The sequence below is a fragment of the Pedobacter gandavensis genome (genome assembly GCF_032677645.1).
Classification (GTDB): Bacteria; Bacteroidota; Bacteroidia; order Sphingobacteriales; family Sphingobacteriaceae; genus Pedobacter; species Pedobacter gandavensis_A.
The window spans coordinates 288,358-346,028 of sequence record NZ_JAVTSB010000005.1 but is presented as its reverse complement, the minus strand read 5'-3'; the positions used below and the strand labels follow the sequence as shown (position 1 = coordinate 346,028).

Here is a 57,671-nt window from a genome sequence, read left to right as displayed (position 1 = left end):
AAGGAATTAGATGTCATTAGTGGTTACTCCACTGATGGCAGGTTAAAGGCCTTCGGTTTGGTGGTCTTGAAAGATGACAAAGGAATATTTCCACCATACGATGCGGTTCCAATCGTTAGTCAGCACGCTTTGGAGAAATTTCCACAGCTGGAAGGGGTACTGAATCTGTTGGCAGGAAAAATTAATGATTCGACCATGATCGATTTAAATTACCGGACAGATTATTTAAAGCAGAGTCCGGAACGGGTAGCCAAAGATTTTCTAATTGGCGCAGGATTGTATAAAAATCCGCGGAAAGGAAGCGCTGAGGAGGTTAGGATTGGTTCAAAAATATTTGGGGAACAATATATTCTTGCGGAGATATACCGGATGTTGATAGAAGGCAATACCGATTATCGGGTGACTACAAAGTCCGGTCTAGGTGGTACAAAAATCTGCTTCGACGCATTGGTCAATGACCAGATTGATTTTTATCCCGAATATACGGGTACAGGTTTGCTGGTTTTATTGAATCCGGATCAGCAATTGCTGAAAAATATTGGGCAGGATAAAGACAAAGTTTACGACTATGTGAACAAAACTTTTCAGCAGAAATACAAAATTAAGTGGCTTATTCCTATAGGGTTTAACAATTCTTATGCCCTGATGATGCGGGAAAAACAATCGAAAGCACTAGGTGTTAATACCATTACCGAACTTAAAAATTACTTAGATACAAATTGATGATACTAGCGGAAAAGTACCAGCAAATTAGAAAACATTCTGAACGGATTTGCGAACCTTTAGAGACGGAAGATTATGTAGTGCAACCAATTGTGGATGTGAGTCCCCCAAAGTGGCATCTCGGACATACCACCTGGTTTTTTGAAACCTTTATCCTGCAAGCTTTTTTGCCGGGTTATGGGGTTTACAATGCCGCTTATAATTATGTCTTTAACAGTTATTATGAAACTGTAGGAACCAGAGTGATCCGGACGGACAGGGGGAATCTGAGCAGACCGGGGGTGAAGGAAATTTATCAGTACCGGGCGTATGTGGATGCCGCAATGCTCCGGCTGCTGGAGAAGCCGCTAGATCCACAGGTAGCGGAATTGTTGCTGCTGGGTTTTAATCATGAACAGCAACATCAGGAACTTCTGCTGACCGATATTAAATATATTCTGGGACATAATCCGCTGTTTCCGGCTTATCAGGCAGCGGAAAACAGATCTGTTTCGCAACAGCAGGATTCTTCTTTGATGGAGCAGCCTTCTGGTAAAACCGGATTCCAGGAAATGAAAACTATAGCTGCAGGACTTTATGAGATTGGTTATACCGGAGCAGATTTTTGCTTCGACAATGAGTTGGGCAGACATCAGGTTTATATACCTCAATTTTCTATTAGTTCTCATCTGGTCAGCAATGGAGAATACCTGGATTTTATCACTAGCGGTGGCTATCAGAACTTTGTCTGGTGGCATTCAGAAGGCTGGGACTGGATAAATAACAACCAGATCGTTGCACCGATGTACTGGCATTTACTGGATGGCGTTTGGCAGCATTATACGCTGGAAGGTTTTCAGCCCATAGATCCGGAGGCTCCTTTAACACATGTCAGTTACTATGAAGCTTACGCTTTTGCGAGCTGGGCCGACAGGCGGCTGCCAACGGAATTTGAATGGGAGGTTGCTGCAGATACTTTTAAATGGGGGCAGCGCTGGGAATGGACCGAAAGTGCTTATCTCCCTTATCCGGGTTTCCTTAAAGCGCCGGGGGCAATAGGCGAGTATAACGGGAAGTTTATGGTCAATCAAAAAGTACTCCGTGGCGCATCAGTTGCTACACCTGCCGGACATAGCAGGAAAAGTTATAGGAATTTTTTTCATCCACACTTAAGGTGGCAGTTTACAGGTATAAGACTTGCCAGATAACAGAGGCTATATGGACACAATTAAATCAGAAGAACAAGTAATTACGATGACCCAATTCAGGAAAGATATTTTAACAGGGCTACAGGCAAGTCCGAAGTTTTTGCAGGCAAAGTACTTTTACGACCATCAGGGTGATCTGCTTTTTCAGCAGATTATGAAAATGGATGAATATTACCTGACTGATGCAGAAATGGGGATATTTTTAAATCAAAGTGGAGACATTGCCGCCATGATTTCGGCTGAAAACACGCCCTTCGACCTGATTGAATTAGGCGCTGGTGACGCTACTAAATCTATTCACCTGTTGCAGGAGCTGAGGGAACGTGAACTCGAATTCAGTTATTTGCCAATCGATATTTCTGCGAATGTAATCCGTCATCTGGAGGAGGTTTTACCGCTGCAACTGCCCGGATTAGCTATTAAAGGGCTGAATGGTGATTATTTCAAAATGTTGGATAAAGGGATTGCGCTTTCCAATCGCAGGAAGGTCGTTCTTTTTATGGGGGCAAATATTGGGAATATGCACATGGAGGAAGCCATGGCTTTTTGTCGCAGCTTAAAGGAACATTTATCCACAGGGGATATGCTGGTCATTGGTTTCGACTTAAAGAAGGATCCAAAGCAAATTCTGGCGGCCTATAATGATGCTCAAGGGATCACGGCGGCTTTTAATCTCAATTTACTTTCCCGGATCAACCGGGAATTGGGGGCTGATTTTGACCTGAAATCTTTTGAGCATTATGCCTGTTACGATCCGGAATCCGGAGCTTGCAAGAGTTTTCTGATCAGTGAAAAAGAACAGGTAGTTCATATTCCAGGGGAGAGTGCGATCAGCTTTGGGGCATACGAGCCTGTTTATATGGAGATTTCGCAGAAATATTCCCTTAAGGAAATAGAAGCCATGGCCCGTGCAACAGGTTTTCTAAGTAAACATCTGTTTTTTGATGAACATAAATACTTTGTAGATGCCGTTTGGATCGTAGATTGATTTAATTTAAAATAGATATCATGTTAAGGAATTCAAAATCATTTAGCTCGTTTTCAGTAGATGATCTGGAAAGAGCCCGTGCCTTTTATGGAGGCGTATTGGGATTGGAATTAAAGGATGATCCAATGGGGATACTGGAACTTCATGTTGCAGGATCCAGCCCGATCGTGATCTATCCAAAGCACAATCATGTGCCTGCAACCTTCACTATTCTAAATTTTCCGGTTCAGAATGTGGAAGATCTTGTAGATGCTTTAGTAGAAAAAGGAGTAAAATTTGAGCATTATGCGGAGGCAGATTTTAAAACAGATGAAAAGGGGGTATTTCGGGGAGATGGACCGGTAATTGCCTGGTTTAAAGATCCGGCAGGGAATATTCTGTCTATCCTGGAGAACACTTAAAAAACGGTTTTTGCTGTTTAAGAACGCTTTGTTGTTTTGCTGATAAACATTAGTTATCCGGAAAAAAGCCCTTGTTGGCACGGGCTTTGTAACTGCTATGTTACAACAAAACACATTACGTTATGAAAAAAGCAATTAGAATTTTCAGTTTACTTTTAATCGCTACGACGATTATGATCGCCTGTAAGAAAGACAAAGATCCAGCTTCTACGGATTTATTTGTAGGAACGTATAAAGGTTCGGTTTCTTACACCAAAGACGGCAATACCATCACGAGTTCTGATGGGAAAGTTACAGTGAGTAAAGTAGGAGAGACCTACAATTTCTTTTTCGGTAATAACATTCCTGATATCACCGGTGTGAAATTTGAAAAATCCGGAGATAATAGTTATGTAAGTATTGGAAATGGATTAACCGGAATCAAGATTGATGAAAGTACTTTAAAAATGTTAGTGAGTAAGGATGGAGCAACCTGGACGGCAGACTGTACCAGATAAGCAATCCTTAAATATTGAAGCGAGGGCGTCCAATTCATTTTGGCGCCCTCGTTTTGTTTTTAAAGGAATTTGAATGCAATTACTTCAGATAATGGAATGGCCTCAGCTGAGTGATTTTGATCACATCGCTCAGGAGCAATATGACATCAAGTATTTACCTTCCAATTACCTGATAGACCCTGCTGGCGTAATCATTGGCAAAGATCTGAGAGGAGCATTGTTGGCGGCAGAATTGAAAAAATATTTAAGCAATAATTATTTTCAAAAAAACACTGTTTTACTCAACCAAGTGAATTTAATTCTCGTATATGCTGTTGATAGATCAGTTATTATGGATGTAAATTCTAATTGGGTTGCTGCGGATAAATATTTGCCACTTCCTATAGATAAAGGGGATGAATTTTCAAGGGTCGTCCTGGTCAAGGTTATGGATTTTGAAAGTCCAGTCAAAATATGCCATGGTTATGCAGATTTGGACCCTTCTTCTACGGAATGGTATTTAAAGGGTTCAGCGATGGATGATTATTACCAGGTAACACATTGGTGTTATTTAGGCCACCAGGATAGGTAGTCGCCGAGCTTCTTTATCTCTTTAAAGTATCAAAATTAAGGGTTTTAACATATATTTAGCCGGCAGTATTATGTACTACATAATGGCGTCTAAATGAAAACCGGTTAGAACGTTAAAATTTGATATGAGAAAGAATTATTTTAAAGCTGTTTTTTGGTCGTTAACCATGCTATATGGAACCACTATGGCACAAAGCAGGCCTGAATTATTGCTGGAAAAGAACTGGAAGTTTACCAGGGAAGATCAGGAAGGGTTTATGGATAGTAAGTATAATGACAGTAAATGGCAGCGGGTAACTGTTCCCCATGATTGGGCGATTTACGGGCCTTTTAGTGCCAATAATGACAAACAGCATGTGGCCATTGCACAAGATGGCCAGAAAGAAGCTTCTGAGCATGCTGGTCGTACCGGTGGCCTGCCATTTGTTGGCGTAGGCTGGTACCGGAATAAGTTTACACTGCCTGCTTTTACTGCAGGGAAAAAAGCAACGATCATCTTTGATGGAGCCATGAGTAATGCCACCGTTTACTTAAATGGTAAAAAGGTAGGTTACTGGCCTTATGGCTACAATACTTTTCATTTTGATATCACAGAATTTTTAGAGCCGGGCAAGGAAAACACTTTAGCGGTAAGGCTGGAGAATTTTCCGGAATCTTCCAGATGGTATCCTGGTGCCGGATTATACCGGAATGTTCATGTATTGGTAACGGAAGCAGCGCACATTCCTGTCTGGGGAACGCAGTTGACAACCCCTGTGATCAATGCGGGATTTGCAAAGGTACAGCTGAAGACAAAGTTGGCTGGAGCAGGTAAAACCGAGGCTACGCAGTTTCAGTTGTCTACCGAAATTAAGGATGCGCAAGGTAAGGTGGTAGCGGTTTCTAAAACGCCTTTAAGCAAATACGATAACGATACTTTTAACCAGGAGCTGGTGGTGTTAAATCCTGAATTGTGGGACACAGAAAATCCGGTTTTATATACTGCGGTTTCTAAGTTGTACGAAGGAAATGAGCTTCGTGACGAATACAGCACTACTTTTGGGATCCGCTCGATAGAGATTATCCCTGATAAAGGTTTCTTCCTGAATGGTAAAAGAACGCAGTTTAAAGGGGTTTGTTTACACCATGACCTTGGTCCCCTGGGCGCGGCTGTAAATGATGCCGCCATCAGAAGGCAGATTCGCATCATGAAAGATATGGGCGTAAATGCCATCCGGACTTCCCATAATATGCCGGCACCAGAGTTTGTGAAGGCTTGTGATGAAATGGGAATGATGCTCATGGCGGAAACTTTTGATGAATGGAAAGAGCCGAAACAAAAGAATGGTTATAATAAGTTTTTCGACCAATGGGCAGAGAAGGATATGGTAAACCTGATCCATCATTACCGGAATAATCCGAGTGTGGTGATGTGGTGTATTGGAAATGAGGTTCCGGAACAGGGCATGGTTGGCGGTCCTAAAATCGCAAAGTTCCTCCAGGACATCTGTTTCCGCGAAGATCCTACGCGTTTTGTAACGCAGGGAATGGATCAACCGGGATCGGTTATCAATAATAATTTTGCCGCGACGATGCAGGTGGCTGGTTTTAATTACCGCCCTTTTGCCTATCCGGAGGCCTATAAAAAATTGCCACAACAACTGATTCTGGGTACGGAAACGGCTTCTACCATTAGTTCAAGAGGTGTTTATAAATTCCCGGTGGTCAGAAAGGCAATGCCGATCTATGAGGATTTGCAGGTTTCATCTTATGATGTAGAGCATTGTAGCTGGTCTGATTTGCCGGAAGATAACTTTATTCAGCATGATGACCTGCCTTATGCAATAGGTGAGTTTGTGTGGACCGGTTTTGATTACCTGGGTGAGCCAACGCCATATTATACGAATTGGCCAAGCCATAGTTCTTTATTCGGAATTGTAGACCTTGCCGGAATCCCGAAAGACCGTTATTATCTATATAGAAGTCACTGGAATACGACCGAAAACACGCTTCATATTCTACCAGGCTGGAATTTCAAAGATCGGGTGGGTCAGACGACTCCAGTTTTTGTGTACACCAATTACCCAACTGCTGAGTTGTTTATCAATGGAAAGAGCCAGGGAAGAAAAACAAAAGACACCACCTTTACCGTGTATAATACCGGTGATAAGAAGTCTTTAGCAGCTTTCGACCGTCAGAAAAGATACCGCCTGATGTGGATGGATACGAAGTATGAGCCGGGAACGGTTAAGGTGATTGCTTATGATGCGAAAGGAAATGCAGTGGAGGAAAAAGAAATTCATACTGCCGGTAAACCTCACCATTTGGAGCTGAAAGCAGATCGTACGCAGTTAAGTGCTAATGGTAAGGATCTTTCCTTTGTGTTGGTTAGCGTAGTGGATAAGGATGGAAATCTATGTTCAGAAGAGAGCAGAGAGATCAGTTTTAAAGCCAGTGGTGCAGGGAAATTCCATGCGGTAGCCAATGGCAACAGTGCGAGTCTGGAATCTTTTCAGACGCCCAAAATGAAAGCTTTTAGCGGTCAGTTGACAGCGATTGTAAAGTCTGACGAGAAGGAAGGGACGATTTATTTTGAGGCAAGTGCAAAGGGCTTGAAATCTACTGTACTGAAAATTGAAGTGAAATAACGGGTTGACTGAAATACGAAAGGGGATTGGTGATTTTAAATCGCCAATCCCCTTTTTACTGAATTTCTATATTACCATTCGGTTGTGTTTTTTATACCCAATGCTTTCGCATCAAAGACCGGATCTTTACCCGCTTTTCTTTGCTCCTGGTAATCCTTAAAGGCTTTTAGTGCCGGTTTTCTAAGTAATATAATGGCCACAATATTCAGCCAGGCCATCACGCCCACACCAATATCACCTAATGTCCATGCCGCTTCAGCCGTTTTGATGGATCCATAAAACGTAGCCGCGAGAATCAGGATGCGTAAAGTCCATAATGCCCATTTTTGACCTTTTTTATCCAGGTAGCTGAGATTTGTTTCTGCAATATAATAATATGCCATAATCGTAGTGAAGGCAAAAAACAGGAGAGATACCGCAACGAAACCGCTGCCTAAAGAAGGGAAATGGGAGTTTACTGCGTATTGGGTGTATTCTGCACCGATTTTTGCACCTGGTAAGTTCTCTACAATAAAGCCACCCTCCGGATTAATCACATTGTATTGGCCGGTAAACAGGATCATAAAAGCAGTCGCTGTACACACAAACAAAGTATCTACATACACAGAAAAAGCCTGTACCAGACCTTGTTTTACCGGGTGACTTACCTCTGCTGCCGCGGCAGCATGTGGTGCAGTTCCCTGACCAGCTTCATTGGAATAGATTCCTCTTTTTACACCCCAGGCGATAGCCATACCGAATACTCCGGCAAAGGCTGGCTCCAGTTTGAAGGCCGATTTTACGATCAGCATAATCATGGATGGAATTTCCTGAATGTGCATCAGCATAATCACGATGGCCATTAGGATATAAGCACCAGCCATAAAAGGGACAACGATTTCTGCCACTCTTCCGATGCGTTTCACACCGCCAAAGATGATTAATGCCAATAAAATAGCGACTCCCGCACCTGTATAGGCAACAGGGATCTGAAAAGCGTTGTGCATACTCAAGGCAATGCTATTACTTTGAACGCCAGGTAAAAAAAGCGCGGTGCTCATGATGGTGGCGATGGCAAATACTACCGCATACCATTTTATGCCTAGTCCTTTTTCTATATAGAAGGCCGGGCCTCCACGATATTGTCCATTGTTAACCTGTTTGTAAATCTGTCCCAGAGTAGCTTCGATAAAAGCCGATGCACTGCCTAGAAAGGCGATCAGCCACATCCAGAAGATCGCTCCCGGACCGCCCATGGCAATTGCTGTGGCTACTCCTGCAATATTTCCAGTACCAATACGCCCTGAAATGGCAATGGCAAATGCCTGAAATGAACTCACGCCTTTAGCAGAACTTTGTCCCCCAAATAGTAATCCAATCATCTCTTTGATGTATCGGAGTTGTACGAATCTGGTAACAATCGAAAAATATATTCCGGTGCCCATACAAAGTAAAATGAGCGCATTGCTCCAAACGAGGTCGTTTATCCTGGTAATGATTTCTTCCATAAGCCCGTAAAATAGGGGATTTTTTTAAAAAGAAGCCGATAAAAGTTCAATAATCACTATCAGGGTTTTTTGTTTCTCATTTTGAGGTATGGTATCTCTAATGTTCGTTAAAACGTTTCTCGCATTTTTTGATGAACTTATTCCCTAACTTCTGAAGGATCAATTTCAAGCTCAGGTGTTGTCCGGTAGAAGAACAAAAATAGTAATAAGCCAGGGTGGCATCATCTAATTCATATCTATGATTTGAAGGTAAGGGCTGATCATAATAGTTGACAAATAAATCTGTAAAAGAATCTTCTAATTTGTTTTCGGGATTTAAAGTGACGTAACCTCTGGAATCTCTGTAATTCATAGCGGCATGAAATTCAGTGATGAATTGAGCGTATTTATGCGAAAAATCAAAATTTGTCTGGTTCATATTTCTAAGGTTTAAATCTTCGTTGTCACCCTAACTTGCTGATTTATTGTGTTGTTTTGTCAAGGGTTTACCATACAATATAATGAGATTATTTTATTGTGCCTAATTTTTTTATTTGCTGTGATCTCTCTTTTTAATTTAAGGTAAAGATGAAATCGAACTCCGCAGAGTTCCCTACATAAAATTTAAGGGTGCCTTTCGGTGATTTCATTAGTGGAGCAAAGGGGCCTATTAAGTCCGAAAATTGCATTTGGAGCACATCCATGTCTGTTTCTTCAGGTACACGAATTAACAGATCGCCACCACTTGACCTGATCTTCCAGCCTTTAAATGTTTTCTCTTTTTGAAGGAGTGCTTTCCACTCTAGTTGGTATTTGCTCATGGTTGTGTGTTTTAGGGTAACAAGCGCCTGTATATTACTCAATAATCCACTGGAATTCTTTAGTCACCAGTGGGAATTTTTCCCGGGTTAATTCAATACTTACCGATTCTGTGTACAGTTTGCCGTTTAAAATTAACCGGTCTTCACTGGGTTTTGTGTACGAGAAGTTGTGTTTCGATTCTTCTCTTTCAAAAACGATCTCTATTTTTTTATTTAAGGTATCAATTTTAATCTTAGCAGGCTCATATTCGTCATTTAAATATCTGATGCCACTATCATTGTCGCCTCCGATGAGTAAGAATTTCCAGTTCTTCTCTGTAGGCCGGGCATCCTTTGGTTTAGAGAAAGAACTGATCCGGTAGGCCCCGTAAAGTGGCGTCTTTTTTGGATTATTTGAATAGTACTTGTCCCTTTCCTGTGCTTGTAAGGCCAGACCTATAACTGACATGAGAATGAATAGATATTTGACGGTATACTTAGTATAATACAACCATTTTTTCTTGATCTCCGGAGCATCTAACATTTTCAAAGCAGCAGCTTTTCCCTTGAGGAAAAAGTCGGTCAGGGTACCAAAGTTTGGCGCCAGTAAAAATAGACAAAATAAGAACAGTGCCGTAGAAACGATTTTTACGGGTACACCATATAGATAATTAACCATCATGATGTTGGCGGCAGTCATGAGTGTTAAAAAAGCACCAATGGTTGTGGTTCTTCTGAAGAAGAGTAAGACTGCCAGGACTTCAGCAAAGCCTACAAAGATATTGTACCCATTAGAATAGCCAAAAAATCCCCAGGCTAGACCCATTGGGCGGTTTGCTCCGTAATTCTGTGTCAATAGCAGAAGATCGGGGTAAGGAAACTGCGTTTTCGTGAACTTAACCAATCCATAATTGAGGAGCATAATGCCTACATAAAAACGAAGAGCCACCGTTAACCAGTAGTAAAGCTGGTTGTAGTTTTTTGATTTCTGGTCTGCGATAGACCAGATGAACGTTCCGATTAAAGAAAACAGGGTAATGATCAATAAAGAAACGTAAGCAAAGGTGGTGTCACCACTTCCGCTAAAATGAAAAGTAGCCTCATGAGCCGTATTTAAATACTGTTTTGCGAACCAGGGCACGAATTCTTTGAATAGTTCCATGGGATATTGGAACAACCGGATTAGTAATGGAGTAACTCCATTATTGAAGAAAATGATAAAGAGGAGAAACAAAAGAAAGATAAATCTGAAACCTGTTTTCTGTACTAAGGTCCATTGATTTTGTTGATCCGTCATGTTGTTCATGCATTTGAAAGGCTAATTGTTTGGTTATAATTAGTTTGGTTGTCAGGTGGTAACCCGGTTAATCGTTCCATTGCAATATCGTAAAAGACCTGATAAGTCAGTAGATTTTATTTCATTTCAGAAAACGCGGTTGAATTTGGATAAGATCACGATCTTTGACAGCTATGAAAGATTATATTTTTGAAATTCAGCTGAAAGTAAGGGACTATGAATGCGATATCCAGGGTGTAGTAAATAACGCCGTGTATCAATCTTATTTAGAACATGCCAGACATGAATACCTATTGTCTAAAGAAAAGGGCTTTAAAGAACTCACTGCGCAGGGCATACTATTAATGGTATCCCGGATTGAGATGGATTTTAAAAGATCTCTCAGCAGTACTGACGTGTTTTCTGTGCAGCTTAGAACGGAACGTCAGGGCGTAAAACTGGTATTTTTCCAGGATATTGTCCGTGTTTCGGATCAGGCTTTATGCCTTAAAGCAAAAGTGGATGTGATTGCGAAAATTGATGATAAACTGAGCAGAGGGGAGATTTTTGATACCCTTGGTATTTAATTAGCATTTATACTCCAAACGAAGAATGCAATTCGTTTGCTGGAACTTTTTGGTTACCCTGCAATAATAATCAGTTCCGCTAATCAATACCTGGAATCCAGAATGAAAGCTAATTGATCTCCACCACTTTGGGGTTTTGCATATTATCCTGTCCGCATTTAAAGCCTAAATCCCACCATTGTTTCATTTGTTCCGGGTCAAAGATCAAGGAGTTTGAGGTGAGTGCATCCAGTGGATGGTAAAAATTGAGCTTTACCTTTTTATTTAAGCCTTCCAGCTTCCCGATGGTCAGGTCGTCCAGGCCGATCTGGTTCAGCATGAATCCAAAAATCCGGTACGTTAAATCGAGGGCATTATGGATTGCAGGGGTTTGAATCAGACTTCTGTCTGATTTTAATACAATCACATCGATATCTGTGGCGCCTCTTTGTATAGCTTCGTAAATGGGGATCAGGTCACCCATTCCACCATCGGCATAATCATCGCCGTTTTTTGTCACCAGACTCATAAAGGGAACCAGAGAGGTGGAGGCCCAGATCCAGTCGCAATAATCCTCGTAGCTATAGTCTTTTGCCAGTTTATATTCTACGGTCATTTTACTCAGATTAGAAACGGTAACGATTACTTCCCGGCCAGAGTTTTGTATCCTTTCGTAATCAGCAGGGCTGATGGTTTTCCGGATCAGGTTACGTAGATTCTTGCTTTCTCCAAAGGTCATCCGTTTTTTGAAGAACATCTTTAATATCCCCAGATGGTTGATGCTGGTTCTGAAGAGGCCATTTTCTTTTTTAATAATAAAGGGATCTATGTTGAAGATTTGTTCCTGGGTAACGGCAGTAAATACTGCTTTTAACCGGGGTATTTCCCCGATAGAAAGTAGAGGTACAAGGAGACTTCCGGTAGAGCTGCCTATAAATATTTTGTAATCGCGTTTACATACGTTAATCAAATATTCGGCAAGGCCACCTGCAAATGCGCCTTTACTGCCACCCCCGGAAATGACTAATGCTCTAACCATAGTTTTTTGATGATTAAATTAATGATTTTTTTCTGATCTGCTGGATAATTGCTGTGCTTGCGCGGTTCTTTACTATGGATTTCTTTTTTGCAGCGACTCCAATTGTTGACTATAAAAATACAAAAATTGTTGATTAGTTAACTTTTTGATCATAATCAGGTGGTAGTAGGGGGTGTTGGGCTTGTTCATTTTATTAAATAATTAGTAACTGCCTGGTAATTGGGGTTTTTACTCGCTTTTTGTTTAAGATTTGTGGCTTTTTCTTATGAATAAAATGAATAGACTGAACAATCCTCTGAAAAACTTCATTATTTCGATCTTAAATCCCATTTAATTGGCAAATGGCGCTAGTTTTTGGCTTTATTTCCTCTGAACAGCACGATTTCTTCCATTTAAGCCTTTGATTTCTTTCTCGATTCTATGATTATATTCGGCCAGTGTTTGGCCAAACCTGCATAGGCGTACCCCGAAAAGCCTTGAAAAGAGTAAGGAATTTAAATCAATAATCCCTATTATGAAAAATTTAGAATTAAAGAACCTTGGTGTTCAAGAAATGAACACAGAAGAAATGACAAAAGTTGAAGGTGGTGGTTTAGTAGGTGGTATTTTAGACGGTCTTTTGACTTCTATTGCTGGTACTTTAAACACATTAGGTACTGACACTTCTGCATTCCTTAGCAAAACATTAACTAATGTTTTGAAATTTGTTTGGAGCCTGTAATAAAGTTATTTACAACTGTTATCCTGATCCAGGGTAGCAGTTGTAATACTATTTAAATTATATGGCTATTTCTACTTATTCTTCCGATACAATATCCAGTACCTCTATTGTTTACCGTTCACAGATTAGCAAATCTTCCCAAATCATTTACCAGGTAACGGTTCTGGTGATCCTCCTGACTTTCGCTGCATTGCCATTTATAAAAACACCAATCACCGTGAAGGGCGCTGGTATGTTACAATCTGCGCTTGAAAAGACAGAGTTGAGTATTCCCATTAACGGGCGACTCATTAAGTACCATCTTTCTGATAATAAAAAAGTGGAGCGGGGTGATGTTCTTTTAGTGATTGATGCCGGCTTACCGAGTCAGCAGAGCGCGTTGGTACAAACGCGGGAGGGACAATTACGTCAGTTTCTGGCCGACATTTCCAGGTTACTGGCCTTTAATACCCTGGAGAAATCCAATTCACCAAACCTGCAAACAGGGCAGTACAATGCTTCCTGGCAACAATTTGTGCAGGAGTTGGAAAATGCCGGGATTGCAAAGCGACAATCGGCAAATACCTATTCACGCTATGATAAGCTCTATAAAAATAAGGCCGTCACAGACGCTGAACACGATAAATATAAATATGAACTTGAGCAAACCGAATCAGCATATCTGATGGTCCGGACAAAATATAAAACCCAATGGCAGACAGAGGCCAATGAATATCGTAATGAGTTGCGCCAACTTTCCGGTCAGCAGGCAGAGCTAAGCGAACAGAAAAAACAATATGTTTTAAGAGCTCCGGTAAGTGGTTCTGTGCAGAACCTTTTAGGGATGCAGAATGGTGCTTATGTTTTCGCCAATCAGAAGATTGCGGAGATTTCTCCGGATGCGAGTCTGACAGCCTTCTGCTACATTAAACCTGCAGATATTGGCTTAATCAAAAAAGGACAGGAAGTGCGCTTCCAGGTTGATGCCTATAATTATAACCAATGGGGATCGGCTTCTGGAAAGGTCATCGATATTTCTGATGACATCATCATTCTCAACGGAAATCAACCCGTGTTTAAAGTGAAATGTAGTTTATCCCAGGATCATCTTCAATTGAAGAACGGTTATAAAGGATACTTGAAAAAAGGGATGAATTTTACTGCCCGTTTTACCGTCACCAGTCGGAGTTTGTATCAGTTATTATACGATAAAGTAGATGACTGGGTAAATCCTAATGTAAGCGGAAAGACAATTTAATTATGAGCATCAAAGTAAAACAACGGGATATTACGGATTGCGGAGCCGCTTGTCTGGCTTCCATTGCCTCACATTATAAATTAGATCTGCCAGTTGCCAGAATCAGGCAATTTGCCGGTACAGATAAAAAAGGAACGAACGTTCTGGGAATGGTTGAAGCCGCCCAAAAGTTAGGCTTCGAAGCAAAAGGTGTAAAGGGGCCGTTCGACAGTCTTTTTAAGATCCCAAAACCTGCAGTTGCGCATTTGATTGTCAAGGATATCCTTCAGCATTATGTGGTGATCTATAAGGTGACCAGTAAGTATATCGAAGTCATGGATCCTATTGACGGACAAATGCAGCGCAGAACCCATGAGGAGTTTAAAAAAGAATGGACGGGTGCCCTGGTACTGCTGCTACCTGCGGAAGACTTTCAGACAGGCAATGAAAAGGCCTCCATCTCCGGTCGTTTCTGGAGCCTGGTTAAGCCCCATAAAGGGATTTTAGTGCAGGCTTTGTTTGGTGCCATTGTATATACCATATTGGGCCTTTCAACTTCAGTTTTTGTCCAGAAACTGGTGGATTTTGTTCTGGTGGATGGAAATCGCAACCTGCTGAACCTGATGAGTATTGGCATGGTGATCATTCTTGCGATTCAACTCTTTATCGGAACGGCAAAAACGATCTTCACCCTAAAAACAGGGCAGATGATCGATGCGCAATTGATATTAGGCTATTACAAGCATTTATTAAGATTGCCGCAACAGTTTTTCGATACCATGCGTGTCGGAGAAATCATTTCCAGAATCAATGATGCGGTAAAAATCCGTGCCTTTCTGAATGATGTCAGCATTAACTTTCTGGTCAATATTTTCATTGTAGTGTTCTCATTTATCATGATGTTTACCTACTACTGGAAATTGGCTTTATTGATGCTTGCAGTTATTCCATTGTATCTTTTGATCTATTTTATAACGGATAAGCTGAATAAGAAAGCGCAAAGAACATTGATGGAAGATTCCGCAGACCTGGAATCTCAGTTGGTGGAAAGTCTGAACGCTATAGGCACAATTAAACGCTTCGGACTGGAATCTTTTGCTAATGAAAAAACGGAAGTTCGCTTTATAAAACTGCTTAAAGACAGTTTCAAGTCGAACATGAACTCCGTGTTTTCCGGAACTTCTTCTGAACTGACTTCCCGTTTGCTCACCATTATACTGTTATGGGTAGGTGCCGGTTATGTGATCGATAGTAAAATTACGCCTGGAGAACTCTTATCATTTTATACCTTAATCGGCTATTTTACCGGCCCTGTTTCCTCCCTGATCGGGATGAATAAAACCGTTCAGGATGCCGTTATTGCGGCCGATAGGTTGTTCGAAATCATGGATCTGGAAAGAGAAAATGATGAGCATCAGATTGAACTCAGCCCGGATAAAATAGGAGACATCAATTTCGAGAATGTTTCTTTCCGTTACGGAACCAGAGTTGCTGTTTTTGAAGATTTAAACCTAACCATTCCACAAGGTAAATTCACGGCAATTGTTGGCGAAAGTGGCTCCGGAAAATCAACCTTAATGTCGATCCTTCAGAACATTTACCCCATTCAAAACGGTAATGTCAGCATTGGTAAGTACGACTTGAAATACATCAGTAATTCTTCACTACGTCGCCTGGTATCGGTGGTGCCGCAACAAATAGACCTGTTTGCAGGGAATGTAATCGAAAATATCGCCATTGGCGAGGATGAACCTGATATGCAGAAAATCATTGATATCGCTACACAGCTTGGCCTGATTGGTTTTATCGAGTCTCTGCCTAAAGGATTTCAAACTTACCTGGGGGAGAACGGAACCAGCCTTTCCGGCGGACAAAGACAACGCATTGCCATTGCCAGAGCGCTATACCGCGAACCCGAAATTCTAATCCTTGATGAGGCGACTTCTTCTTTGGATTCGGCATCTGAAAAGTATGTACAGAAAATGATTGATATCCTGAAAGAAAAAGATAAAACAGTGATCGTGATTGCTCACCGTTTAAGCACTTTAATTCATGCCGATAAAATCATTGTATTGGATAAAGGCAAGGTAGTAGAGGAAGGTGATCACAGGGAATTGAGACATGATCCAAATTCTGCTTACGCGAACTTATGGAAGCTGCAAATGCCGGAAGAAGTTTAAGCTCTAAATTTATCTATAACAAAACAGGCTGCATCATTGATGCAGCCTGTTTTGTTATAACTATTGAAGCTTATTCATGAACAAAATCAGCCGCTTTAACTTCCTTGCGCTGACCATCAGGGCCAACATAGTCTAAAGAAAGAGTATAGCCACCTCCACCTTCAATAAACAATAATTTGAAAGGATGGTAACCTTTACCTAAAGCAATCTGTGCCGACTTTTCAATTGCACTATGTAAACCATCATTATCAACCAGTAATTTGTTGTTCAGGTATAGGTTACTGCCATCATCAGCGCGTAGATAAAAGGTATATACACCTTGTGCCGGGGCATAGAAATAACCTTCATGTTTAGTCCCAAAAGTAGGAGCCTGATCCTCCACCGGAATTTCAATTGCCTTAGTGATTGCCGCTGACTTCTTATCCGTTTCTGTAATCTGAGTGACCGTTTTATAGGACTTAGGATAATAAGAAAACTTCAATCCTTTCTCAATTTTATTCAAGGATACACCTTTCAGGTAGGCTTGTTGGTCGTAGTCTATGGTGTAAACTTCACCCATTTTACCATCCGGACGGAAAGCTGCAATTTTCACCTGTGTAGGTTTGTTGATCAGCAACTGACCGTTGTAGAGCGTAGCATTTACCGTCGGTTTCGTACCATCGGTAGTATAACGTAAAACTGAAGTACTTAATGGATTGATCATTTTCAATACCGTTTGGTCCACAAACACACTTTTCGGAGAAAAGCCAGTCAGGTCCGGCTGACGGTAATTAATTTTCATTGCATCCAATAAAGGATAATGTGCATTCATTCTTTTTTCAAACTCCGTCCAGTTTTTATCCGCATTGCTCCAGGCTACTTCAGCAAGCGCCTGCATTCTTGGGAAAACCATGTATTCTAAACGTGCTTCCGATGGGATGTATTCCGTCCAGATACCTGCCTGTACACCCAATACTAATTTCTCTTCTGCTTTCGTTAAGTTGTAATTGTAAGGATCGAAGCTGTATACTTTTTTCAAAGTACCGCCATCTTGCTGGGCATCAAAATAACAGAATTCACCAGGCATCATGATCATATCCAGGCCTTTTTCTGCGGCATGTTTTGGAGCTTTTGGCATCCATGCTCTCCAGTACATCATTGTCGCAGTAGGAGATACCCCACCTTCCAGGATCTCATCCCAGCCGATCATCTTTTTACCTTTGCTATTGAAAAAACGCTCCATACGGTGCACAAAATAACTTTGCAACTCATCTACGCTTTTTAAGTTTTCGCGTTTCATGACTTCCTTACATTCCTCAGATTTCTTCCAGCTGTCTTTTTCCACTTCATCTGCTCCTAAATGGACATATTTACTTGGGAACAGCGCAAAAATCTCTGAAAATACATTCTCCGCAAATTCAAAAGTAGTTTCTTTACATGGACATAAAGGCTCGGAAAAGGTTTTTCCCTGCTGACTAATCCCTGAAGCTGTTAACCAGGGCATCAGTTTCGTAGCAGCCATCATATGACCCGGCATGTCTATTTCAGGAATCATTTCTACCCCTTTTGAAGTCGCATAGCGAATCAATCCGCGCATTTCTTCCTGGGTATAAAAACCGCCATACATACGTTCGCCATCAATCGTTTTGAAATGTTTCTCAGGTAGGGCATAATCAGGATTGTCAACTGCCAGCTTTAAACAGGCTGAATCCTGACCGTTTAATTTTCTCCAGGCACCTTTGGAAGTCAGCTCAGGGTATTTTTTAATCTCGATACGCCAGCCCTGATCATCCGTTAGGTGGATATGGAATTTGTTAAATTTATATAAGACCATGCGGTCGATGAAAGTCCTTAAATAAGCCATATCGAAGAAATGGCGGGACACATCCAGGTGGATACCGCGCCAGGCAAATTTCGGCGCATCCGCAACTTTAACCGCTGGAACCACATAAGAAGCTGTGCCAGCCTTTAATGCCGGAGTACCAATTAATTGTTTCAAGGTCGATATTGCCCAGAATGCACCTTCCGGATTCGCAGCCAGAATCGTGATCTGACTCGGCTCTACCAATAGTTTATATCCTTCAGCAGTAGTAATCGAAGGATCTTTCTTGATCAGGATGAAATTAGGTTGCTTAGTCGTCGTTTTTAAGCTCTTTGTAATCAACTGAAGTTCTTTCACTGCATCTGTAAAACCGGCTCCTGCGGCATTACGGATTACCGTGTTTTTGTACCAGTTGAATTGTCCGGGCATAGTTTCCATTTGCGCAGGCTTAGGGATAATCGGGTAACTAGTTTCCTGTGACATCACACTGAAAGCAGTGCTCAGAGAGAAGAAAGATACTAGTAAAAATCGTTTTAGGTTCATTTAAATAGGGGTTGTGTGTTTTTCAAATTAACTAAAAATATCTGAGGACTTCGCTATAACTAAGAGATCAGCGAGGGTATTTCTGCTATTTATTGTGCGAAAAGCTTTTTTTATTAAAAGAACCCGCTATTTTTAGAATATGAAAGTTAGTCCCTCGAAGCTGTACCATTTTCTCTTAAACTTTTCCTTGATTTTAATAGGTACTACCAGTAGTATTTATGCGCAGAAGAAGCCAAATATTATCGTGTTTCTGGTAGATGATATGGGCTGGCAAGATACCTCTTTGCCTTTCTGGACCGAAAAAACGCCATTGAATGCGCGTTACCATACGCCAAATATGGAAAGATTAGCAAAGGACGGTGTTAAATTTACGAACGCCTATGCCACACCGGTATGTACACCAACCAGAGTGAGTATGATGACCGGAATGAATGCCGCACACCACAAAGTGACCAACTGGACTTCCCCGCAATATCAGGTTTCTTCGGACAATGCTGATGAACAATTTGCACCTGCCAGCTGGAATTATGCGGGTTTGAGCCCTAAAGCGGGCATTCCAAATACCATCCATGCGACCCCTTATCCGCAACTACTAAAAGATGCAGGTTATTTTACGATTCATGTAGGCAAGGCACATTGGGCATCTGTAGGTACGCCGGGCGTAAGCCCATACAATCTTGGTTTTATCGGGAATATTGCCGGTCATGCTGCCGGACATCCTCAAAGTTATTTTGCGCAGGACTATTATGGCAACAAACCCGGGAAAAACACCATGCAATCCGTTCCGGATCTGGAAGAATATTATGAATCCGATACTTTTTTAACGGAAGCGCTAACCCTGGAAGCCCTGAAGACACTGGAGGCCCCCATAAAAAATAAACAGCCATTCTATTTAAATCTGGCGCATTATGCAGTTCATGTTCCACTACAAGCTGATTCCCGTTTCTATCAGAAGTACCTTGATCAAGGCCTCGACCCACAGGAAGCAAAATATGCCTCCTTATTAGAAGGAATGGATAAGAGTCTTGGGGATGTGATGGACTATTTAAAAGCGAAAAAAGTAGATCAAAATACCATCATTATTTTTATGAGTGATAATGGTGGGCTGAGTCTCACGCCACCAAGAGGCGGAATCGCACATACACAAAACCTTCCTTTAAAGGCTGGTAAAGGTTCTGTACATGAAGGTGGTATCCGGGAACCCATGATTGTGAAGTGGCCTGGCGTAGTAAAGCCGGGAAGTACCGCAAATCAATATGTGATCATTGAAGATTTCTTTCCCACGATTTTGGAAATGGCAGGTATCAGGAATTACAAGACTATTCAGGAATTGGATGGACAAAGTATGCTGCCTGTTTTAAAACAACCAAATTATGTCAATAATGACCGCAGTTTAATTTGGCACACGCCGAATAAATGGATTCCGAATGATGGACCCGGCATCAATTATAAATCGGCCATCAGGAAAGGAAACTGGAAGTTAATTTACAATATGCGCGATGGTACTAAGGAACTGTATGACCTGAAAGCTGATATTGGAGAGCTTGAAAATAAAGCCGCAGAAAACCCGGAAAAGTTAAAGGAATTGTCGGGCTTGCTGGCTGCTCAGTTGAAGAAATGGAATTCGCCAATGCCCATTGTTAAAAGTACCGGTAAACCGGTAGCTATGCCAGACCAGACTACTAGTATGCAATAACCCCAAACGACACACCTAAACCTTAATAAATACATGAACAAGCTTACTTCAACCATGGTCTTTATCATGGCCTTTATCTTTTGCCAATTCGCCATTGCGCAGGAGAAGAAAACATTCAAGTCCTGGAATCCTGCCAAAGACAGCCTTAACGTAATCCATGGCAGAGGTTGGGCAAATGGATACAAAGGCGACTATGACCGTTTACCTTCCGGCGCAGCGCAAAAGGTACGCAAAGCCGTATGGAATCTCGCAGAAAATAGCGCAGGACTGAACCTGAGATTCAAATCCGATGCCACAGAAATTGTGGTAAAACTTACCGTATCCGGATCTCATGCCATGCCACATATGCCTGCAACAGGCGTTAGCGGAGTAGACCTGTATGTGAAAGATGTGGATGGAAAATGGCTTTGGTGTGCCGGTAAATTTGATTTTGGGGATACAATTACTTATCGCTTCCTTAATATTTCCGGAAAAGCCAGTCAGCTAAAGGACCGTGAATATCGTTTATACCTACCATTATACAATACCGTGAAATGGATGGAGATCGCAGTTCCAAAGGAGGCCAGCTTTAGCAGGATTCCTGTAAAGCAGCAGGAGAAACCAATCGTAGTTTACGGCACTTCTATCGCTCAGGGGGCTTGTGCCACCAGACCTGGTTTGGCCTGGACTTCCATTGTTGGCAGAAAACTGGACAGGTCAATGGTGAACCTTGGCTTTTCAGGAAACGGGAAACTGGAGCCGGAAGTCCTGGACTACATCACACAGATTGATGCAAAATTGTACATCTTAGACTGTTTGCCTAATCTGATTTCCGCTGATATGACCAACGGATCTCTTCGCAAAAAAATAGCTGATGCGGTAGCTCAGATTCAGGCAAAAAGACCCGGAACACCTATTTTATTAACCGAACATGATGGGTTTTCGGAGGCTGAAATGCAACCAATCCGGAAAAAAGAACAGGCAACCATTAACAAAGTGCTTCGGGATGCTGTAGACTCGCTTAAAAAAGCGGGTACTAAAAATTTATACCTGCTTTCTCAGCAAGCTATCGGTCAGGATATTGAAAGCATGGTAGATGGAGTTCATCCAAATGATATCGGAATGATGAATTACGCCAGGGCTTATGAAAAGAAGATCAAAGAGATTTTTAACGAAAAAGAAGGGCCTCTTTCAACTACTATTCCTGTAAGCCAAAGGAGAGATGCGGCTTCTTACGACTGGGATACAAGACACAACCAGGTGCTGGATTATGCAGCCGTACATCAGCCGAAATTGGTTTTTATTGGAAATTCAATCACCCATTACTGGGGCGGACAACCCCTTGATCCGAGAGCGAATGGCAAGGATTCCTGGACGAAATACTTCGGGGATAAAAACGCAATGAACATGGGTTTCGGATGGGATCGTATTGAAAATGTGCTCTGGCGCGTTTACCATGGCGAACTGGATGGTTTTACGCCACAACAAATTGTCCTGATGATTGGAACCAATAACCTTGAAATCAATACAGATGAAGAAATTGTACAAGGGTTAAAGCTGCTGGTTTCAGCAATCAGAGAGCGACAACCTCAATCAAAGTTGTTGGTCGTTGGGATTTTGCCCCGAAAAGGTCTGGAAGCAAGAATTGTAAAATTGAACAAAGAAATGGCTAAGATTGGTCAGGGAAAAGGTTTGAAGTATCAGGATGCAGGAGCGGTTTTACTAAATAAACAACAGCTGATTGATGAATCGCTGTTTTCTGATGGTCTACATCCAAATGAGGCCGGATATGAGAAAATAGGGAAATTCCTGGCCAGCAGATTACAAATGACAAATTAGATTTCGATGGATTTAATTCTTTTCAATTAAATTGCCGATTTTTTGAGCTTCATCATGATCGATCAGGCCAAAACTCGTCCAGACTGTACCCAGTTCATTGGTTTCCGGAAAAAGACGACCAACCTCATGACCGCTTTCAATAACCTTGAAGCTCCCATCATGTAGTGGCTGAATAGTTAATATTCGGCCACTAAGATCTATATTATATGGTTCCATGGTGAATTGTTTTATAAATTGATTAACAAGGAACTACCGTCCTTGTTTTGATTTACCTTTAAACAGAAGCTGTTGATAACGGGGATATCATGACGATTTTTCCTATATCTGGCAGGTTTTCGGTTAAATATTGCAATATATTGCAAACTAATGCGGAATTACCTTACTTTGTATCATGATAGCAGGACTACAAAAAACATTAAAAGCGCAAAACGCGACTAAATTCATCTTTCTGGTTTGCGGCCTGGGTATTTCCAGCTGGGCACCTATGGTGCCTTATGCAAAAGAAAGACTCGGCCTGAACGACGCCAATCTGGGCTTGTTACTCCTGCTTTTAGGAGGGGGCGCCATTGCGATGATGCCCATTAGCGGGATCTTGTCCCATCGTTACGGCAGTCGGGTGGTAATCTTAGGCGCAGCATTGCTGATGGCTCTGGTGTTACCATTGCTTATGCTCACCAATACCCCGGTTCAAATGGGAATTGCACTGTTTATTTTTGGTGCGGCAGTAGGAGCGGTCGATGTGGCGATGAACACGCAAGGGGTACAGGTAGAAAACCTCGCTGAAAAGCCAATTATGTCTTCCCTACACGGTTTATTTAGTGTTGGGGGATTGTTAGGTTCCTTAGGTTTAGGTTTCCTGATGCGACTTGGCTTGGCTCCGGAGACCGCCGCAATTACCATTGCCATTTTACTGATCATTATTGTCTCTTTAAACTATAAATTCCTGCTGGACAATCCCACTGAAAAGGCCGCTATTCAGAGATTCTCTGCAGTAGACGCCACGCAGAAAAAAGTCTCCTGGTTTACCGGAAGTATCCTTTTTCTGGGGCTAATGTGTTTCGCCGTTTTTTTATCAGAAGGTGCCATGTTAGACTGGAGTGCTTTGTTTCTTAAAGAAAGCCGTGGAATTACGGAAGAGTTTTCTGGAATCGGCTATGCTGCCTTCTCCATTGCGATGGCTTTTATGCGCTTAACCGGAGATAAATTAGTCTCTAAGTTTGATGGGAAAACGGTAGTGGTCACCGGAAGTTTAGTTGCCGGACTGGGAATCTTGCTTGCCGTAGCTACACCATGGATCGGTACCACAATCCTTGGCTTCGTGCTACTAGGTTTGGGCGCAGCCAATATTGTTCCCGTGTTTATCTCTGAAGGAGGGAAACTGAAAGGGATACCAGCAACAGTGGCAATTCCTGTAATTACTACGATCGGTTATGCCGGACAATTAGCCGGACCGGCGATATTGGGCTTCATTGCGTATTCCTTTTCGTTACCTATTGCGTTTGGTTTTACCGCTATATTATTGTTTATCGTATCCATCTCTTACGGCCTGAGAAAGTCGAAATAAACACCAGCAAATTCAAAAAACACCAATATCTCCGAAAAATATGCTCACAAAAAAGGCGGCTTAAAGAAATTTAAGCCGCCTTTTTCAGAAATGAAATTCCTTATTTCACACGCTCCACATATTCACCTGTGCGTGTATCTACTTTTAATTTATCACCTTCGTTAACAAACAATGGCACTTTTAATTCGATACCATTTTCTGTAGTCACCATTTTCTGTGCACCTGAAGAAGTGTCACCTTTAACTGCTGGTTCTGCATAAGTAACCAAAAGTTCTACGAAATTAGGAGCCTGAGCCATGATTGGTTCTTCACTTTCGAAAGAAACAATAACGTTCATTCCTTCTTTAAGGAACCTTGCAGATTCACCGAATAATTCTTTAGCAACGCTGAACTGCTCAAAAGAAACATTGTCCATTACTACAAAATAATCACCTTCTTCATATAAATATTGGTAGTCACTAGTCTCTACACGGCAAATTTCTACTTGCTCATCAGTTCCTAAGCGGGCTTCCACAATTTTTCCTGTTTTAATGTTGCGAAATTTACCTAAGTAAAACGCTCCACCTTTACCTGGGGTACGGTGTAAGATTTCAATAACCGTTACCAGTTCGTTGTTAAAACGTAAAATATTTCCTACTTTAATTTCAGATGCCTTTGCCATATAAATGTAATTGTAAATTTTGTGCTCAAATATATGTGCTTTTTTGGTTATTTATACTTTTGGAAGATAAGAAATTGCGTTTTCTCCGGATGATCCTCCAATAAAAAAAATCGGAAAGACTACAGCTACCCTCAGGAATAGAGGCTAAGGCCCTGGCTTTAATGGGTTAAGGGGGTGTTTTAGTGGGCGGTAAACAGGAGCCTTATCAAAGCTCATAATCATAAGGGTAAACATAATAACCCGGGTTTAACCCGTTAATCTGGAATTATTTTTTTATTATTGGCTTCTTTATAATGGGGGGAAAGCATAGGATTATCGAATTGGCACCGCTTTTAAGCGAAGGCGAACTGCTGCATTTAGTTGCAGCGGGGGACGAACGTGCCTTCAATTCTTTGTTCGAAATGCACCAGCAACTGATTTTCAACATCGCCCATAAACTCACCCAATCCCGTTCAAAAGCTAAAGAAATCGTACAAGATGTGTTTTTAAAAGTCTGGATGAAAAGGCTCGACTTAAAAGACGTAGAGAATTTTGGTGCCTACCTCAACCGGATCGCCAGAAATCAAAGTATTGATGTGCTCAGGAAGATTGCCAGAGAAGCCCTGCGAAACGTAGAGCTTAAAGAAACAGAAATGGAAACCGGTGTGCGCAATACCGAAGATACCATTCAATACCATGAGACGGCAAAACTCCTGCAACAGGCAGTGGAAAGCCTCTCCCCACAACAACAAAAAGTTTACCGGCTATGTCAGGAGCAAGGATTAAAATATGAAGAAGCGGCAAAAGAACTGGGAATAACTGAAGGCACGGTTCATACCCATATGAAACTAGCTTTGAAAAACATCAGAGTGTATTTGAAAAACCTCGATGCCATGTTGTTAATGATCCTTTTACTGCACAAATAGCCGCAGGTTAAAATATTGTTAAAATAAATTTATGTTTCAACTACCCCGAACCCTAAGTTCGGATCGTCAAGCTATTGAGACGTTCAGAAAGCGTTATATAAAAGGATGGCTATAAAATCACAATTTCCTCAATTATTCAAAGGCTACATTTCTGGTTCACTGACTCCAGAGGAGCAGCAAGCCTTTTATAGGATGGCCGATCAGGAAGTGTTCCAGGAAGAACTTAGTAAATTGGTCGATGAGGAAATGAATGCAGGTAGAAACCAAACTTATATCCTTGAACCCTCAGAAAAGCAAGAAATACTACACTATATTTTCCAGACTGCGGAAAATACAGGAAATGCTCCGGCAAGGCCTGAATATCCATTAAGCGCTGGTTATCCGGTATGGAAAAAAATCGCCATTGCGGCTTCCTTATTTTTTACGCTCGGCACAGGAATATACTTTTATTCCCGTCATTCAGTAGACCAGCAACAGCTGGTTTACCTGAAACACATGAAACCTGGTGAAAATTCAGCAACCTTAACTTTAGGCGATGGCAGCAGGATCAGATTAAACGATGCTGGCCAGGGACAACTGGCAGAGCAGGCCGGTGTAACCATCATAAAATCCGAAAACGGAGCGCTGACCTATAAAACCAGTCCTAAAGCCGGAAAGCGCATGATGAACACCTTGTCTACCTCCAGAGGGGAACAATTTAAAGTGATCCTTCCTGATGGGACGAATGTTTGGTTAAATGCGGCTTCCTCGATCCGCTATCCTACAACTTTTGCCGATGCGAAATCCAGAAAAGTGAGCTTAAAAGGGGAAGCATATTTTGAAGTAACCAAAGATAAATCCCATCCTTTTGTGGTAGAAACCAATCTTCAGGAAGTAGAAGTTCTGGGTACACATTTCAACATCAGCAGTTACCCGGAAGAAGCGCTGGTTAAAACAACCTTGTTGGAAGGCCTCGTAAAAGTGACTCCTTCAACTACAAAAAGAGCTGAATTGCTAAAGCCGGGTTATCAGGCACAAGTAGGCGCAAATGGCGTAAATATTAAAGCAGTAAACACCGAAACTGCGGTAGACTGGATCAATGGCAAATTTATCTTCGAGAATGAAACCCTGGCTTCCATCCTGACAAAAATCTCCCGCTGGTATAACATTTCTATTGAATACCAAAATGAATCATTAAAACAAGTAACCTTTACGGGAACCCTTTCCAGATACGATCAGGTGGATAAAGTACTGTCCAAACTGGAACATACCGAGGAGGTAAAGTTTAAAGTATCCGAAGGAAAAATCACCGTAAGTCCTAAATAACTTAATAAGTAACTGAATAAGAATCAGCCCGCCACACCATAAACCCAAACCTAACAGACCATGATCAGAGATTTCTACCCACCAACTTAGCAAAGATCCTGGAGGCCATAAAAAAGCCGGAAGGTGCTCGTAACACCATCCGGCAAATGTTTAAGCCAACCAGCCCGATAAATCGGGATAAAATAGAGCTGTCCATTCCTGAATCAACTTAAACCCTGCTAAAGTATGAAATTCTATGCTTTTAACCTAGGTGTGTCCCACCTTAGGCGAGCTCACAAATTATTTTTGATAATGAAACTCATCATCATATTAATGACTGGCTTATTACTCCAGGCGCATGCCAGTACATTTGCGCAAACGGTTAGTTACACTAAGAAGAACGCTTCCATCAAGGAAGTATTTCAACAGATCACCAAACAAACCGGGTACGAAGTCCTGTATGCAGATCAAAAGATCAACAATACAAAGAGACTAGATGTAAACTTCCGGAACACGGGATTAAAGTCGGTTTTAGAGCAATGTCTCAACGGTTTATCGCTTACTTATGTGATCGATGACAAGACCATTGTGATTAAGCCGGAAGAGAAATCTATCCTCGACAAACTGGTCAGTGCCATCAATCCGAACGCCGCCAGAATAACCCTGAGGGGTAAGGTAACCGATGAAACCGGAGGAGCTTTACCAGGCGCCACAATCATCGTTGTAGGGACTTCAAATCGTGTGCTTTCCAATGGAGAAGGTTTATTCCAGCTGCAAAATGTTGCAGAGGATGCTAAAATTAAGGTCTCTTACCTGGGTTATGATCCTCAGACACTCAACGTAAAAAAGGAAATGGGAACCATCAGCATGAAGCCGGTTACTAATAGTTTAAAAGAAGTTGGCGTAATTTCTACCGGTTATCAGCAGATCGACAGATCTAAAATGACTGGTGCAACGGCAACCATCAAAGCCAGAGACCTGACCATTAACGGAACCATGAGCCTGGAGCAAATGCTGCAGGGTAAACTTCCGGGTGTAGAGGTAGTCAACAACTCCGGACAAGTCGGAACCCGCCAAACGGTTCGGGTAAGGGGAACTTCAACATTGCTGGGTAGCCAGGAGCCGGTATGGGTAGTAGATGGGATGATCCAGGAAGATCCATTGCCATTTAAAGCTTCGGAACTGAATAATTTTAACAAAGACCCTTCCAATGCGGATGCCTTAAAGAATTTTATCGGCAGTGCCATATCCTGGTTAAATCCTTACGATATAGAAGATATTACCGTATTGAAAGATGCGGCTTCAACGGCAATTTATGGCGTAAAAGCAGCCAATGGGGTGATTGTCATCAATACGAAAAGAGGAAAAGCGGGACGAGCACCTTCGATCAGCTACAACACCAGTTTCTCCACGCAATCTGCGCCAAACTATGATAAGATGAACCTGATGAACTCTAAAGAACGTGTAGATGTTTCCAGAGAAATCTATCAGAGAGGATTAGTTTCTACCTATGGACTGGACGATATTGGCTATGCGGGTTTGTTAAAGCAATACTTGCTGAACAAACTTTCCTTCAATGATTTTAATGCCGGTGCAAAAAAACTGGAAACCAACAATACCAATTGGTTCGACCTCCTTTATGAGAGGCCATTGAGTCAGAACCACAATGTGAGTTTAAGTGGCGGTGGCAATGAAAGCACCTATTACAGTTCCCTGGGCTATAACAACCAACGTGGAACGGCGAAGGGAAATAAGATGGATAGTTATATGGCTACCTTCAATTTTACCAGTAATGTGACCAAAAAGTTCTCCGTAAATGGACGTTTATCAGGTAACTACACCAAGACAACCGCTTATTTTGGTCTTGATCCCTACCGTTACGCCAGTACCACCAGCAGGGCGATTCCAGCTTATGAGGAAGATGGTAGCTTGTCGTATTACCGACATACCAATGGATACCTGTACAATATCCTGAACGAAATGGAGCATTCCGGAAATGATAATGTCAAGTCAAATTTCAATACCGCCATTATTTTAAAATATGAACTTCCGGCAGGTTTTCGTTTGGAATCTTCGTTCGGCGCTGGTTTTACCAGTACACATGCAGAATCTTATGCTTCAGAACTGACCAATAGAATCAGTAAGCTGAGGAAATATGAGTATGGGCAATATGGACCAATTACCAATGAATACAAGCAATCCATGTTGCCGGTAGGCGGGGAGTTGGCACAGGCTGATGACCGGAATATCAATTATACCTGGAGAAATGCACTGACCTATGGGCAGGTCTTTAATAAAAAACATACGGTTTCTGGAATGTTGGGAATGGAAATGAGAAGTAACGCATATAAAGGTACCAGCAGCACCATTTTTGGTTATTTACCTGATCGTGGAAAAGCCATCATTACGCCTTCTGCAACTGTGCTTAGTACGGGAGAAGTAGCAATTGCCAACGGAATTTTTGCCAATAACTATACCTTTGGGATCACAGATCGTACGGCGAATTACCTATCCTATTATTTAACCGGTGCCTATACTTATGACAACAGGTATGTTTTTAGTGGAAGCATCAGGGGAGATGCCTCTAACCGCTTCGGACAGGACACCCGCGAACGCTTCAATCCAATCTGGGCATTGGGTGGCAGGTGGAATGTGAGTCGTGAACATTTCTTTGACCGAAATACCTGGCTTTCTGAGTTGAGTTTCAGAGGTAGTTATGGATACCAGGGCAATGTAGCCGAAAACTATGGGCCAGACCTGATCGCGAAACTTCCGGTTGGTGGCGGAGCCCAGGTCGTTAGTCCGTATACTGGCGAGTCGATTCTTAAGATCAGCTCCCTGCCTTACGCAGATTTAAGATGGGAAAAAACACAATCGGTAAACCTTGGAATGGACTTCAGTGTGTTTCAAAACAGGATCACCGGTAGTTTCGATTATTACAACAAAAACAGTAAAGACCTGATTGTGTTGAAGGATGTGCCATTCGAAAACGGTGTGACTCAAATGCCAATGAATGGTGGTTCTGTACGCAATTATGGATTTGAATTGTCCTTGAGTTTTATCCCGCTTCGTACTAAAACAGCTTTCTGGACGGTCTCAGTTAACAGTTCTAAAAATATCAATAAAGTAACGAACAGACTCCTGCCTAATCCAACCTGGAACAATGCAATTTCCGGTGGTTATTTTGTAGAAGGATTCCCGGTATCTTCTTTCTGGGTATGGGATTTTAAAGGACTGAATCCTCTTACCGGAACGCCATTGTATAACATACCGACTGCTGCTGAGGATATCAATGCCAAATTTGATGCCGTAAAATTTTTGAAATATGCAGGGAAACTCAATGCCGATTTTACCGGCGGTTTCAATACTTCTTTCCGTTATAGACAGGTCTGTATTTCGGCTAATTTATACGCTTCTTTAGGCGGACATAAATTATTGGCTCCTTTATTTGACGATGAGATAAGAGATAATGCACCAAGCGAATACATGAACTTATCAAAAGATCTGGTCAACAGGTGGCAGACACCGGGAGATGAAGCTTTTACCAACATTCCTTCTATACCCTTTCACGGAGTGCCTAATGTGACGATTCCTACTTCAACAACCCTGGTATCTCCTTATACGCTCTATAATTTCAGCACAGCGAGATTGGTCAACGCTTCCTACCTGCGCATCAATAATGTCAGCGTATCTTATATCCTGCCACCACAATTTGTAAAAAGGATTATGAGTAAAAGTATGACCATCGGCTATACCGTAAGCAACCTGCACACCTTTGTGAGCAAAGATTTTAAAGGAGTAGATCCTGAAGTGGCATCCGGCGGACAACCATTGCCGCAAGCACATGTATTAAACTTGTCTGTAACCTTTTAACGCATTAAAAATGAAACGTATACTTTATATATTAATTCCAGGGCTGTTATTGGTCAATACAGGTTGTAAAAAGTTCCTGGAAGAGAAAAGTCAGGACGAAATGAGGCCGTCTACAGTTCAGGATCTCAGTGGATTAATGGCGGGCGAAGCCTATCCTTACCAGGTCAGTATCAACTCTGTTTTGAATATGGTTACCGATGATATTAGCTGCTTCGGTGGACAGAATCTGCCAAATTATGAAGCCGTAGTTAGAAGAGGAAAAGCACCTTTCTCCTGGTCTAAACAGATGTTTGAAGAACTTTTAACTGCCGAAGGTGTTGCAAATATAAGCTCATTAAACTCCTGGGAAATGATTTACAAACGTATTGTAGGTTGTAATGTAGGACTCGAATATGCGGATAAAGTAATTGGTTCGGAATCGGAGAAAGCCAACCTTAAAGCTGAAGTTTTAGCCCTGAGAGGTTATTATTATTTCCTGCTGGTGAACATGTATGGGAAACCATATAATACGCCGGGACTAGATCCGGAAAACAGTCCGGGGGTTCCTTTAAAACTGAAAATGGTGGTGACTGATGCGCTTTTCAAAAGAAACTCTGTAGCGGAAGTCTACCGCCAGATTGAAGCAGATATCCAGGCTTCCATCGCACTGTTCCAACAATATCCTCAGGATAAAGGGGTATATAAAATGAGCGAAACCGCAGGTTATGCACTTTTATCAAGAGTGTATCTGTATCAGGAAAAATGGGATCTGGCGATTGAATATGCGAATAAAGCTTTGGCTAAAAAATCAGTGCTGACGCAGTTGAGCACCTTTAATGCTGCACTATACTATATTTACAATACAACCGATAATTCCCTTAATTTAAACAGGATTTACAGTCCGGCCATTAGCAAGGAAGTCATCTGGACCTATGTTCCGAACAAAAGTGTTGAAGATGATTTTCTGAAAAGCAACCTTATTCCGGCCTATAGCAGGGTGAATGTACCTCCATATGGCGTTTCTCCTGAACTGATTAACCTGTACGATGCTAAAGGTTTTGAGGCTAATGAGGTTTATATCGGTGATTTACGTCCCCGTATTTATTTTAATTACAGCGTCTATACAGGATTTACACCTCCTTCAACGGTGACTTATTTTTTCAGAGGAATTTCAGGAGGAATGGGAGGCGCCGGTATTCGTGTAGCCGAACTTTACCTGAATCGTGCAGAAGCAAACATCCAAAAGCTTATCCAAACAGGTAATGATGGCTTAAGAATAGCTGCATTAAACGACCTGAATACGCTGAGGCTTTCCAGGTATGACAGCAGAAAAGCATATGTACCGGTAGACATTACCGATGGAACTCAGTTGCTGAATTTCTATAAAGAGGAACGTAGAAGAGAACTTCCTTTTGATGGACATCGCTGGTTCGACCTGCGCCGTTATGGCATGCCATCCATCACACATGAATACCAGGAAACCGCAGGTACCGCACAAACTTTTACCCTGAACAAAGGCGATAACCGATATACCTGGCCTATCCCTCAGGTGGTTTTAGATAGAAACGGGGAATTAACTCAAAATCCATAAATGCTGAATACGAAACACATGAGAAATTTCAATCAAACTTTAAGGACTACACTGATTTTGTCTTTGGGCATGATGCTCTTTCTGACAAATGGCTGCAAAAAAACAGAAGATAAACTCATTGCTACAGAATTACCTGAACCAGGTTTTCAGTTGCCTCAGGGCGATAACGACTATGATAAACGGATCATGGACTATTATAAGCGTTGGGATAGTTATGTACTCTATAAATTTACCCAGCAAGACATCAATTGGATGGTAACCGGCTACGATGCTTATTACAAATCAATACCTGCTATAGCAGAATACATCAACCCACAGCTGGATTTATTGGAAAGTACTTTCTTTAAGTATTATAGCGATGCGACCCTTAAACAATTCCTACCAAGAAAAGTATTTTTATGTAGTTCATTAGGTACAGGGACCACAACCATCACCCAGGTAGAAACCTATCTTTTACCTTTTGTTAACGGGCGGTTTGGAGGTTACCAGAGCTTTGCGCTAAATGGCGGAAATGCAGGTGTTCCAACGATCAATAAAGCGGTTTACCGTGGGAATGTCAATTTCAGCTTTCTGAAAATGATGGATCTGGAAGGTAAAATGAAAAGATCAGAGGCCTTTACCGGTATCTCTGATTATACCAATCCTGTCGCTGGTACCACACAGGCCGACCGATATAAACGTGGTTTTCTGGTCCTTCCAGCTAATTTGCCCGTTGTTTCTCTAGATTGGCAGGCTTTTATTCAGGTGATTGTCTCCAATCCGTATACTTATCTGACGGATCCGGCAACTACAGCTTCAGATACCACACCTAAAGGAATCCTCAGTCCGGTGAAAGATGCCAACGGATTGATCAAAAGAAAGTATGATGCCATGGTCAGTTTTTATAAACAGCAATATGGTATTGATCTTCAGGCTATAGGAGACGGAAAATAGATAGGAAAAAACAGACCATTTCATTTCTTAACAATTCAAATGATGCGCAAGATTTTCATTGCCTTAGGGCTCTTATTGTCCATAATTTCTGCAAAAGCAGCGGATGGCCTGCTGATAAAAGGCCGAATTACCACCGTAAATCCAGTAGTGATTTCCTTGAATACCTTGTCGGGCAAACTGGTTTTTAAAACCACCATCGATAAGGATCATCCCGACTTTTCTATGGGCCCCGTTCAGGTCGTACCGGATTTGTATGTACTTACGATGGGCGCTACAAAACAGGAAGTTTTCCTTAGCAATGCTGAGGTTACCATTAACGGTTATTTTGATGATAAAGACAGCAACAGCTCCAGCCTGGAGTTTTCCGGATTAGAGGAACACCTCGAAATGGCAAACTTTGCCCCAAAGCAATCCTATGATCTTAACCTGGATACTGCCGCTTTTAAGGCCTTGAAACCAAGTCAGCTAACGGCTCTGGCCTACCTTTTTAAAGCCGGTAAATATGATTTCTACCAACGCTTTCTCGTAAATATCCCGCTAAACGAACGGATTTCGGAATCAGCGAAATGGCTGGTAAAAAGGACCGATAGTCTGAAAAACTATATCGTTGGGATTAAAGCACCAGAATTTCAATTGCCGGATCAAAAGGGGAAACTGCTCTCTTTAAAAGATTTTAAAGGAAAGATAGTAGTCCTTGATTTCTGGGCCTCTTGGTGTGTGCCATGCAGAAGAGAAATGGAACACTTGAAAACCTTTTACAAAGACTTTGAAAAAGACGTACAGTTCATTAGCATCTCGCTGGATGAAGACCCTTTGAAGTATAAAAAAGCACTGGAAGAAATGCAGATTCCATGGCTAACGATCTGGGATAAGAAAGGATTCAATAATTCTTCGCTAGGAAAAGCCTATGGTTTTACATCGATCCCTTTTTGCATGATTATAGATGCAAACGGGACCGTTTTACAAAGAGATATCAATAATGGCGAAGTACTAAAAGCCGCCTTAAAATCAATTACAAAATGATCATAATCCCTGTTAAAAGACTGCTGGTCATGGCTGCTATCGGCCTGTTCAGTTTCACAAATGCGATGGCCCAAAAGACAGTAAAACTACCCTATAAGGTGTTTGCTAATAAAATGATTATAGAGGTTAGCATTAATGGAAAACTAGTGCCGATGATTTTTGATACTGGTGGTAAGAATGCCATGGATTCAAAATTACAGGAAGACCTGAGGCTTTCCGCTACGCATAGTAAGGAGGTGATTGATGTAAGCCGATCCAAAAAGTCTATGGATGTGGTTACTGTCAATAGCCTGGATCTCGCTAAAGGGGGAATGTCTTTTAAAAATATCCCTTTTTTGGTGATTGATACGGAGTTTTTTCCTTGCCTCAAAGTAAGAGGCTTGATTGGGAGCGATTTATGGCAAAACCATACCATTGAAATCGATGATCAAAAGAAAGTAATTACGATTACAGCAGGTGGTAGTTCGGCTATGATGAATAATCCAAATGCGCTTTCGTTTTTACCGAATGGCGGAGGCGCTCCGTTATTCTCTGTGAAAGTCGGGGACTTTGATCAGGCAAGAGTGGTATTTGATAGTGGCGCAGATGGCTTTTTAGCTTTAAGATCAACAGACTATCCTCGCCTGGAAAGTCAGGGCGCATTGTTTATGATCCGGGAAGGTTCGTCAAGCGGTAGTATTGGTGTCAATGGAAGAGGCCCAAATGGCCGCCGGATATTACTTGAAATTCCGGAATTGACCATCTCCGGAGGGAAGTTTTCTAAACTCCGCATTGGTGTAGGCAGTGCCCTGGAAAGTTTGTTGGGCTATCAGCTGTTGAACTTCGGAAAAGTCACGATCGACTATGTCCACCAAAAGTTCTTATTTGAACCTTTTTCAACCTTTTCAACCGGGAAAATAGAGAACACCAGGAAGTACTGGGATCTGGAGATTCGCTCAGAAAATCAGCAAATGGTGGTCAGTAGCGTCTGGGATAAATTACAAGGAGAAATAGAGGTAGGTGATGTAGTGACCCATATCAATGGAAAAAAAATAACACAATTCACTTATTGCGAAGGCTTGACCAATGAGCTACCTGAGTTGATCGGTTTGGATAAAGCTGTTTTCCGAGTACAGACAAATACCGGAGTAAAAGAAATCACTGTAATCAAGGAGTAAACGATTAACCCTAATAAAAAAGTAATGATGAAAAATATATACTTCTCCTTGATCTTTTGTGTTTTCGCGCTAAGCGTTAGGGGGCAGGATGCTGTGGTGTTTCCTTATCAGGTGATCGCCAGTAAGATGGTGATCCAGGTAAAACTGAACGGGAAACTGGTACCTATGATTTTTGATACCGGAGGCCGGAACTCTATCAGTACGGCTTTAAAAACAGAGTTTAATGCAGCTGTTGTTGGTACAATGAGCATTTTGGATGCGAACAGCAATAAAAAACAAATTGAGGTTGTACAATTGGAGGAACTTGGATTTCCCGCCGGAAATGAAGCCACTTTGTTTAAAAATCCTCGTTTTCTGGTTTTAGACAGTGAAATATTCCCTTGTATTGGCGTGCAAGGCTATATCGGAAGCGATCTTTTACAGGATTGTACTATTGACATTGATGATCAAAAGAAAGAAATCACGATCAGTAAGGGGGGCCGTTCTTCCTTAATGTCCGACAGAGAGGTTCTTCCTTTTGTAGATGATGCCAAAGGGATTCCGATTGTTTCTGTGAATGTTGGGAAATATGATCAAATCAGGATGATGTTTGATACGGGTTCTGATGCTTTGCTGAGTCTTAAAAACGACGCTTACGAAAGATTGAAGACTGATGGCTTGGTACAGGTGCTTAGAGAAGGTGAAGGCGGTGGAAGCATCGGTGTAAACGGTAGAGGTGGAGCCGGGAAACAAATCATGGTACAAGTTCCGGAACTGCTGATCGGATCATTTCAGTTTACCAATGCAAGGGCTAAAGTTGGCAATCCGCCGGAAACCCTGTTAGGCTACCAATCCCTCAAATATGGAAAAGTAACCATCGATTATGTCAATAAACTATTCCTTTTCAGCCCTTTTACCACAGAAAAGGTAGACCTGACTCATGCTAAACAAAACTGGAACCTGGAAATATATGTTCATGACGGACAATATCTGGTGGCTACCGTATGGGGTAAATTAATCGGCCAGGTAGCTGTTGGCGATGTACTCACCCATATCAACGGTAAAGTGATCAAAGCCATTCCTTTTTGCGAAAGCCTGACTAACGGTCTGCCTGTTTTAAAAGAGAATACCAAACTCGTATTTACCCTTAAAACCAAGTCCGGTCTTAAAAATATTACCGTACAGAAAGATTAAAAATGAACCCTTTAAGAAGGTTTTCTGGTCAACAGATCTCTGATCTGCTCCTCGAAATACCCGCTATTAAATAAACCATTGAGAAAACTAAAAACATGAAAAAACAAACTTTAATACTAGCAATGTGCTTACAGGGAGCCGTTTTGGCCGGAAATGCGCAGCTTGTTAAAAAGGCAGCTACAGAAAAGAAAACGGAAGACTGGTACAACCTTTCTTTTGAAAAAGACGGTGTATATGGGATCGGTGTAAATCAGGCCTATGAGTTTTTAAAAGGAAAACCTTTGAAAAAGAAACCGGTTGTAGCGGTGATCGGCTTTGGAATGGATGCTGCACATGAAGATTTGAAAAATGCGTCATGGACCAATCCAAATGAAAAAGAAGATGGGATCGATAACGATGGCAACGGTTACATCGATGATATCCATGGCTGGAACTTTTTAGGGAATGCCAAAGGGGAAATGATCGAACAGACAAACCAGGAAGGCGACCGTGAGTATTTTCGTTTGAAAGGTTTGTATGAAGGTATCTTTTTTACTGGAACAGATTATATGAAGTTTAATGAACTGTTGCAGAAACCGGTTAAAGTGCCGGCACCGAAAGATCTGAAGGAATATGCCTTTTTCAGGTATCGTCTCAATAAAGAGTCTCGCCTGGCTCAGGAAGCGACTAGTATTCATTCCTCCAGGATTGTAAAATATATGATCGTTAATGAAATTGAGCCGGCAATGAAGAAAATAAATCCTGACCTGACAAAGATCAAACAAGCAGATGTTTCTAAATATGACGTGAACACAAATGGAAAAACAGATACTTTAAAGTTGATGTCCAGGTTTTTCTTCTTATTGACTTTTGCAATGAATAATTCGTATGCAGCAAAAGCGAAAGCAGATTCTATGAATTTTGTACAGGCAAGAGATCTGATGCTGAATCCTAAAAGACAGCCGAATGAAGCATATGAGAAGCTACTTGCACAAACCGTTGATGCAAGGAAAATTACCGGCGATGACTGGACCAATATCAGCGACAAAAATTACGGAAATAACAAGCTATATAGTAACGGATCTTTTTCCGGAACAATGATATCAGGAATCATTGCTGCCGACAGAAATAATGGTGTAGGGGTGAATGGCATTATGCCGGAAGCGCAGCTGATGTCTTTACGTGCCTATCCAAAAGAAGGCGAACCTTATTATAAAGATATCGCATTGGCGATTCGCTATGCAGTAGATCAAAAAGCGGATGTAATCATGTTGGGCCCATCTAACACAATATACCCTGCTTATGAAGCGAAATGGGTAAATGATGCCTTGTTGTATGCCGAAGAAAAAGGAATTTTAGTAGTCTCTTCCGTATGGAATTTATCGGATAACCTGTCTGAAAAGAAATACTACCCTAATCCTCATGTGAATGGTAAGGTGCTTAATAATTTCATCACCGTAGCCGCCTCAGATAAAGAAGGTCTGCCATTGAAAGATGCCAACTTCTCCGAAAAAGAACTGGATCTATTTGCACCTGGACAGAATATTACCACTACTTACATGGGTGGCACCTACCGTATGGGCGCAAGTCCCTTGTTTGCCGCTGCTAATGTAGCGGGTACTGCGGCATTGATAAAAGCCTATTATCCGGAAATTACGGGGTCACAATTGCGTAAACTGATTGTAGGAAATGTGACAGACAGAGGTAGCGTAGAAGTGGAAAAGCAAGTTAAAATGGCTGGTAAATTGAAAACTGACCTGTACCTATTCTCACAGCTATGTGTTTCAGGCGGTATTTTAAACGCTTATAAAGCAGTTGTTGCTGCTGATCAATTGAGTAAAACTACTGGTAAATAATTAAAAGGACTCAGCAAAAAGAAAACATAATGAAGAAGATTAAATTATTGCATTCCCTGACTTTGAGCATACTGCTATTGCTTTGTGCTGATAGTAATGCTGTTTTCGCGCAAGCGGATTTAAATCAGGAGATTTTACCTTATCAGGAACGTGATGGTTACATGATCATCAGGGCAAATGTTGGCGGAACAGAAGGGGATTTTCTCCTGGATTCCAGAGGAGCAGTAGGCTTAACTGAAGCTGCGGCAGCAAAACGCCAGCTGAAAATCACGAAGAACCTCGATACTTATGCCAGACCTGGTTACGAATTGTCTGGTAAAGGGAAAGCCATTGGCTTCTTTATCGGCAATGTGGTCTATAGCAAAGACATCAGCGTAGTGGTTTTTAAAGCAAATCCATTGTTAGAAAAGCTTAAAGTAGATGGAGTAATCGGTTTTAATGCCTTTACAGGGGCGACAATTTCGCTAAATACGAAAATGAAAACCATGACGCTTTCCTCGCCATACCGCCCGGAATATATGAAATTGATCAACAGACAAGAAGCTAAATTGAAAACCGGCGGACTATTCATGGACATTCTGGTCAATGGTAAAACGGTTAAAGCGCTTGCCGATTTCTATCAGGATCAGCCATTGGTGTTAACCGCGACGGATTTCGATTTATTACAACCAGGTAAGACCGCAGAATTAAAGCTGGCAAACCAGAGTTTTCAAAAGATTCCGGTGGTTAAAGCAGCCGGAGATCAGGCCTTTTCGGTGTTAGGGAAATCAATCTTAAAGCAGGGTATGATCTCTTTTGATATTGAGCGTGGGAAATACTATTTCCAGCCCTTTAATAATGGGGAAGATCAAACCGTTCCGGTGATTAAAAAAGAAACTATTGCAGTGGTGCCCGGGAAGATTAATCCGGTGGACCGGGCTTATTTTTTAAAGCATATTTATGATTATAAAGCCGGTAAAGACTGGAAAGCGATCGGTGATAAACCAGTAGTCATTGATTTCTGGGCGACCTGGTGTGGCCCTTGTCTGAAACTGATGCCGGTGATGGAAGAGCTTGCTGCAAAGTATAAAGACCAGGTTGTTTTTTACAAGGTAAATGTAGATAAAGAAGGAGAGTTACGTCAGGTGTTTAATGCGGATGCGATCCCTTTATTGATTTTTGGTAGTGTCAATAATGGCGCAGTTAGAGAGATAGGTGGAGATACGAAAGAGAAAATCGAAGCGAAAATCCAGCAGATGTTGAAGTGAAATAATGCAATCTAAATAAAGAAAGTTTTTTAGTTAATACAGTTTAGAGGGTTTTGTTGGATGACAGCCCTCTTTATCATCTACTGATTTTTTCTCCTCAAAACACCTAATCCAAATGAATTTAAATCAATTATATAAACGTCGGTTTCTGCTGGCAATGACTGGGGTATGCTTTTCTTTTTCCGTGAATGGGCAAACGGTAGAGCTGGCTCCGGAAAGGTTGCATTTTCAACCCTTGTCAAATTATCCGGCTATAACCAAAACAATTGCCGAAACGATCGCTAACTACCATTACCAGAAAGTGACGATTGATGATGCTTTATCCTCCAGGATATTTGATCAGTACCTGACAAAGCTGGATAAGTCTCATGCCTTGTTTCTAGCCGCTGATGTCGGGGGATTTGAAAAGTACCGTTATCGTTTTGATGACGCTTTATGGTCTGGCGATCTAACTGCTGCTTTTGAAATGTTCAATGTGTATGCCGCCCGATTAGACCATAGAATTGATGCCGTATTAACGGAGTTATCTAAAGTACAGCCCTTACATTCCAAAGATGTTTATGAGTTCTCCAGAGAGCAGCTGCCCTGGTTTAAATCCAGCGAAGCCGCTGATGTTTACTGGAACCAACGAATCCGTTATGAACTCATCAGACTAAGGGCTGATGGCCGGGAGCAGCAGAAAGCCTATGAGTTACTGGGAAAACGTTATGAGAAGTTAAAGACTAGTTTAGAAGGACTGAAAAGTGAAAATGTACTGGAGTTATTTCTGAATGCTTTTACGGAAACCATTGATCCACATACGACTTATTTTTCTCCGGCAAAAGCGCAGGATTTTAATGTCATGATGAATAAATCACTGGAAGGAATCGGGATTACCTTTAGTTTCCAGGATGACTTGCCGGTTATATTGTCTGTGATTAAAGGTGGACCGGCAGATAAGACCGGGAAAATCATGGCCAACGATCGAATTCTGGCGATTGCTCAGGGCGAAACCGGAGAGTTTGAAGAAGTAACCGGTTGGACACAGGAGGAAGTAGTGAGCAAGATGCGTGGTCTGAAAGGTTCTCTCTTGCGTGTTAAAATATTACCGGCAGGGGCAGGTCTGACTGCGAATCCTTTAGTGGTTAACCTCATCAGAGATAAAGTGGTGATGGCTGATCAGAAGGTGAAATCTGAGCTAAAAACAGTAAAACAAGGCGGTAAAACGCAAAAGATAGGTGTCATCAGCATCCCTGATTTTTACTTTGATGCCGCTGCTTTTAATAAGGGCGACCAGGATTACGCTTCCACTTCCGGAGATGTGAAAAAAGCCCTGGAGCTGTTGAAAAGTCAGGGAATGGATGGACTGATGATCGATTTACGCAATAATGGCGGTGGTTCTTTAAAGGAAGCCATAGACCTGACCGGATTATTTATCAGCACCGGACCGGTAGTTCAGGTTCGCGACGCAAAAAACAAGGTGCTTGTTCATGCCGATAAAGATAGTCTGGTGGCTTATAGCGGGCCTTTAACCATTTTAACAAATCGTTTAAGTGCCTCTGCTTCCGAAATATTCGCGGCAGCAATGCAGGATTATGGTCGCGCGGTCATTATTGGAGAGCAGACTTTTGGTAAAGGGACTGTACAGAGCGTTTATCCGCTGAGTTCCCTGATGAAAACGGAGGACACAAATTTAGGCTCCTTAAAGCTAACCAATGCTAAGTTTTACCGCATTAATGGAGCCAGTACCCAACATCGTGGCGTAACTCCCGACTTCAGTTTCCCTTCCAAATACAGCGCCTTGAAAGTTGGCGAAAGCACCTTGAAAAATGTACTCCCTTATGATCAGATTGAGGCAACGGATTTTGTTAAATTTACGTACTTAAAGGTGCTTAAACAGCAATTAGAGGCAGATCATCAGCAGCGTATGGCTGCAAATCAGGAGTTCAGCTTTCTAAAAGAAGACCTAAAGAAATTACAGGAAGGAAGCGCGGGCTCTTCCTTACAATTAGATTTGAATACTTTTCTTGAGGCAAGAAAAATGCAGCAAATACAAGATTTGAAACGCATTAATCAGCGAAGAAAGAGGATGGGCATGAAATCAATAACCACTGGTGATCCGGTAAAGGCGGTAGAGGTAGATTACGTGAAGGAGGAGAGTTTACAGATTACAGCGGAGTTGATCCGTATTATTTAGCCTCGACAAATGCAGTAGACAAAGGCCTGTGAACTTGTTGCATCAGATCAAAACTTTTCTGCATAAGTTCTAAACTTACTAATTGCTGGCATTCTTCGTAGTCTTCAATAGTTACGGCGTTAGCTAGTGCCATTTCTAACAGCGATAACCTGATTTGTTGTTGAACTGTATCTTCCATTTTCGGTAGTTGAAAGGTGAGTTAAAAAAAAATGCGCGTATATATTATCGTAATGGAAGGGCTTAAAATTTAGGTATGGAATGAGATAACACTTAACTGCTAAAGTTGTTTTGATCAATTGAATCATTCTGTAATTATTATTGCTAATTTCTTCCGGAAAAATAAATTAATTCTAATTCTGGCAGGATAAATGTTGTTTTTTTGTTTATGAAAGCAATCGTAATTACTTCATTTGGTGCAGCAGATGTATTGAAAGTTGAAGAAAGAGAAAAACCGGTGATCAACGAAAATGAGGTTTTAATTCAGGTGAAAGCGGCCGGTGTGAATCGTCCGGATGTATTTCAACGGAAGGGGAATTATCCGGCACCACCTGAAGTTCCACAAGATATTCCAGGATTGGAAGTTGCCGGTTTGATTGTAGAACGTGGCGCCAATGTGACGCAATGGAAGCTGAACGACAGAATTTGTGCACTTGTTGCCGGAGCGGGCTATGCAGACTATGTAAAAGTTAATGCAGGGCATTGTTTGCCGATCCCGGAGGGCTTAAGTTTCGTTGAAGCGGCCGGACTGCCGGAAACAGTTTTCACGGTCTGGAGTAACGTATTTCAGCGTGGCCGATTGCAATCAGGAGAAAGGTTTTTGATACATGGCGGAAGCAGTGGGATAGGTACTACCGCAATCCAGCTGGCAAAATATTTGGGTGCGGAAGTGATCGTTACCGTGGGTTCTGACGAAAAAGGACAGTATTGTCTGGATTTAGGTGCAGACCACTTTATCAATTATAAAAGAGAAGATTTTGAAACTGAATTGAAAGAACAGCCTGTGGATGTGGTGCTGGACATGATTGGTGGTTCTTATTTTCAAAAGAACATCGAAGTTTTAAGGCCAGATGGGAGACTCGTCTACATCAATGCCATGGAAGGAAATACGGTTTCTTTGAATATTATGCAAATGATGCGCAAAAGATTGAGTATCACCGGAAGTACTTTGCGTAACCGTGAACCTGAATTTAAAACAGCATTGGCACAGGATATTTTAGAAAAAGTCTGGCCAATGTTTGCTAAAGGACAATATAAATCAACTGTTTTCAAGGTGTTCCCGATGGAAGAGGCAAGTAAAGCACATGAGTTAATGGAGAGTAGTGCTCATTTAGGGAAGATCATTCTGGAAATGCGTTAAAAAAAGAAGCTGATGACGGATGTGCATTCAAAAGATACCCGCTCCTATAATATGAGCCAGATCAAAGGAAAAGATACTAAACCGGAGCTTTTGGTGAGGAAATTTCTGCATAAGCAAGGGTTCCGGTATCGTCTTCATGTTAAAAATCTTCCCGGAAAGCCTGATATCGTATTGCCAAAGTATAAAACCGTGATTTTTGTGAACGGTTGTTTCTGGCATGGGCATGAACATTGCCGATATTTTGTGATCCCTAAAACGAGAACGGAATGGTGGCTGGATAAAATCAATAAGAATGTAGCTAAAGATAAGATCGTTAGGGAGGAAATCGCTGCATTGGGCTGGAATGTGATTAATATTTGGGAATGTCAACTAAAAAAAACTACAATAGTTGGTACATTTGAGAGCTTATGTTCATCTTTAATGCAGCTTAACAATCGTTGAGGGGTTAAATATAGCATATTTAATAAAGCGTTAAATGGAGTTTTGGGGAGCCATTTCTTGTTTACAAGGTTAAGTATCAGCCTAATTGGTGTGTATTGTTTAGAGAAAAATGCAGGAAATAATAAGAAGTATAGAAGAAAAGTTAACGGAATTAGCTGAAGCATACCAACCTGAAGGATCCGAAATAAAAGCAGTAATTCATCAATGGATCCATGCCATTGCCTTTGACCATCGTTTATTTGGCGAAGAACGTGGCGTTGAGAAAGACGAAATCATCACTTGTTTAAAAGATGCGGGTTTATATGAAAATCAGGAGCAGTTTAAAACTCAGGTAACCAATTCTATTCACCTTAAACAACAACCTACCTCAAAAGACGATAAAGGATTCACTTTTATAGATCTTTTTGCAGGGATTGGAGGAATGAGGCAAGGTTTTGAGAAAGCTGGAGGAAAATGTGTGTTTTCTTCAGAATTCGAGAAGAATGCACAGAAAACTTACGAGCAGAATTACGGCGAACATCCATTTGGAGATATAACTAAGATTAAAGTCGGGGATATTCCAAATCATGATGTACTTGTTGGTGGCTTTCCCTGTCAGCCATTTTCTCATGCCGGAAAAAAACTCGGAATAGAAGATACCCGTGGTACTTTATTTCATAATATTGCAACCATCATTCATCATAAACGCCCAAAAGCGGTGGTATTGGAGAATGTAAAAGGCCTGATCAGTCATGATAAGGGTAATACGCTTCAGGTGGTTCTAACCACTTTAATCAATGAGGGCTACACCTGCTCCATTCCTAAGGAAATCATTCTGGGAGATAATATCTTAAAATTACAAAAGGAAGCGAAGAAAATGGTGATGAAGTCCAGAGAATTTGGAGTTCCTCAAAATAGACAACGTATTTATATTGTTTTATGGCGTAATGATTTACCGGTATCATTTAAGTATCCGGAGGCAACGCCTTTTGAAACTAATGTAGGTCAGATTTTGGAAGATAAGGTGCCTGATTCATTTACGATCTCCGACAAGTTGTGGGCAGGTCACCAGCGTAGAAAAGAGAATAACAGACAAGCTGGAAAGGGTTTCGGATTTGGTTTGGTGAAGCATGATACGGTTTACGCAAACACGATATCCGCCAGGTATTACAAAGACGGAGGAGAGATTTTAATCCATCAGGAGGATGCCAACCCAAGGAAATTAACACCTAGAGAGGCTGCAAGACTACAAGGTTTTCCAGATAACTTTCTGATCAATAAATCGAATACTCAGGCTTATAAACAGTTTGGCAATAGTGTCACTGTACCGGTTGTACATGCCGTGGCAGCAAATATCCGCGAACAAATTTTAGAGGGTAAGAAGGCTTAATTAAAGCTGATCAGCATATTTTAAACAGGAATAAGTTCCCGCTATGGTTTTTCAGGATAGTAGTAATGATGAAAAAACATGGCGGGATCTAACGGTCCCCTCATCATAATATTTAATAAATTACCATCTGTCTGGATGGTTAGGGCATTTGTGATGTCCATTGTATGTAAAGACTTGCTTGAAAGAGCTACGGAAAACACCAGAAATCCCTGTCTAATTCAATTTCTCCTTTACATAAAAGAAGCAGGATCTGTAAATACAGCTAAAACGCTGTCTAATTAAGAAAACTTCCTTTTTCCCTGTACAACAATCAAATTGGCCCTTCGAAGGTAAAATGTTGCTATTCTGGCATTCGCAGACATATCGGTTTTTTACATATAGAACGTCAGGTTGTCATAATTGATTGAAAAACTGTAGCGTTTAAAACTGAAATTAGTCCGTACCTTGTTTGTAGATAAATACTTAGGGTGTGTCTGATTGAAGTGTCTAAAAATGTTTCTTGAAGAAATAACCTAAGGATTATACATAAAGAGTGAAATTTTACATTAGCTCTTTGTAGATAAGGAGGACGCTGAAAATCCTGACCAGAGTAGGCACAAATGAAAGTTTTTATTGCTTTTTGATGTATAAAAGCATTATATATTATGGCTGTAAGCTGGTTTGATTTTAATGGAGGAACAGGCTCCATGCCCGATTTAAATCCTGAAAACTATACTGAAACTACATCTAGTGGATGTACTAATGGTACCGTTGTTTGTGCGATCAATGCCACAACACAGGTATTAAACGGAATAGTTAGGCCGGTTATTGACGGACCATTGGCTTCCGAAATTGATACGGCGAAAAGCACCAAAGTACAAACTCCAAATGTTAAGCTATTATTTCCTTAGAAGTTTGATGCTTTGATGTTAAATTCAAGCCATAGATGCCGAATTCTCGGCACTATGGCTTTTTTTATTAAAATTTCTTGTCTAGCTTTTCTGATCGCTGATCACAAACATTTTAATTTCTCTGATTTCTTCAATCAAGTCTAATCCAAATTTATTTAATGCTTCTTTAACTCGTGTTAACTCCGTCCAATCTTCGATATTTAGATCAAGATCAATGGGATATTGATAATTAGTGCTATTAAATGTAGGGGGATTACCCAATTGTTGATTGAGTAAATCTGTTAAAGATTCTATTGATACATTTCGAAATTCCCAAACCTGTCCATTGAGATCACCATAGCTTTTATCCCCCCCCTTTGATCTTATAAGATCATTATTGCTCATTTTCGTTAGAATGAGGCACTTTGTTTTGCGTTTTTCCCATCTTCCATGGATATTCAACAATCGGTCAAGATCAGAGATGACATTCCTATAAATACTTGGGATGTTCTGTCCAGTATCAGGAACTAATGATTCATAGGAAATGGCATTTTCTCTTAACCAACTTTTCCAGTATCCAAGTTTAGGCGTAAACTCATATTTTTCTGGATTTTGAACTTCTAGACAAATAGAACTTAAATAAGGCCTAACTTTTAAAGAGGAATCAACTTTATTCCAACTGTGTAGGTATGTTCTAACTATCGATGAATTAATAGCAATAGTTCTAAAACTACCCCTTATGGAATCCCTAAAAAGTGTAAGTTTTGGGCTGATGCCTTCAATGTAACCAAAAATTGCGGAGTAGGAAGTAGGTTCTTGTTTAGTGATTTTTGATTCCATTAAAGGTTTCTTATAATCATATGGAGCGAGAAAGTCATTTTTAATAGGCCAGTCAGGTTTTTTTTCGGTTAAAATCGTCTCAATATTATTAGAGTCAACATAATCTAAATCAGTTATGCCCACCACTTTTCCTTTATAAATCCAGACTTCATGGGGAACCCCTTGATGCTTAAAGAGCTTTGATAGTGTCAGATCCTCAACTACTGATGGAAAATTAAGATTTTTTGTGTACTTGTTTTTCTTAATAAAAGAGAGGACATCTTCCTTTTTTTCGTAGGTAACAGGAAGTATTGTTACCCTGTTCTGAAATTGTTTCTGTAGGGCTTCCATTCTTGGTAGAGCTGCTACACAGCCTTTGCAATTTGTAGCCCAAAAATCAATAATTAGTAGTTGGTTTTTGAACTGAGATAAACGTACACTGGGTTTCGAATAATTAATAATATTTGTTATAAGTAAATCAGGTACAGTTTGTCCAATATTTAGATTTACAACTTTGGTCTTTCTTATTTGTGCTGAAGTTGTTAGACTGAAGAAACAAAGCACAATCAATATATGATTTTTCATTCTTCTATTTCTTTTTTTAAATGAATGTTTTTGCCGCATTTAAAATGATTGTGAATTGAAGCTAATGACTTCTTCATTTTAATTCATTAAATAACTTATCTTGGGTTTTGAGCTATTCCTGATCTAATAATTGCATCAGTGGGAATGAGTAAAACATAACGTAAATCATTTGGAGGTAAGGTATAAGTTTGGCCGTCAATTGTACGAGATAGCGTAATTGCAAACTTAGGGTCCTTATTCAAACGTCGTAAATCCGACCATCTTAAGCCTCTTTGAATAAGCTCTTTCCTGCGCTCAAGTAGTACATAGCCCAATGCAACACTTGCATCTGTCGTGGCATACTTAGGATAGGGGGCTGTTTTGATCCATCTTGTTGCTAATAAGATATTAAGGTCCGTTAAAGCATCTTCAGTTCTGCCTGCTCTTGCAAAGCATTCAGCACGAATGAGATAAATCTCGTCTGTTGCAATTCCTGTAAATGGATTTGCGGGATTTGCGCCATCATAGCTACCCTTAAAACTATAGGATTGATCAGCTGGATTCAATACAAAGAATATGGTTTTGCGTAAATCATTTTGCGAGTAGGATAAGTAAAGATCAGAATTTACAATTGCATTTGATTTCAATTGAATAAGGTCTGCCCCGCCCGCACTAGAAGATTCAAAAATAACCTCTTTGTTGAATTTTGCTATTGGATAGGTCGCATTTGCATTTAGATTATTATAATCTAGTAATGTACTATATTGTTTCAGGCAGGCATCAGCATTAGTTCCTGCATTTATATAATCCCCCATTGCGAGATATACGCGTGCTAGCATCCCATAAGCAGCTGTAGAGTTCGGTCTGGATTGTAGTGCTGTGGTTAATGGTAAAAGGGGGATAGCTTCGTTTAAATCTTGTAGTATTCGATTGTAAGTCAGTTCAACTGTTCCCCTTTCGGTCTTTTCGTTTAAGTCTGAAGTTAATTTAATGGGTAAGCCTGGGTCTTGGTTTGCCGTTGCCGGATCATATGGTTTAGTCCATATTTGGGCTGCCTGAAATAGGGTGTAAGCTCTGAAAAATAATGCTGAACCTTTTAATTGGTTCCATGTGATTTGTTCATTTTGAGTTGGGGTAATTTTTTTTAAAGTTTCAAGTACTTGGTTCGCATATAAAATGGTTTGGTAAGCACCAGCCCATCCACCTTTATTGACCTCTGCATTAGCTTTCCATATATAAGTATCTCTTAAATCTACCGTAAGAGTCTTGTAAGTGGCATTAAGTAGATAAATATTATCTGAAACCGCCTCAGCATAATTTGGTCCCTGGCCATTCATTACGGAGTAATAATCTAATATCGCCTGACAATCCCCTAAAGTTGATGGGATTGTCAGTGATTTATCAGGCTTGTAGTCTAGGAATTTTTTACAGGAGAACTGGATGAGGCATAAAGCGAATAGAATGTAAATTAGCTTGTATTTGTTCATTGAACTGGTTAGGTTAGTTTTCATAATTTCCTTTTTTAGCATTACAGATTTCCAGATATTCCAATTGACACTGTACGCGGAACTGGATACGAAGAGTAATCTGGGTCAAGATTTTGTTTATTAGCACGCCATAGAATTCCTACGTTACTTACATTCCCATATACTTTAATGTTTTTTAGATACCAATTTGATTTTTGTATATGATAGCTTAGTGTTATGTCTTGTAACCTGATGTGATCAGCTTTAGAAACTAATATTTCTGAAGAGGTATAAAAGGTATCTCGGAATGCGTTAGGAGAGTAGATTAGAGATGGCACGTCTGTCTTCGTTTCATCACCTGGATTGAGCCAACGATTGGAGAAGTCACCGTGACCAATTCCATTGGTTACCAGGTTACTATAGTCTATGCTCGTTTTTCTAAAGTAATAATCAAATTTGAAAATTACATTTGCGGAGAGGTCCAGTTTTTTCCAGGAAACCGTATTACGAAGTGAACCGTAATAAACCGGAACAGCTGAGCCCATATATTGTAAATCATTGAAGCTCGGATTAGTTAAGGCGGTATAATTCTCACTGATCTGGCCATTTAAATAACCTCTTGGGTTACCATTTTCCGGATTTAATCCAGCCCATTTAAAAGCAAATATCGAATAAGCTGGTTTTCCTGGAATCGGATTAGGAAGAACATCGTTAAGATAACTATTGACTGTAGGGGTAGTTGGTGTTAAATATTCAGTAACTTTATTTTGCTGATAACTGAGTAGAAAGTCTGTACTCCATGTAACAGTCCTATTTAAATTAACTGAATGAAGCTGAAGGTCAACTCCAGTTCCTCGCATGCTTGCCGCATTGAGTGTTGTTGAAATAAATCCGCTTATATAGTCTAATGGAGAAAGAGCCAATAAATCGGTTATTCGCTTTTCGTAATATTCCAGGCTTCCCGAAAGTCTGTTGTTTTTTAAGCCGAAATCAATACCTAAATTTAACTGTCCTACTTTTTCCCATCTTAAAGATAGATTATCGGGGTTTTTTAAGAAAGCAAAAGTGAAAGGGGTTATACCTGATGGCGGTTGATAGAGAATCGTAGAATAGGCTGAAAGTCCATTATTTACATTACCCTGAATCCCATAAGTTGCTCTTAACTTTAGGTAGGGAAGAAAGGCTATATTGTAAAAGCTTTCATTTGATAAATTCCAACTTGCACCAGTAGACCAAAATGGTTGCCCTCTTTGATTCGTGCTCACACCAAATAGGTTTGAAGCATCTTTTCTAATACTAGCAGATAAAGTGTATAAGTTGTTATAAGTATAGGCAGCATTCGCATACAACGAGGTATAGCGATAAGTCTGATCAAGAAAACCTTGAGCATTAGGTATTGTTCCCCTGGTACCTCTATTGTATGCGATATAATAAGGATAGGTCATATAAAAATCTACATTTTTATACGTTAAAATATTATCATCGTATCCATAAGTCGTACCAGAAATACTATTTGAAGTATGACTTTGGTTAATCTCAAATCCTCCTATTGCATTTAAGACGTGCTTTTGATTCCATGTTTTATTCGCATTGATTTGTCCACGGACTTTGTAAGCGTCTAAAGTTGTACTGTTTTGGTTTAATATGCCGCCTGAGGGGATAGGATGTTGATTTGGCGAACCTACGGGTTGCGTATATAAATTATATAAATGACGGGTGTAATAAGCATTATTGTCAAAATACTCATTTGTGCGGTTAATGGCTTTTTCATATTGATATTTAACCTCTGTACTGAAAATACTATTGATGTCATATTTGGCATTAGCATTCAATAGCCAGTCGTTTTGTTTTGTTTTCTTAGAATTAGTGTTAAGATCATTAAGAGGAAAATAACGCCAGTCTACTAACCTTTGATCGGTAAGGTTATTCACGTAAGATGTCCTGAAGTCTTTTGAGATCTGTAGTGGATTGCCTAAGTTATCAGCCAGTTGTGTATACGGTAAAATGGTTTGCGGGGTCCATAAAAGGGCATTTGCCATCGCATAATTATTGCTTTGGGTAAACATTAAGCCAGTTTGTATTTCGAGATTTTTTATAGGCTTAAAATTGATATTTGATCTTAGATTTAATCTGTCATTATTCTGATTAACTACATCTCCTTTGTTCTTATCATATCCTGTAGCAATCAGGTAATTGATTTGTTGATTTCCTCCATTAATATTTAAAGCATACTGTTGTTTTACCTGATCTCTGTATACATATTTAAGATAATCATTTCTGGAATCTACTGTTCTTAATGCATCTATCTGGCTTTTTGCTTGATCCATAGCAGCAGGGGTTCCAATTTTTCGGGCATTTGCTAGTATTTCTACAACAGCAGGTAATACCGGGTAGGAGGTGTCATTAATTTTAGCATCAAAAGCGCCATTATTAAACAATGTGGTTTGCAGATCTATTAAATCGGGTGAACTTATTTGTCGAAAATAAAACAAATCGGGTTTTGGTATGACGGTGAGGTTACTATTAAAAGAGATATTCAGAGGTTGGTTATAGCTGCCTTTTTTTGTGGTAATTACTATTACACCATTACCAGCTCTTGCCCCCCAAATAGACGCAGCAGCAGCATCTTTTAAAACAGTAATACTTTCTACATCATTGGGGTTTAGATTTTTTATATCTCCATCATATGGGAAATTATCCACTACAATCAAAGGTGCCTTTCTGGTAACATCGAGCGTGCTTAATCCTCGGATTGATAATCCGCCTAAAGTTGATTCACCTCCTGTAGACCGCTTGTCAAACAACAAACCACTGGTTACTCCTTCCAGGCGAGGTAAGATATTCGTACCAGTACTTCTGTTTATTAAATCATTGTCAATTTTAACAAACGATCCCGTAGCCCTTTCTTTAGGCAAGCTCTGATAACCCGTACTCACAATATTAACGCCTTCCAACTCAGCAGTTATTGGTTCCATACGAATCACGAAATCAGCATCAGCACCAGAAACACTAACCTCCTTAGTCTTATAACCAACATAGGAAACAATCAGAATCGCATCTTTTCCAGGAACTCTAACTGAAAACGTTCCACTACTTGATGTGCTGATGGCTACATTTGTATGGTCTCCTTTTAATCTGATAGAAGCTCCCGGCAATCCTTGACCTTTTTCATCCACCACTTTTCCATTAATTGTAATATCACTAAGGCTTTTCTGGTTTTCAGTGCTTTTTCGGGTGCTTTTGGCCTCTTTTTTCCTGATCACCACCGTGTTCCCTTTGATTTCGTAATCTAGCGGCTGGTCAGTAAATATCTGGACAAGCGCTTCCTCGAAATCAACGTTTTTTAACTGTACATCGACCGGTTTGGCCAGATTAAGTACGTTTTCAATGTATAGGAAGTTATAACCACTTTGGATACGAACCTTTTCAATGACGCTCTTTAGCGTCGCGTTTTTCTCTTGAATGTTGATCTTTTGCGCAAGACTCGCAGCACTTACCTGGAGGAGCCCCACAAGCAATAAAACGGCTGTAATTTTCATCACCAACATGAATTTGCAAAGCGTCCCTGATTTTTGGAACATAGTATTGTTAAAAGCATATATATTCATACTTTTGTAATGTTTGGGTTAATTATTGATTTCTTAACAGATGTTATTTACCCGAAATCTCGGATAATGGGTTAACCCTGATACTTGCGTGGAAGTGCTGAGAACACTTTCACGTTTTTTCTTTTAAGCCAACCTGGTATTCCGACTATTCTCGTAGAATTTTTCTCATAGTTTTGGTTTAAGAATTTATGATTGGTTTGTTGATTCTTTATTATTGGCTCACAATAACGGTATTTCCTGTTATCTTAAATTTCACCAGGCCTGTCGCCTGAAGCATATCCAGGACATTTGATAAGTTCTGCTCCCTCGACATCGTGCCCCCTAAACCGTCTGTTGGTATTTTTCCGGAATATTGGATTTTCACATTATACCATCTCGCTATTTTTCTCATCACAGATTCAATATTTTCCTCTTGAAATTTGAAATAACCATTCTTCCAGGCCACAGCTTGTTCAGTATCAGCCACGCTTACCTTTAAAACCCGCTCAGTTAAAACGGCTTGCTGATTAGGTTTAAGCAATGCAGATTTCCCTCCCGGATCAAGAGGGGAGATCCTGATCAATCCCTCCAGCAAAGTTGTTTTGGTCCCGGTCACATCATCACCATAACTATTGATGTTGAAATGGGTGCCCAATACTGCAACCTCCTGTTGTTCCGTTTTCACCAGGAATGGATGTTTTTTATCTTTTGATACTTCAAAATAAGCCTCACCACGTAAAAGCTCCACCTTTCTATTCGCTAATCCCGCAAAACTTAAAGGATATCTAAGGGAAGAGGCAGCGTTGAGCCAAACTTTGGTGCCATCAGGAAGTATGATTTGATATTGTCCGCCATTAGGGGTTTCAATGAGATTGTATTCAATTTTAGGATTGCCTTTTCCCGGTACACCAGAAACATGATAAATCAATTGTCCATCTACTGTTTTAGTGATTTTAATACCTGATAGTTCCGCAATAGCTCCATCTTTAGCATCTGTTAAGGAGATTCTTTTACCATCTGCCAAAGTCAGGAAAGCTTTATTACCGCCAGGCGCGATATCTTTAGCCGCAGTAATAATCAGGCTGTGATTTAGCGTTGGTTGTTTATAAAAATAGAAAGCAAGGCCAAGACAAAGAACCACAGAGGCCGCTATTGCTAGTTTTTTCAATAATTGAACCTTCCTAACCACAGTAGATGTATTCATGGCTATACCTGCCCAGATTTCATTATTGAGCTGCCCATAATCAGGTTTTTCGAAAAGGTCTTCCAGCTCTTTAGCGCGCATTACATACCAATCCTCGACTTGCTGTTGCTCCGCTGCGGTGCAGCGCCCTGAAAGATATTTTTCAATTAAATCCTGCTCTTCTTTATAATCCATTTTCTAATAGCTTATCTCTTTGATATCTGCTATACGATTTGATATGAAGTAAGTTGTATCCGATAGAGAAAAATAATTAGAAATCCGCCTGGAAAGGGGAGGCATCTTGTAAAGGATGGGGACTAAAGAAAGGGGAAAGCGGAGGAGAATAAAGCGGAACCTAGTTTTGTTTTTAAGACTTTAATTGCTTTGTTCATTTGAGTTTTAACAGTAAGCTCTGAAATATTCATTTCTGCGGCTATTTCCTTATAGCTGAGATTGGCTTTACGTTTTAATTCAAATACTTCGCGCATTCGCGAAGGAAGCTGTGCAATTTCGGCTTCTATAACAGCGGCCAGCTCATGCTCTCTAACTAAATGATCTGTAGTATTGGTTTGTTGAGGGGCAAAATTCTTTAAAGAAAGCAGGTGAGCTTCTGCAACTTTATACTTTTTGAAAACGTCGAGAATCCTGTTTCGAACAGCAGTGTATAAAAACGGAACAGGAGAGCTGTTTGATTCTAAATGATCTTGCTTGTTCCAGAGCATGATGAAAACATCCTGAACAATATCCTTGGCGCCCTCTTCGTCCTGTAAAAGTCTTCTGGCATGATGAAAAAGCACAGACCAATATCGTTCATAAAGTTCTCTATAGGCGGTTCTGTCGGAAGACTTTAGGAGTACAGTAAGCTCAATGTCTGAAAGGTTGTGATACAATCTCATAATTAAGGTTTAGTAGGTGAACGATGACTGCAATCAAACGTTTAAAATAGAGATGTGATTTAAAATTAGTAATAATCTAAACAATGTTAAATATATATTTTGTAAATGTTAACATATTAAACCAAAAAAAGTCCCACATCATTGTGAGACTTCCTGATTTTAAAACTCTGCTAACTTAATTATTTTTTTGTCTTAAAATCCTTGTTATTGATTTCCTCATTTTTAATTGCAACACTCACTCTTTCTTCAAAAGGTTTCAAATTCAGGTTAAGTTGTTGTTTTGAAACAGGCATTTCATCCGCAGTTTTCAACGTAGGCGTATACCCTCCGGAAGACATGTAAAACATATCCGGATATTTCTCAGAAACCCCTTGCTCATAATCCACGCGCTGACCAGGTTTACCATCCGTGTTAGAGAATCTCACCTTGTTCATATTCACCCATTTTCCCGTCTGATCTTCCATACCCCAGGCATTATAGTAATAAGCTTCTCTGCGAACCTGACCATTTGTATAGCCGAAATTCTCCAGGAATGAATAGAAACCATCAAAGGTACGCTGTTCTTTTGGCGCTCTCCAGGTGGCCACATATTTCCAGTCTTCACCTTCCAGTTTGTACCAGGCTGACAAAAGCACGGAGTTATTATCTTGTTTCAAAACGTTCATTAAAAACTTCACCGGTTCATTGCTTTTCCAGTTGGCAGTTTTCACATAAGATTGTCCTCCGGTTCCTTCGCCACCAAACGTGTTTACCGTGGTCGACTTGTCCTTGTCTACAAAGGAAACATAATCATGGGCAGTAATGGTTTTATCGTTTTCGGCATCTTTGCTATCCCAAACAGAGAAAAGTACCCTGCGTTCCGTAGCTGAATTGGTCTGTATCCCCATATATCCGCGGTAAAAACCTAAACTCATGTAGTAGGTTGCCAGTGGATCACTTCCTTTAGGAACCATGATTTCCTGGTAAATCCAGTTGTAAGATTTGGTGGTCGGTTGGGTAGCGCTAAAACTTAAATGCACAGAAGGAGAGGACTGATAGTCGGTTTGATTCACCTGTCCGCCATCCTGTAATGATTTAAAAGTTAAAGTCTTTATTTTAATGGCGGATTGAGGGTCCGTAACTGGTTTCAATTCATACCTGAAATAACCGGTTTCCGGCACTGTAATATTACCTGCGAACAACGAATTTTGTTGCCCTGTACCATTAAACGTTAGCTTTTTGCGAATGCTTTTGAAACCTTTAACAGGCACACTTGGCGTTACGATCAATTCAAAAGTTAAGTTCTTACCCTGATCAACAGTATTGTCGAAGTAGAAATCATACTGTCCGGGTTTTTGATAAAGATACCAGACTACGCTTTTACTTTTGTCGCTCCATTTGGAAACGATGCCTTTGTCTTCGGGATAGCCGACAGGGACAGAGACCCCGCGGTCACCGGGATTAAAAGGTTCAATATAGGCTTTGTTTGCTGGCACCGAAAATACTTCTTTGAAGTTTTTACTTTGCGCAAAGCCCGAAAGTCCGGCCGCTATAAAAAGCGCTGTTGCAATACCGGTTTTAGGATTTAGTGAATTTAGTTTCATCGTGTGTTTGGTTGTTTAACCAAATAACCCGATTTAAAAGGAAATTCCTGTCGTTTTTATTTACACAAACGTTTGCGGAAAATTCTTTCTTATTCAAAGACGACCTTTTTCATTTTCCGGAAAGGGATATCTGATTATAAAGCCAGCCAATAATCCGGATGTCGGAATTGGCTGGCTTTGTATTTCTTTTGAAAAGTATGATACTTTTCTCTGCTGATTACGATTTTAAGCGTTCGTATTGGAAGGTTTCAGGGGAGCAGCATCAGGAATCCTGGTCTGCCCGAATAAATCTTCTACCACGGATTGGGCCACTTCTAAGCGTGGTTTCTCTGCGTTTATCTTTTCTTCTTTTACCTTGACTGCTTTCGGTTTATCCGTTCTGTTTTTAACTGTCTTAGGTTTTCCTTCCGCGGTGTTTTCTTCTTTATTTTCAATTGAAAGAGAACCACCAGCAATACCAGCTGCTGTTTTCGCTAAATCTTCAATGATGTTTTTCCCAATCATACCATCCGAACCATTGCTCAATAATTGTTTCTGAGCAACTGGAATGATTTCTGCTGCTTTTTCCTCAAGCGGTGCGGGAGCAGGTTTAACCGGAACAGATTTAACGGGAGTAGATTTTACCTGAGCAAGCTGCGCTCTTAAATCTGCAAGTTCAATTTGCTGTTCCAGAACTATGGTTTTCTGCGCTTCAACCAGCGCTTGCTGTTCTTCAACTAAGGATTTATGTTCCTGCACTACAGCCTGCTGTTCCTGAATCAGACTTTCTTTTTCTGCCAGGTAAGACTTTAGTGCATGGATAGATTCGCCTGTTTCAGCAGCACCACCGGCTAACTTGTCCAGCGTTTTGGAGAATCCGTTTAAAACCAGATCTCCGGTTTTATGCTCATAACGGGCGCTGCGGTCAATTTCAGCCCATCCTTCTTCAAAAATACTGCGAACCTGTACCGCAACCTTGTATTCTTTTTTGCTTGGCGCAGTTTTGATCACATAATCAACTGACCGGTATCCATCAGCTTGTGTGTTTAAGTTACAACCCTTATCTGTAAATTCTTTAGTGATTACAGCAGTATCTTCTGCTCTGACATTGGCCGTAACGCTGCCTATAACGACAAACTGGTCAACTATACTTTCATGGATTTTCGCCCAGTCAGACTTGAATAGGGGAATGATTTTAATGTTGATCAGGTTATCAACCAGGGTTTCATAATTGGTTAAATCCAGGTTTACCTCTGGATTTTCCAACTGATAAGCAATAAGCTTAGTGATCAGTTCTTCCGAATTGTTCAGCTCATACCTGATGGCATGTACAGCATCGAATTTGAAAAGTATTTTGACAACTCCGGTGCCAATTTCATCGTATGCAGCTCTTTTTGATTCAAAATCGGCACTGATGTTTAACAGTTCTTCGTAATTAAGGTTGCTGGCTTTAAAATCTGCTGAATTAAGGTTGTGGTTTCTAAGAAAATCAGCTTGTTGGATCATACTCATTTATAAATGGTTTTGGTTTTTGATAGCGCTCAATTGATTGATTTCGAATAGAGATATATCAGGGTTTGTGGTTGATTTAACTATGGTTCTTCTATTTCAAAAATAGTCTTTTTGAGCAAAATTGGAAGAGCAGAACTGGATTTGATACCAGATTTTTAAAGGGTTATCAAGCTCAGTAAATGAAACTTATTGATACACTGGGAACTGTGTAGGGAATTATTAAGTGAAAACCGAAGAATGAACAGCAGAAAGATTTCTTTTTTAACAAACCAGGCTAAATAAAACAGGCCGGCATCAATTGCCGGCCTGTTGAACTTTCTGAATCAGCTCATTAAAAATCAAACAGATCTTCTAAAAAGGATTTCTTCTTTTTAGGGTAGCCATGCGAATTGTTTCCATGACCACGTTGATCGTGATTTCGCTGGTCATGATTTCGTTGCTCATGATTTCTCTGGTCATGTCCAGTAAAACTATCGTTTCTAAACGACTGATTATCTTTATTGTAGCTGTTTGTTGACGTGTTTTTATCC

General features: G+C 40.7%; 46 protein-coding genes (2 of these 46 only partly in view). 29 read left to right on the top strand and 17 right to left on the bottom strand.

Annotated features, from left to right (window positions below; genetic code table 11):
* The 7 genes from R2Q66_RS10820 to R2Q66_RS10790 all read left to right on the top strand — a co-directional run.
* Positions 1-723, top strand: the 3' end of a protein-coding gene (locus tag R2Q66_RS10820; RefSeq protein WP_316748731.1) for an ABC transporter permease/substrate-binding protein. Its footprint begins 876 nt before the window's first position; 723 of the gene's 1,599 nt are visible here — the last part of the coding sequence; its start codon lies beyond the left edge, outside the window; its stop codon occupies positions 721-723.
* The gene (gene egtB, locus R2Q66_RS10815) at positions 723-1,910 is read left to right on the top strand and encodes an ergothioneine biosynthesis protein EgtB (RefSeq protein ID WP_316748729.1); all 1,188 of its coding nucleotides are present in this window, start codon (positions 723-725) and stop codon (positions 1,908-1,910) included. Before R2Q66_RS10820 ends, egtB begins: the two co-directional genes overlap by 1 nt.
* Positions 1,911-1,920: 10 nt before the next feature.
* Positions 1,921-2,898 (top strand): L-histidine N(alpha)-methyltransferase, encoded by a 978-nt coding sequence (locus tag R2Q66_RS10810; protein WP_316748727.1) that lies wholly within the window; start codon positions 1,921-1,923, stop codon positions 2,896-2,898.
* A gap of 20 nt (positions 2,899-2,918) precedes the next feature.
* On the top strand, positions 2,919-3,299 hold the full coding sequence (locus tag R2Q66_RS10805) for a VOC family protein (RefSeq protein ID WP_316748724.1): 381 nt from the start codon (positions 2,919-2,921) through the stop codon (positions 3,297-3,299).
* Between the two features lie 122 nt (positions 3,300-3,421).
* Positions 3,422-3,796 carry a hypothetical protein gene (locus R2Q66_RS10800; protein WP_316748722.1) on the top strand — a complete coding sequence of 125 codons (375 nt, stop codon included), beginning with the start codon at positions 3,422-3,424 and terminating at the stop codon, positions 3,794-3,796.
* Positions 3,797-3,869: 73 nt separating this feature from the next.
* Positions 3,870-4,367: a hypothetical protein gene (locus tag R2Q66_RS10795; protein WP_316748720.1), complete on the top strand. Its 498-nt coding sequence runs from the start codon at positions 3,870-3,872 to the stop codon at positions 4,365-4,367.
* Positions 4,368-4,491: 124 nt separating this feature from the next.
* On the top strand, positions 4,492-6,993 hold the full coding sequence (locus tag R2Q66_RS10790; protein ID WP_316748718.1) for a DUF4982 domain-containing protein: 2,502 nt from the start codon (positions 4,492-4,494) through the stop codon (positions 6,991-6,993).
* A gap of 71 nt (positions 6,994-7,064) precedes the next feature.
* On the opposite strand, the gene R2Q66_RS10785 is transcribed toward R2Q66_RS10790, so the two are convergent.
* From R2Q66_RS10785 to R2Q66_RS10770, 4 genes are all read right to left on the bottom strand, one after another.
* The gene (locus R2Q66_RS10785) at positions 7,065-8,480 is read right to left on the bottom strand and encodes an alanine/glycine:cation symporter family protein (protein WP_316748716.1); all 1,416 of its coding nucleotides are present in this window, start codon (positions 8,478-8,480) and stop codon (positions 7,065-7,067) included.
* A 97-nt stretch (positions 8,481-8,577) separates the two neighbouring features.
* Entirely contained in the window at positions 8,578-8,898 is a 321-nt protein-coding gene (locus R2Q66_RS10780) for a hypothetical protein (RefSeq protein ID WP_316748714.1), read from the bottom strand.
* 133 nt (positions 8,899-9,031) lie between these two features.
* The gene (locus R2Q66_RS10775) at positions 9,032-9,280 is read right to left on the bottom strand and encodes a hypothetical protein (protein WP_316748712.1); all 249 of its coding nucleotides are present in this window, start codon (positions 9,278-9,280) and stop codon (positions 9,032-9,034) included.
* 34 nt (positions 9,281-9,314) lie between these two features.
* Positions 9,315-10,556, bottom strand: a complete 1,242-nt coding sequence (locus R2Q66_RS10770) for a hypothetical protein (RefSeq protein ID WP_316748710.1) — start codon at positions 10,554-10,556, stop codon at positions 9,315-9,317.
* Positions 10,557-10,729: 173 nt separating this feature from the next.
* Between R2Q66_RS10770 and R2Q66_RS10765 the strand changes: the two genes are divergently transcribed.
* The gene (locus R2Q66_RS10765) at positions 10,730-11,122 is read left to right on the top strand and encodes an acyl-CoA thioesterase (RefSeq protein ID WP_316748708.1); all 393 of its coding nucleotides are present in this window, start codon (positions 10,730-10,732) and stop codon (positions 11,120-11,122) included.
* Between the two features lie 109 nt (positions 11,123-11,231).
* On the opposite strand, the gene R2Q66_RS10760 is transcribed toward R2Q66_RS10765, so the two are convergent.
* Positions 11,232-12,140 carry a patatin family protein gene (locus R2Q66_RS10760; RefSeq protein ID WP_316748706.1) on the bottom strand — a complete coding sequence of 303 codons (909 nt, stop codon included), beginning with the start codon at positions 12,138-12,140 and terminating at the stop codon, positions 11,232-11,234.
* 514 nt (positions 12,141-12,654) lie between these two features.
* On the opposite strand from R2Q66_RS10760, the gene R2Q66_RS10755 reads away from it, so the two are divergent.
* From R2Q66_RS10755 to R2Q66_RS10745, 3 genes are all read left to right on the top strand, one after another.
* Positions 12,655-12,861 (top strand): hypothetical protein, encoded by a 207-nt coding sequence (locus R2Q66_RS10755; RefSeq protein ID WP_316748703.1) that lies wholly within the window; start codon positions 12,655-12,657, stop codon positions 12,859-12,861.
* 61 nt (positions 12,862-12,922) lie between these two features.
* Positions 12,923-14,098: an HlyD family secretion protein gene (locus R2Q66_RS10750; RefSeq protein ID WP_316748701.1), complete on the top strand. Its 1,176-nt coding sequence runs from the start codon at positions 12,923-12,925 to the stop codon at positions 14,096-14,098.
* Positions 14,099-14,100: 2 nt separating this feature from the next.
* Complete coding sequence (locus R2Q66_RS10745; protein ID WP_316748698.1) at positions 14,101-16,257, top strand: peptidase domain-containing ABC transporter; 2,157 nt, start codon at positions 14,101-14,103, stop codon at positions 16,255-16,257.
* A gap of 70 nt (positions 16,258-16,327) precedes the next feature.
* On the opposite strand, the gene R2Q66_RS10740 is transcribed toward R2Q66_RS10745, so the two are convergent.
* On the bottom strand, positions 16,328-18,601 hold the full coding sequence (locus R2Q66_RS10740) for a family 20 glycosylhydrolase (RefSeq protein WP_316748695.1): 2,274 nt from the start codon (positions 18,599-18,601) through the stop codon (positions 16,328-16,330).
* A 139-nt stretch (positions 18,602-18,740) separates the two neighbouring features.
* On the opposite strand from R2Q66_RS10740, the gene R2Q66_RS10735 reads away from it, so the two are divergent.
* Positions 18,741-20,297, top strand: coding sequence for a sulfatase (locus R2Q66_RS10735; RefSeq protein WP_316748693.1), 1,557 nt, complete (start codon positions 18,741-18,743; stop codon positions 20,295-20,297).
* A gap of 33 nt (positions 20,298-20,330) precedes the next feature.
* On the top strand, positions 20,331-22,115 hold the full coding sequence (locus tag R2Q66_RS10730; RefSeq protein ID WP_316748692.1) for an SGNH/GDSL hydrolase family protein: 1,785 nt from the start codon (positions 20,331-20,333) through the stop codon (positions 22,113-22,115).
* 12 nt (positions 22,116-22,127) lie between these two features.
* Here the strand turns inward: R2Q66_RS10730 and R2Q66_RS10725 are convergent, their stop codons facing one another.
* Positions 22,128-22,331, bottom strand: coding sequence for a hypothetical protein (locus R2Q66_RS10725; RefSeq protein ID WP_316748690.1), 204 nt, complete (start codon positions 22,329-22,331; stop codon positions 22,128-22,130).
* 175 nt (positions 22,332-22,506) lie between these two features.
* Between R2Q66_RS10725 and R2Q66_RS10720 the strand changes: the two genes are divergently transcribed.
* Entirely contained in the window at positions 22,507-23,679 is a 1,173-nt protein-coding gene (locus tag R2Q66_RS10720) for an MFS transporter (protein ID WP_316748688.1), read from the top strand.
* Between the two features lie 100 nt (positions 23,680-23,779).
* Here R2Q66_RS10720 and efp read toward each other — a convergent pair whose 3' ends face one another.
* A complete protein-coding gene (gene efp / locus R2Q66_RS10715; protein ID WP_316748686.1) occupies positions 23,780-24,340 on the bottom strand; it encodes an elongation factor P in 561 nt (186 codons plus the stop codon).
* Between the two features lie 293 nt (positions 24,341-24,633).
* Between efp and R2Q66_RS10710 the strand changes: the two genes are divergently transcribed.
* The 11 genes from R2Q66_RS10710 (at position 24,634) to R2Q66_RS10660 (ending at position 41,516) form a co-directional block, all read left to right on the top strand.
* On the top strand, positions 24,634-25,245 hold the full coding sequence (locus R2Q66_RS10710) for an RNA polymerase sigma-70 factor (protein WP_316748684.1): 612 nt from the start codon (positions 24,634-24,636) through the stop codon (positions 25,243-25,245).
* Positions 25,246-25,350: 105 nt separating this feature from the next.
* Positions 25,351-26,550 carry a FecR domain-containing protein gene (locus tag R2Q66_RS10705; protein ID WP_316748682.1) on the top strand — a complete coding sequence of 400 codons (1,200 nt, stop codon included), beginning with the start codon at positions 25,351-25,353 and terminating at the stop codon, positions 26,548-26,550.
* A 291-nt stretch (positions 26,551-26,841) separates the two neighbouring features.
* Positions 26,842-30,402: a SusC/RagA family TonB-linked outer membrane protein gene (locus R2Q66_RS10700; protein ID WP_316748680.1), complete on the top strand. Its 3,561-nt coding sequence runs from the start codon at positions 26,842-26,844 to the stop codon at positions 30,400-30,402.
* A gap of 10 nt (positions 30,403-30,412) precedes the next feature.
* Entirely contained in the window at positions 30,413-31,972 is a 1,560-nt protein-coding gene (locus R2Q66_RS10695; protein WP_316748678.1) for a RagB/SusD family nutrient uptake outer membrane protein, read from the top strand.
* Between the two features lie 18 nt (positions 31,973-31,990).
* Positions 31,991-32,905 carry a hypothetical protein gene (locus tag R2Q66_RS10690; protein ID WP_316748676.1) on the top strand — a complete coding sequence of 305 codons (915 nt, stop codon included), beginning with the start codon at positions 31,991-31,993 and terminating at the stop codon, positions 32,903-32,905.
* Between the two features lie 39 nt (positions 32,906-32,944).
* On the top strand, positions 32,945-33,928 hold the full coding sequence (locus R2Q66_RS10685) for a TlpA family protein disulfide reductase (protein ID WP_316748675.1): 984 nt from the start codon (positions 32,945-32,947) through the stop codon (positions 33,926-33,928).
* Positions 33,925-35,085, top strand: coding sequence for a retropepsin-like aspartic protease (locus tag R2Q66_RS10680; protein ID WP_316748673.1), 1,161 nt, complete (start codon positions 33,925-33,927; stop codon positions 35,083-35,085). Before R2Q66_RS10685 ends, R2Q66_RS10680 begins: the two co-directional genes overlap by 4 nt.
* Positions 35,086-35,109: 24 nt before the next feature.
* Complete coding sequence (locus R2Q66_RS10675) at positions 35,110-36,258, top strand: hypothetical protein (RefSeq protein WP_316748671.1); 1,149 nt, start codon at positions 35,110-35,112, stop codon at positions 36,256-36,258.
* 95 nt (positions 36,259-36,353) lie between these two features.
* On the top strand, positions 36,354-38,093 hold the full coding sequence (locus tag R2Q66_RS10670; RefSeq protein ID WP_316748669.1) for a S8 family serine peptidase: 1,740 nt from the start codon (positions 36,354-36,356) through the stop codon (positions 38,091-38,093).
* A 29-nt stretch (positions 38,094-38,122) separates the two neighbouring features.
* A complete protein-coding gene (locus R2Q66_RS10665; protein WP_316748667.1) occupies positions 38,123-39,340 on the top strand; it encodes a thioredoxin domain-containing protein in 1,218 nt (405 codons plus the stop codon).
* Between the two features lie 115 nt (positions 39,341-39,455).
* Positions 39,456-41,516, top strand: coding sequence for a carboxy terminal-processing peptidase (locus R2Q66_RS10660; RefSeq protein ID WP_316748665.1), 2,061 nt, complete (start codon positions 39,456-39,458; stop codon positions 41,514-41,516).
* On the opposite strand, the gene R2Q66_RS10655 is transcribed toward R2Q66_RS10660, so the two are convergent.
* Entirely contained in the window at positions 41,509-41,694 is a 186-nt protein-coding gene (locus R2Q66_RS10655) for a hypothetical protein (RefSeq protein ID WP_316748663.1), read from the bottom strand. The genes R2Q66_RS10660 and R2Q66_RS10655 overlap by 8 nt on opposite strands.
* A gap of 207 nt (positions 41,695-41,901) precedes the next feature.
* Here R2Q66_RS10655 and R2Q66_RS10650 point away from each other — a divergent pair, with 207 nt between their 5' ends.
* The 4 genes from R2Q66_RS10650 (at position 41,902) to R2Q66_RS10635 (ending at position 45,573) form a co-directional block, all read left to right on the top strand.
* Positions 41,902-42,873 (top strand): NAD(P)H-quinone oxidoreductase, encoded by a 972-nt coding sequence (locus tag R2Q66_RS10650; protein ID WP_316748661.1) that lies wholly within the window; start codon positions 41,902-41,904, stop codon positions 42,871-42,873.
* Positions 42,874-42,885: 12 nt separating this feature from the next.
* Positions 42,886-43,314, top strand: coding sequence for a DNA mismatch endonuclease Vsr (locus R2Q66_RS10645; RefSeq protein WP_316748659.1), 429 nt, complete (start codon positions 42,886-42,888; stop codon positions 43,312-43,314).
* Positions 43,315-43,423: 109 nt separating this feature from the next.
* Entirely contained in the window at positions 43,424-44,683 is a 1,260-nt protein-coding gene (locus tag R2Q66_RS10640; protein WP_316748656.1) for a DNA cytosine methyltransferase, read from the top strand.
* Positions 44,684-45,327: 644 nt separating this feature from the next.
* Positions 45,328-45,573 carry a hypothetical protein gene (locus R2Q66_RS10635; protein WP_316748655.1) on the top strand — a complete coding sequence of 82 codons (246 nt, stop codon included), beginning with the start codon at positions 45,328-45,330 and terminating at the stop codon, positions 45,571-45,573.
* A gap of 81 nt (positions 45,574-45,654) precedes the next feature.
* Here R2Q66_RS10635 and R2Q66_RS10630 read toward each other — a convergent pair whose 3' ends face one another.
* The 8 genes from R2Q66_RS10630 to R2Q66_RS10595 all read right to left on the bottom strand — a co-directional run.
* Positions 45,655-46,956 carry a TlpA disulfide reductase family protein gene (locus R2Q66_RS10630; RefSeq protein WP_316748653.1) on the bottom strand — a complete coding sequence of 434 codons (1,302 nt, stop codon included), beginning with the start codon at positions 46,954-46,956 and terminating at the stop codon, positions 45,655-45,657.
* 95 nt (positions 46,957-47,051) lie between these two features.
* A complete protein-coding gene (locus R2Q66_RS10625) occupies positions 47,052-48,446 on the bottom strand; it encodes a RagB/SusD family nutrient uptake outer membrane protein (RefSeq protein ID WP_316748650.1) in 1,395 nt (464 codons plus the stop codon).
* A 17-nt stretch (positions 48,447-48,463) separates the two neighbouring features.
* Positions 48,464-52,009: a SusC/RagA family TonB-linked outer membrane protein gene (locus tag R2Q66_RS10620; RefSeq protein ID WP_316748648.1), complete on the bottom strand. Its 3,546-nt coding sequence runs from the start codon at positions 52,007-52,009 to the stop codon at positions 48,464-48,466.
* Between the two features lie 211 nt (positions 52,010-52,220).
* Positions 52,221-53,366 carry a FecR family protein gene (locus R2Q66_RS10615; RefSeq protein ID WP_316748646.1) on the bottom strand — a complete coding sequence of 382 codons (1,146 nt, stop codon included), beginning with the start codon at positions 53,364-53,366 and terminating at the stop codon, positions 52,221-52,223.
* 122 nt (positions 53,367-53,488) lie between these two features.
* On the bottom strand, positions 53,489-54,067 hold the full coding sequence (locus R2Q66_RS10610) for an RNA polymerase sigma-70 factor (protein WP_316748644.1): 579 nt from the start codon (positions 54,065-54,067) through the stop codon (positions 53,489-53,491).
* A gap of 179 nt (positions 54,068-54,246) precedes the next feature.
* Entirely contained in the window at positions 54,247-55,650 is a 1,404-nt protein-coding gene (locus tag R2Q66_RS10605; RefSeq protein ID WP_316748642.1) for a DUF3472 domain-containing protein, read from the bottom strand.
* A 225-nt stretch (positions 55,651-55,875) separates the two neighbouring features.
* Complete coding sequence (locus tag R2Q66_RS10600) at positions 55,876-57,141, bottom strand: hypothetical protein (RefSeq protein ID WP_316748640.1); 1,266 nt, start codon at positions 57,139-57,141, stop codon at positions 55,876-55,878.
* A 331-nt stretch (positions 57,142-57,472) separates the two neighbouring features.
* Positions 57,473-57,671: the 3' portion of a zf-TFIIB domain-containing protein gene (locus R2Q66_RS10595; RefSeq protein ID WP_410479411.1), read on the bottom strand. It continues 98 nt past the right edge of the window; 199 of the gene's 297 nt are visible here — the last part of the coding sequence; its start codon lies off the right edge, out of view; it ends in the stop codon at positions 57,473-57,475.

Excerpts from the sequence above, each read along its gene's own strand:
- egtB (WP_316748729.1), top strand. The coding sequence starts at position 723 with ATGATACTAGCGGAAAAGTACCAGCAAATTAGAAAACATTCTGAACGG.
- R2Q66_RS10810 (WP_316748727.1), top strand. The coding sequence starts at position 1,921 with ATGGACACAATTAAATCAGAAGAACAAGTAATTACGATGACCCAATTC.
- R2Q66_RS10805 (WP_316748724.1), top strand. The coding sequence starts at position 2,919 with ATGTTAAGGAATTCAAAATCATTTAGCTCGTTTTCAGTAGATGATCTG.
- R2Q66_RS10800 (WP_316748722.1), top strand. The coding sequence starts at position 3,422 with ATGAAAAAAGCAATTAGAATTTTCAGTTTACTTTTAATCGCTACGACG.
- R2Q66_RS10795 (WP_316748720.1), top strand. The coding sequence starts at position 3,870 with ATGCAATTACTTCAGATAATGGAATGGCCTCAGCTGAGTGATTTTGAT.
- R2Q66_RS10790 (WP_316748718.1), top strand. The coding sequence starts at position 4,492 with ATGAGAAAGAATTATTTTAAAGCTGTTTTTTGGTCGTTAACCATGCTA.
- R2Q66_RS10785 (WP_316748716.1), bottom strand. The coding sequence starts at position 8,480 with ATGGAAGAAATCATTACCAGGATAAACGACCTCGTTTGGAGCAATGCG.
- R2Q66_RS10780 (WP_316748714.1), bottom strand. The coding sequence starts at position 8,898 with ATGAACCAGACAAATTTTGATTTTTCGCATAAATACGCTCAATTCATC.
- R2Q66_RS10775 (WP_316748712.1), bottom strand. The coding sequence starts at position 9,280 with ATGAGCAAATACCAACTAGAGTGGAAAGCACTCCTTCAAAAAGAGAAA.
- R2Q66_RS10770 (WP_316748710.1), bottom strand. The coding sequence starts at position 10,556 with ATGACGGATCAACAAAATCAATGGACCTTAGTACAGAAAACAGGTTTC.
- R2Q66_RS10765 (WP_316748708.1), top strand. The coding sequence starts at position 10,730 with ATGAAAGATTATATTTTTGAAATTCAGCTGAAAGTAAGGGACTATGAA.
- R2Q66_RS10760 (WP_316748706.1), bottom strand. The coding sequence starts at position 12,140 with ATGGTTAGAGCATTAGTCATTTCCGGGGGTGGCAGTAAAGGCGCATTT.
- R2Q66_RS10755 (WP_316748703.1), top strand. The coding sequence starts at position 12,655 with ATGAAAAATTTAGAATTAAAGAACCTTGGTGTTCAAGAAATGAACACA.
- R2Q66_RS10750 (WP_316748701.1), top strand. The coding sequence starts at position 12,923 with ATGGCTATTTCTACTTATTCTTCCGATACAATATCCAGTACCTCTATT.
- R2Q66_RS10745 (WP_316748698.1), top strand. The coding sequence starts at position 14,101 with ATGAGCATCAAAGTAAAACAACGGGATATTACGGATTGCGGAGCCGCT.
- R2Q66_RS10740 (WP_316748695.1), bottom strand. The coding sequence starts at position 18,601 with ATGAACCTAAAACGATTTTTACTAGTATCTTTCTTCTCTCTGAGCACT.
- R2Q66_RS10735 (WP_316748693.1), top strand. The coding sequence starts at position 18,741 with ATGAAAGTTAGTCCCTCGAAGCTGTACCATTTTCTCTTAAACTTTTCC.
- R2Q66_RS10730 (WP_316748692.1), top strand. The coding sequence starts at position 20,331 with ATGAACAAGCTTACTTCAACCATGGTCTTTATCATGGCCTTTATCTTT.
- R2Q66_RS10725 (WP_316748690.1), bottom strand. The coding sequence starts at position 22,331 with ATGGAACCATATAATATAGATCTTAGTGGCCGAATATTAACTATTCAG.
- R2Q66_RS10720 (WP_316748688.1), top strand. The coding sequence starts at position 22,507 with ATGATAGCAGGACTACAAAAAACATTAAAAGCGCAAAACGCGACTAAA.
- efp (WP_316748686.1), bottom strand. The coding sequence starts at position 24,340 with ATGGCAAAGGCATCTGAAATTAAAGTAGGAAATATTTTACGTTTTAAC.
- R2Q66_RS10710 (WP_316748684.1), top strand. The coding sequence starts at position 24,634 with ATGGGGGGAAAGCATAGGATTATCGAATTGGCACCGCTTTTAAGCGAA.
- R2Q66_RS10705 (WP_316748682.1), top strand. The coding sequence starts at position 25,351 with ATGGCTATAAAATCACAATTTCCTCAATTATTCAAAGGCTACATTTCT.
- R2Q66_RS10700 (WP_316748680.1), top strand. The coding sequence starts at position 26,842 with ATGAAACTCATCATCATATTAATGACTGGCTTATTACTCCAGGCGCAT.
- R2Q66_RS10695 (WP_316748678.1), top strand. The coding sequence starts at position 30,413 with ATGAAACGTATACTTTATATATTAATTCCAGGGCTGTTATTGGTCAAT.
- R2Q66_RS10690 (WP_316748676.1), top strand. The coding sequence starts at position 31,991 with ATGAGAAATTTCAATCAAACTTTAAGGACTACACTGATTTTGTCTTTG.
- R2Q66_RS10685 (WP_316748675.1), top strand. The coding sequence starts at position 32,945 with ATGATGCGCAAGATTTTCATTGCCTTAGGGCTCTTATTGTCCATAATT.
- R2Q66_RS10680 (WP_316748673.1), top strand. The coding sequence starts at position 33,925 with ATGATCATAATCCCTGTTAAAAGACTGCTGGTCATGGCTGCTATCGGC.
- R2Q66_RS10675 (WP_316748671.1), top strand. The coding sequence starts at position 35,110 with ATGATGAAAAATATATACTTCTCCTTGATCTTTTGTGTTTTCGCGCTA.
- R2Q66_RS10670 (WP_316748669.1), top strand. The coding sequence starts at position 36,354 with ATGAAAAAACAAACTTTAATACTAGCAATGTGCTTACAGGGAGCCGTT.
- R2Q66_RS10665 (WP_316748667.1), top strand. The coding sequence starts at position 38,123 with ATGAAGAAGATTAAATTATTGCATTCCCTGACTTTGAGCATACTGCTA.
- R2Q66_RS10660 (WP_316748665.1), top strand. The coding sequence starts at position 39,456 with ATGAATTTAAATCAATTATATAAACGTCGGTTTCTGCTGGCAATGACT.
- R2Q66_RS10655 (WP_316748663.1), bottom strand. The coding sequence starts at position 41,694 with ATGGAAGATACAGTTCAACAACAAATCAGGTTATCGCTGTTAGAAATG.
- R2Q66_RS10650 (WP_316748661.1), top strand. The coding sequence starts at position 41,902 with ATGAAAGCAATCGTAATTACTTCATTTGGTGCAGCAGATGTATTGAAA.
- R2Q66_RS10645 (WP_316748659.1), top strand. The coding sequence starts at position 42,886 with ATGACGGATGTGCATTCAAAAGATACCCGCTCCTATAATATGAGCCAG.
- R2Q66_RS10640 (WP_316748656.1), top strand. The coding sequence starts at position 43,424 with ATGCAGGAAATAATAAGAAGTATAGAAGAAAAGTTAACGGAATTAGCT.
- R2Q66_RS10635 (WP_316748655.1), top strand. The coding sequence starts at position 45,328 with ATGGCTGTAAGCTGGTTTGATTTTAATGGAGGAACAGGCTCCATGCCC.
- R2Q66_RS10630 (WP_316748653.1), bottom strand. The coding sequence starts at position 46,956 with ATGAAAAATCATATATTGATTGTGCTTTGTTTCTTCAGTCTAACAACT.
- R2Q66_RS10625 (WP_316748650.1), bottom strand. The coding sequence starts at position 48,446 with ATGAAAACTAACCTAACCAGTTCAATGAACAAATACAAGCTAATTTAC.
- R2Q66_RS10620 (WP_316748648.1), bottom strand. The coding sequence starts at position 52,009 with ATGAATATATATGCTTTTAACAATACTATGTTCCAAAAATCAGGGACG.
- R2Q66_RS10615 (WP_316748646.1), bottom strand. The coding sequence starts at position 53,366 with ATGGATTATAAAGAAGAGCAGGATTTAATTGAAAAATATCTTTCAGGG.
- R2Q66_RS10610 (WP_316748644.1), bottom strand. The coding sequence starts at position 54,067 with ATGAGATTGTATCACAACCTTTCAGACATTGAGCTTACTGTACTCCTA.
- R2Q66_RS10605 (WP_316748642.1), bottom strand. The coding sequence starts at position 55,650 with ATGAAACTAAATTCACTAAATCCTAAAACCGGTATTGCAACAGCGCTT.
- R2Q66_RS10600 (WP_316748640.1), bottom strand. The coding sequence starts at position 57,141 with ATGAGTATGATCCAACAAGCTGATTTTCTTAGAAACCACAACCTTAAT.